50 protein-coding genes, 5 tRNA genes and 1 pseudogene (1 of these 56 running past the window's edge) are annotated in these 56,373 nt (G+C 70.8%); 15 read left to right on the forward strand and 41 right to left on the reverse strand.

All coding sequences use genetic code 11. The annotated features are described in order from the left end of the window. Window positions 1–257 precede the first annotated feature (257 nt). A complete protein-coding gene (locus ACWC1K_RS25175) occupies window positions 258–854 on the reverse strand; it encodes a hypothetical protein (protein WP_450698714.1) in 597 nt (198 codons plus the stop codon). Window positions 855–1,115: 261 nt separating this feature from the next. Further along, window positions 1,116–1,659 (reverse strand): annotated as a pseudogene (locus ACWC1K_RS25180) (proline--tRNA ligase); the annotation flags it as partial. Window positions 1,660–1,860: 201 nt separating this feature from the next. On the opposite strand from ACWC1K_RS25180, the gene ACWC1K_RS25185 reads away from it, so the two are divergent. Then, the gene (locus tag ACWC1K_RS25185) at window positions 1,861–2,727 is read left to right on the forward strand and encodes an SAM-dependent methyltransferase (protein WP_450834454.1); all 867 of its coding nucleotides are present in this window, start codon (window positions 1,861–1,863) and stop codon (window positions 2,725–2,727) included. Window positions 2,728–2,734: 7 nt separating this feature from the next. Here the strand turns inward: ACWC1K_RS25185 and ftsH are convergent, their stop codons facing one another. From ftsH to nsdA, 6 genes are all read right to left on the reverse strand, one after another. Continuing rightward, complete coding sequence (ftsH, locus tag ACWC1K_RS25190) at window positions 2,735–4,672, reverse strand: ATP-dependent zinc metalloprotease FtsH (RefSeq protein WP_450834455.1); 1,938 nt, start codon at window positions 4,670–4,672, stop codon at window positions 2,735–2,737. A 50-nt stretch (window positions 4,673–4,722) separates the two neighbouring features. Next, entirely contained in the window at window positions 4,723–6,276 is a 1,554-nt protein-coding gene (ffh, locus tag ACWC1K_RS25195; protein ID WP_450834456.1) for a signal recognition particle protein, read from the reverse strand. A 254-nt stretch (window positions 6,277–6,530) separates the two neighbouring features. Then, window positions 6,531–8,978, reverse strand: coding sequence for a [protein-PII] uridylyltransferase (locus tag ACWC1K_RS25200; protein WP_450834457.1), 2,448 nt, complete (start codon window positions 8,976–8,978; stop codon window positions 6,531–6,533). 26 nt (window positions 8,979–9,004) lie between these two features. Continuing rightward, a complete protein-coding gene (locus ACWC1K_RS25205) occupies window positions 9,005–9,343 on the reverse strand; it encodes a P-II family nitrogen regulator (RefSeq protein WP_003997576.1) in 339 nt (112 codons plus the stop codon). Continuing rightward, window positions 9,340–10,677 (reverse strand): ammonium transporter, encoded by a 1,338-nt coding sequence (locus ACWC1K_RS25210; protein ID WP_450834459.1) that lies wholly within the window; start codon window positions 10,675–10,677, stop codon window positions 9,340–9,342. The genes ACWC1K_RS25205 and ACWC1K_RS25210 overlap by 4 nt, the downstream gene beginning before the upstream one ends. A 315-nt stretch (window positions 10,678–10,992) precedes the next feature. Continuing rightward, entirely contained in the window at window positions 10,993–12,477 is a 1,485-nt protein-coding gene (gene nsdA / locus ACWC1K_RS25215) for a transcriptional repressor NsdA (RefSeq protein WP_450834461.1), read from the reverse strand. Between the two features lie 444 nt (window positions 12,478–12,921). Between nsdA and ACWC1K_RS25220 the strand changes: the two genes are divergently transcribed. Further along, entirely contained in the window at window positions 12,922–13,578 is a 657-nt protein-coding gene (locus ACWC1K_RS25220; protein ID WP_450834462.1) for a bifunctional DNA primase/polymerase, read from the forward strand. A 108-nt stretch (window positions 13,579–13,686) separates the two neighbouring features. On the opposite strand, the gene ftsY is transcribed toward ACWC1K_RS25220, so the two are convergent. Then, entirely contained in the window at window positions 13,687–14,889 is a 1,203-nt protein-coding gene (gene ftsY, locus ACWC1K_RS25225; protein WP_450834463.1) for a signal recognition particle-docking protein FtsY, read from the reverse strand. Window positions 14,890–14,994: 105 nt separating this feature from the next. On the opposite strand from ftsY, the gene ACWC1K_RS25230 reads away from it, so the two are divergent. Both ACWC1K_RS25230 and ACWC1K_RS25235 read left to right on the forward strand, forming a co-directional pair. Next, complete coding sequence (locus ACWC1K_RS25230) at window positions 14,995–15,978, forward strand: LLM class flavin-dependent oxidoreductase (RefSeq protein WP_450834465.1); 984 nt, start codon at window positions 14,995–14,997, stop codon at window positions 15,976–15,978. A 40-nt stretch (window positions 15,979–16,018) separates the two neighbouring features. Then, window positions 16,019–16,396, forward strand: a complete 378-nt coding sequence (locus tag ACWC1K_RS25235; protein ID WP_450834467.1) for a hypothetical protein — start codon at window positions 16,019–16,021, stop codon at window positions 16,394–16,396. Between the two features lie 108 nt (window positions 16,397–16,504). On the opposite strand, the gene ACWC1K_RS25240 is transcribed toward ACWC1K_RS25235, so the two are convergent. The 4 genes from ACWC1K_RS25240 to ACWC1K_RS25255 all read right to left on the reverse strand — a co-directional run bounded on the left by ACWC1K_RS25240 (window position 16,505) and on the right by ACWC1K_RS25255 (window position 22,825). Beyond that, window positions 16,505–17,923 (reverse strand): sugar porter family MFS transporter, encoded by a 1,419-nt coding sequence (locus tag ACWC1K_RS25240; RefSeq protein WP_450834469.1) that lies wholly within the window; start codon window positions 17,921–17,923, stop codon window positions 16,505–16,507. Window positions 17,924–18,125: 202 nt separating this feature from the next. Further along, window positions 18,126–21,749, reverse strand: coding sequence for a chromosome segregation protein SMC (smc, locus tag ACWC1K_RS25245; protein ID WP_450834471.1), 3,624 nt, complete (start codon window positions 21,747–21,749; stop codon window positions 18,126–18,128). A gap of 207 nt (window positions 21,750–21,956) precedes the next feature. After that, window positions 21,957–22,160 (reverse strand): hypothetical protein, encoded by a 204-nt coding sequence (locus ACWC1K_RS25250; protein ID WP_016432419.1) that lies wholly within the window; start codon window positions 22,158–22,160, stop codon window positions 21,957–21,959. Between the two features lie 383 nt (window positions 22,161–22,543). Further along, window positions 22,544–22,825 carry an acylphosphatase gene (locus ACWC1K_RS25255; protein WP_450834473.1) on the reverse strand — a complete coding sequence of 94 codons (282 nt, stop codon included), beginning with the start codon at window positions 22,823–22,825 and terminating at the stop codon, window positions 22,544–22,546. Between the two features lie 168 nt (window positions 22,826–22,993). On the opposite strand from ACWC1K_RS25255, the gene ACWC1K_RS25260 reads away from it, so the two are divergent. Further along, entirely contained in the window at window positions 22,994–24,100 is a 1,107-nt protein-coding gene (locus ACWC1K_RS25260; protein ID WP_450834475.1) for a CAP domain-containing protein, read from the forward strand. Window positions 24,101–24,177: 77 nt separating this feature from the next. Next, window positions 24,178–24,579, forward strand: a complete 402-nt coding sequence (locus ACWC1K_RS25265) for a winged helix-turn-helix transcriptional regulator (RefSeq protein ID WP_351475356.1) — start codon at window positions 24,178–24,180, stop codon at window positions 24,577–24,579. On the opposite strand, the gene mutM is transcribed toward ACWC1K_RS25265, so the two are convergent. From mutM to recG, 8 genes are all read right to left on the reverse strand, one after another. Then, window positions 24,552–25,412, reverse strand: coding sequence for a bifunctional DNA-formamidopyrimidine glycosylase/DNA-(apurinic or apyrimidinic site) lyase (mutM, locus tag ACWC1K_RS25270; RefSeq protein ID WP_450834477.1), 861 nt, complete (start codon window positions 25,410–25,412; stop codon window positions 24,552–24,554). The genes ACWC1K_RS25265 and mutM overlap by 28 nt on opposite strands. Before the next feature lie 103 nt (window positions 25,413–25,515). After that, window positions 25,516–26,364, reverse strand: coding sequence for a ribonuclease III (gene rnc / locus ACWC1K_RS25275; RefSeq protein WP_450834479.1), 849 nt, complete (start codon window positions 26,362–26,364; stop codon window positions 25,516–25,518). 7 nt (window positions 26,365–26,371) lie between these two features. After that, complete coding sequence (gene rpmF / locus ACWC1K_RS25280) at window positions 26,372–26,545, reverse strand: 50S ribosomal protein L32 (protein WP_007493396.1); 174 nt, start codon at window positions 26,543–26,545, stop codon at window positions 26,372–26,374. 2 nt (window positions 26,546–26,547) lie between these two features. Then, window positions 26,548–27,192, reverse strand: a complete 645-nt coding sequence (locus ACWC1K_RS25285; protein WP_450834481.1) for a YceD family protein — start codon at window positions 27,190–27,192, stop codon at window positions 26,548–26,550. Window positions 27,193–27,324: 132 nt separating this feature from the next. After that, window positions 27,325–28,380 (reverse strand): ATP synthase F0 subunit B, encoded by a 1,056-nt coding sequence (locus tag ACWC1K_RS25290; protein WP_450834483.1) that lies wholly within the window; start codon window positions 28,378–28,380, stop codon window positions 27,325–27,327. A gap of 58 nt (window positions 28,381–28,438) precedes the next feature. Beyond that, complete coding sequence (gene coaD / locus ACWC1K_RS25295; protein ID WP_450834517.1) at window positions 28,439–28,918, reverse strand: pantetheine-phosphate adenylyltransferase; 480 nt, start codon at window positions 28,916–28,918, stop codon at window positions 28,439–28,441. 26 nt (window positions 28,919–28,944) lie between these two features. After that, window positions 28,945–29,532 (reverse strand): 16S rRNA (guanine(966)-N(2))-methyltransferase RsmD, encoded by a 588-nt coding sequence (gene rsmD, locus ACWC1K_RS25300; protein WP_450834485.1) that lies wholly within the window; start codon window positions 29,530–29,532, stop codon window positions 28,945–28,947. A gap of 114 nt (window positions 29,533–29,646) precedes the next feature. Beyond that, complete coding sequence (gene recG / locus ACWC1K_RS25305; RefSeq protein ID WP_450834487.1) at window positions 29,647–31,866, reverse strand: ATP-dependent DNA helicase RecG; 2,220 nt, start codon at window positions 31,864–31,866, stop codon at window positions 29,647–29,649. A 168-nt stretch (window positions 31,867–32,034) separates the two neighbouring features. Between recG and ACWC1K_RS25310 the strand changes: the two genes are divergently transcribed. Together ACWC1K_RS25310 and ACWC1K_RS25315 are read left to right on the forward strand one after the other, a co-directional pair. Continuing rightward, a complete protein-coding gene (locus ACWC1K_RS25310; RefSeq protein ID WP_450834488.1) occupies window positions 32,035–33,882 on the forward strand; it encodes an HSP90 family protein in 1,848 nt (615 codons plus the stop codon). Further along, window positions 33,882–36,809 carry a tetratricopeptide repeat protein gene (locus ACWC1K_RS25315; protein ID WP_450834490.1) on the forward strand — a complete coding sequence of 976 codons (2,928 nt, stop codon included), beginning with the start codon at window positions 33,882–33,884 and terminating at the stop codon, window positions 36,807–36,809. Before ACWC1K_RS25310 ends, ACWC1K_RS25315 begins: the two co-directional genes overlap by 1 nt. Window positions 36,810–37,628: 819 nt before the next feature. On the opposite strand, the gene ACWC1K_RS25320 is transcribed toward ACWC1K_RS25315, so the two are convergent. Continuing rightward, window positions 37,629–39,320 (reverse strand): DAK2 domain-containing protein, encoded by a 1,692-nt coding sequence (locus ACWC1K_RS25320; RefSeq protein ID WP_450834492.1) that lies wholly within the window; start codon window positions 39,318–39,320, stop codon window positions 37,629–37,631. Between the two features lie 255 nt (window positions 39,321–39,575). On the opposite strand from ACWC1K_RS25320, the gene rpmB reads away from it, so the two are divergent. Then, a complete protein-coding gene (gene rpmB, locus ACWC1K_RS25325; RefSeq protein WP_007384934.1) occupies window positions 39,576–39,761 on the forward strand; it encodes a 50S ribosomal protein L28 in 186 nt (61 codons plus the stop codon). Between the two features lie 137 nt (window positions 39,762–39,898). Here rpmB and thiD read toward each other — a convergent pair whose 3' ends face one another. Together thiD and ACWC1K_RS25335 are read right to left on the reverse strand one after the other, a co-directional pair. After that, window positions 39,899–40,705, reverse strand: coding sequence for a bifunctional hydroxymethylpyrimidine kinase/phosphomethylpyrimidine kinase (thiD, locus tag ACWC1K_RS25330; RefSeq protein WP_450834494.1), 807 nt, complete (start codon window positions 40,703–40,705; stop codon window positions 39,899–39,901). Next, the gene (locus ACWC1K_RS25335) at window positions 40,702–41,667 is read right to left on the reverse strand and encodes a thiamine-phosphate kinase (RefSeq protein ID WP_030943058.1); all 966 of its coding nucleotides are present in this window, start codon (window positions 41,665–41,667) and stop codon (window positions 40,702–40,704) included. The genes thiD and ACWC1K_RS25335 overlap by 4 nt, the downstream gene beginning before the upstream one ends. Before the next feature lie 206 nt (window positions 41,668–41,873). On the opposite strand from ACWC1K_RS25335, the gene ACWC1K_RS25340 reads away from it, so the two are divergent. Both ACWC1K_RS25340 and ACWC1K_RS25345 read left to right on the forward strand, forming a co-directional pair. Then, window positions 41,874–42,107 (forward strand): Lrp/AsnC family transcriptional regulator, encoded by a 234-nt coding sequence (locus tag ACWC1K_RS25340; RefSeq protein ID WP_003997603.1) that lies wholly within the window; start codon window positions 41,874–41,876, stop codon window positions 42,105–42,107. Between the two features lie 20 nt (window positions 42,108–42,127). Beyond that, the gene (locus ACWC1K_RS25345; protein WP_450834495.1) at window positions 42,128–42,619 is read left to right on the forward strand and encodes a DUF3515 domain-containing protein; all 492 of its coding nucleotides are present in this window, start codon (window positions 42,128–42,130) and stop codon (window positions 42,617–42,619) included. 82 nt (window positions 42,620–42,701) lie between these two features. Here the strand turns inward: ACWC1K_RS25345 and ACWC1K_RS25350 are convergent, their stop codons facing one another. From ACWC1K_RS25350 to ACWC1K_RS25360, 3 genes are read right to left on the reverse strand one after another with little or no spacing between them, the layout of a single operon-like run. Beyond that, complete coding sequence (locus tag ACWC1K_RS25350; protein ID WP_450834496.1) at window positions 42,702–43,859, reverse strand: D-alanine--D-alanine ligase family protein; 1,158 nt, start codon at window positions 43,857–43,859, stop codon at window positions 42,702–42,704. A 59-nt stretch (window positions 43,860–43,918) separates the two neighbouring features. Next, the gene (locus tag ACWC1K_RS25355) at window positions 43,919–44,929 is read right to left on the reverse strand and encodes an NAD(P)H-dependent glycerol-3-phosphate dehydrogenase (RefSeq protein ID WP_351475399.1); all 1,011 of its coding nucleotides are present in this window, start codon (window positions 44,927–44,929) and stop codon (window positions 43,919–43,921) included. Continuing rightward, complete coding sequence (locus ACWC1K_RS25360) at window positions 44,926–45,708, reverse strand: lysophospholipid acyltransferase family protein (protein WP_450834498.1); 783 nt, start codon at window positions 45,706–45,708, stop codon at window positions 44,926–44,928. Before ACWC1K_RS25360 ends, ACWC1K_RS25355 begins: the two co-directional genes overlap by 4 nt. A gap of 155 nt (window positions 45,709–45,863) precedes the next feature. On the opposite strand from ACWC1K_RS25360, the gene cofC reads away from it, so the two are divergent. Both cofC and ACWC1K_RS25370 read left to right on the forward strand, forming a co-directional pair. Then, complete coding sequence (cofC, locus tag ACWC1K_RS25365) at window positions 45,864–46,502, forward strand: 2-phospho-L-lactate guanylyltransferase (protein WP_450834499.1); 639 nt, start codon at window positions 45,864–45,866, stop codon at window positions 46,500–46,502. Window positions 46,503–46,712: 210 nt separating this feature from the next. Beyond that, the gene (locus ACWC1K_RS25370; protein ID WP_351475407.1) at window positions 46,713–46,916 is read left to right on the forward strand and encodes a hypothetical protein; all 204 of its coding nucleotides are present in this window, start codon (window positions 46,713–46,715) and stop codon (window positions 46,914–46,916) included. A gap of 77 nt (window positions 46,917–46,993) precedes the next feature. On the opposite strand, the gene ACWC1K_RS25375 is transcribed toward ACWC1K_RS25370, so the two are convergent. The 4 genes from ACWC1K_RS25375 to leuC all read right to left on the reverse strand — a co-directional run bounded on the left by ACWC1K_RS25375 (window position 46,994) and on the right by leuC (window position 50,304). Beyond that, window positions 46,994–47,641 (reverse strand): HU family DNA-binding protein, encoded by a 648-nt coding sequence (locus ACWC1K_RS25375; protein WP_450834500.1) that lies wholly within the window; start codon window positions 47,639–47,641, stop codon window positions 46,994–46,996. A 137-nt stretch (window positions 47,642–47,778) separates the two neighbouring features. Continuing rightward, entirely contained in the window at window positions 47,779–48,009 is a 231-nt protein-coding gene (locus tag ACWC1K_RS25380) for an SCO5555 family protein (RefSeq protein ID WP_030943037.1), read from the reverse strand. A gap of 265 nt (window positions 48,010–48,274) precedes the next feature. Continuing rightward, window positions 48,275–48,868, reverse strand: a complete 594-nt coding sequence (leuD, locus tag ACWC1K_RS25385) for a 3-isopropylmalate dehydratase small subunit (protein WP_450834501.1) — start codon at window positions 48,866–48,868, stop codon at window positions 48,275–48,277. 5 nt (window positions 48,869–48,873) lie between these two features. Then, a complete protein-coding gene (gene leuC / locus ACWC1K_RS25390; protein ID WP_450834502.1) occupies window positions 48,874–50,304 on the reverse strand; it encodes a 3-isopropylmalate dehydratase large subunit in 1,431 nt (476 codons plus the stop codon). A 188-nt stretch (window positions 50,305–50,492) separates the two neighbouring features. On the opposite strand from leuC, the gene ndgR reads away from it, so the two are divergent. Next, window positions 50,493–51,209, forward strand: coding sequence for an IclR family transcriptional regulator NdgR (gene ndgR / locus ACWC1K_RS25395; RefSeq protein WP_015036427.1), 717 nt, complete (start codon window positions 50,493–50,495; stop codon window positions 51,207–51,209). 82 nt (window positions 51,210–51,291) lie between these two features. On the opposite strand, the gene ACWC1K_RS25400 is transcribed toward ndgR, so the two are convergent. After that, complete coding sequence (locus tag ACWC1K_RS25400; protein ID WP_450834504.1) at window positions 51,292–51,825, reverse strand: DUF4188 domain-containing protein; 534 nt, start codon at window positions 51,823–51,825, stop codon at window positions 51,292–51,294. 87 nt (window positions 51,826–51,912) lie between these two features. Here ACWC1K_RS25400 and ACWC1K_RS25405 point away from each other — a divergent pair, with 87 nt between their 5' ends. Further along, the gene (locus ACWC1K_RS25405) at window positions 51,913–52,557 is read left to right on the forward strand and encodes a MerR family transcriptional regulator (protein WP_450834505.1); all 645 of its coding nucleotides are present in this window, start codon (window positions 51,913–51,915) and stop codon (window positions 52,555–52,557) included. 52 nt (window positions 52,558–52,609) lie between these two features. On the opposite strand, the gene ACWC1K_RS25410 is transcribed toward ACWC1K_RS25405, so the two are convergent. The 9 genes from ACWC1K_RS25410 to ACWC1K_RS25450 form a co-directional block, all read right to left on the reverse strand. Beyond that, window positions 52,610–52,682, reverse strand: a tRNA-Glu gene (locus ACWC1K_RS25410). A 41-nt stretch (window positions 52,683–52,723) separates the two neighbouring features. Continuing rightward, a tRNA-Gln gene (locus tag ACWC1K_RS25415) sits at window positions 52,724–52,795 on the reverse strand. A 20-nt stretch (window positions 52,796–52,815) separates the two neighbouring features. Beyond that, window positions 52,816–52,888 (reverse strand) — tRNA-Glu (locus ACWC1K_RS25420). Between the two features lie 29 nt (window positions 52,889–52,917). Continuing rightward, window positions 52,918–52,990, reverse strand: a tRNA-Glu gene (locus ACWC1K_RS25425). A gap of 39 nt (window positions 52,991–53,029) precedes the next feature. After that, window positions 53,030–53,101 (reverse strand) — tRNA-Gln (locus ACWC1K_RS25430). 91 nt (window positions 53,102–53,192) lie between these two features. Then, complete coding sequence (locus ACWC1K_RS25435) at window positions 53,193–53,924, reverse strand: HAD family hydrolase (protein WP_450834507.1); 732 nt, start codon at window positions 53,922–53,924, stop codon at window positions 53,193–53,195. Between the two features lie 50 nt (window positions 53,925–53,974). After that, the gene (locus tag ACWC1K_RS25440; RefSeq protein ID WP_450834508.1) at window positions 53,975–54,649 is read right to left on the reverse strand and encodes a DUF4241 domain-containing protein; all 675 of its coding nucleotides are present in this window, start codon (window positions 54,647–54,649) and stop codon (window positions 53,975–53,977) included. A gap of 111 nt (window positions 54,650–54,760) precedes the next feature. Continuing rightward, window positions 54,761–56,245, reverse strand: coding sequence for a glutamate--tRNA ligase (gene gltX / locus ACWC1K_RS25445; protein ID WP_450834509.1), 1,485 nt, complete (start codon window positions 56,243–56,245; stop codon window positions 54,761–54,763). Then, window positions 56,238–56,373, reverse strand: partial view of a fumarylacetoacetate hydrolase family protein gene (locus ACWC1K_RS25450; RefSeq protein WP_351475432.1) — the final stretch only. 650 nt of this gene lie beyond the right edge of the window; the window shows 136 of its 786 coding nt (coding positions 651–786); its start codon lies beyond the right edge, outside the window — the gene reads right to left on this strand; it ends in the stop codon at window positions 56,238–56,240. Before ACWC1K_RS25450 ends, gltX begins: the two co-directional genes overlap by 8 nt.

Below are 56,373 nucleotides of genomic sequence, written 5' to 3' on the forward strand. Positions count from 1 at the left end.
TCGAGTACAGCTAGCCATTGTGCCATACCCAGCGGGTCGCTTTTGGCCGAGGGGGCGGCGAGGGCGTGCGGGCATGGCTGAGAGGCGCCGGGCGCTGCGGTGGCCGTCACGGCGTTGCGCAGCCCGGCGCGCGGGATGCCGTCTGCGCCCACCCGTGCCACCCCAGCGGCACGACTGCCCGCAGACGGCGGGCGGCTCCCTGCGCACGACGCCCGGATTCCGGCAGCCACGAGATGCCGGTGCTCCAGGACCCGCGCCTATGCCGCGCCCACGACCTCCGGGATCCGGAACGGCTTGCCGCAGCCGCCGCAGACGATCGGTGCCTGGGCCAGCACCGACGGGACGACCCGCACGTTACGGCCGCAGTCGCACACCGCCTTCACGCGGACCCCGCCCCCGGACGAGCCGTGCCGGGCCGCCGGGCCGCGGAAGCTCTTCGGGGTGTCGGCGGAGGTGGCTGCCGTGTGGGCCTTGAGGGCGCGCTGCAGCCGCTCGATGGTCGGGCGGTAGCGGCGCTTGGCCTCGGGGTTGAGCGTGACCAGCGAGAAGCCGCTGCTGGGGTGCGGTTCCTCGGGGTGGTCCAGGCCCATCTCCTCGGCGATCGCGAGGAATCTGCGGTTGTGGTAGCGGCCGGCGCGGGACGTGTCGCGTACGCCGCGCGCGGCGGCGATGCCATGGACTGCCTCATGGAGCAGTCGCTCGAAGGAGAGCTCGTGACCGCACGCGGACGACGACTCTCCGATCAGGGACTCTGGCGCGGCAAGGTCCGGCAGCTCGGGGTGGTACCGCTGAATGTCGGCCCACGCCTCTGCCAGCTCTGCGGCGAGAACAGGTGGTGTCTGTGTCGTGCTCACGTAATGACAACGAGCGGGGCCTCGAATGTGTTCCTATTCCGGGCCATCCCAAATAATTTGCACGTACCCGTCAGTTTCCGCTGATGCGTGCCGACGAGGGCGGGTGCGCTGATCTGCGGAGAAACCTCACAGCTCGTCCCAAGCCGGTACGTAGTCCGCTCTACGACCCGGCACGTAGACGGTGTCCACGCGCCGGTGCGGGTGTGATCCGCAGATGCGCAAGGGGCGTTTCGGTCGCTCTCGCAGCGGAACGGCCCTGTATCAGTAAGCGCGCGCGACCACCGCGACGTTACCGGGCGCGTCGTCGGCGTCCGGCACCGACCCGTCGGCAGCGACCAGACACCGTACGGTCACCGCGTGCTCGGCCGGTCCGGCCTCGCCTTCTTCGCCGAGACCCGCCCGGGGAATGCGCGCCCAGCCGCCGGCGCCGACCGCCTCGACGGCTTCCCCGATCGTCGGCACGTCGGCCGTACGGGACTCACGGCGCTCGCGGCACTGGGCGAGCGGGAGCGCCTGGTCCTCCTCCGGGATCGCGGGGAGGAGGGCGACCATCGCCGTGCCGTTCTCCAGGTCACGGGGCCCGACCTCGATGCGTACGGGGACGCCCTTCAGTTCGCGGCCCGCCGCCCGCCAACCGGTCACCGATCCCACGGACCTTGGCCAAAACCGCCTCCTCGCCCTTGATCGTGAGGACGACCACCTGGATCTGCGCCGGCCGCGGCGGGACCCTCAGGCCGTTGTCATCTCCGTGAGTCATCACCAGGGCGCCGATCATGCGGGTGGTCGAGTCCCAGGAGGTCTGCCATGGGCGCGATGGCAGGGGCCCACGTTGCCGGGATGTGAATTCTTTTCGCCCGCATATGCAACCCGCAATCCGGGGCCCCACTACCCCTGGACGAGCGGTCGAGTGCGGAGTTACCTGGCATACGGGGGGAGTGCGAGCGCACGTCACGGGGGCCATGGAATCGGGTACAGGGGCAACTCTCGGCGGATTGGGGCGCTTTACATGACACCTACGCTCGTGCGGCAGCACCCGTCCCCTACGGGCCAGGCGCCCCGTGTGGACCTGTGTGCACGCGCGCGTGACTGGTCCGAGATCCAGGAGCGGATGCTGGTCCCGCTCTACGAGGCCGTCTACGAGCGACTGGAAGTGGGCCCCGGCACACGGTTGTTGGGCCTCGGCTGCGGCAGCGGGCTGGCCCTCTTGATGGCGGCCTCCAGAGGCGCCGCGGTCACCGGTGTCGACCACTCCTCCCCCGAACGGCTGGCTCTCGCGCGGGAGCGGCTGCTCCCGGACGCGTGGGGCACGCGCGCGCGTGCAGGTACCCGTGTCGTCGACGGCTCGCCCGGAGACGTCGTGGCCGCGGGCGACGCGGAGACGCCCGCGTTCACCCTGGTGACGGCTTTCGAGCCGATCGGGTGTCTGGCGGGCGACTCGGAGGGGCTCGGCGGGCTGCTGCAGGCAGCGACACCGCTCGCCGGGCGCGGGGCGCCCGTGGTGCTCGCCGGCTGGGGTCCGCCGGAACGTTGCACCACGTCGACCGTGCTGCGGGTGGCCACCAGGCTGGCGGATCCGCTGCGCAGCACGGGCAGTTGGCGCCCCGCCCTTCGCGACGACCTGGAGGAGGTCGCCCAGCGGGCGGGGCTGAAGCCCGACGGCTCCGGGCGGGTCGCCTGCCCGTTCGGGTACGCGGGCATCGACAGCGCGGTACGGGGCCTGCTGTCGACGGGCCTGTTCGACGCGGCGATCTCCGCGACCGACCAGGCGCAGGTGGACAAGGAGCTGGCGGAGGCCCTGCACCCGTATCGGCGCCGGGACGGGACGGTGTGGATGCCGAACGTGTTCCGGTACCTGATCGCCCGTACCCCCTAGACGCCTTTCAGACGCCGTCGCCCTTCGCCAACCGGGTGATCCCGGCGATCCGGTACGCGTCCGCCTCCTCCAGGGTCTCCCGCTCCAGCAGGGCCCGGGCCAGGGCGTCCAGTTGGCCGCGGTGGTCGGTCAGCTTGCGGCACGCCTCCTCGTAGCACTCGTCGACGATGCGGCGCATCTCGCCGTCGATGACGTCGAGGGTCTGCGGGGCCGCCGCGAGGCCGTAGGCCTGCTGGGCGTCGTTGGGGAGGGCGGAGAGGCGGCCGACGCGCTCGCTCATGCCCCAGCGGGCGACCATGCCGCGCGCGATGTTGGTGACCTGCTCCAGGTCGTTCTCCGCGCCGGTGGTGACGACACCGTAGACGACCTGTTCGGCCGCCATGCCGCCGAGCGCGCCGATGATCCGGCCGCGCAGGTACTCCTCGGTGTACGCGTACTTGTCGGACTCCGGAGTGGAGAGCGTGACGCCGAGGGCCCGGCCGCGCGGGACGATGGTGATCTTGCGGACGGGGTCGGCGCCGGGCTGGAGCATGCCGAGCAGGGCGTGGCCGCTCTCGTGGTAGGCGGTGCGGCGGCGCTCCTCCTCGGGCATCACCAGCGGCCGTTCGGCGCCCAGTTGGACCTTCTCCAGGGCCTCGGAGAGGTCGGTCTGGGTCACCCGCTCCTGCTTGCGTTTGACGGCGAGCAGGGCCGCCTCGTTGGCGAGGTTGGCCAGTTCGGCGCCGGTCATGCCCGGGGTGGTACGGGCGACCTGGCCGAGGTCGACGTCCTTCGAGAGCGGGATCTCGCGGGTGTGGATCCGCAGGATGGCCTCGCGGCCTCCGCGGTCCGGGGGTGAGACCATGACCACCCGGTCGAAGCGGCCGGGGCGGGTCAGGGCCGGGTCCAGGACGTCGGCGCGGTTGGTGGCCGCGATGACGATGACGCCCTCCGAACCGGAGAAGCCGTCCATCTCGGTGAGGATCTGGTTCAGCGTCTGTTCGCGTTCGTCGTGGCCGCCCATGCCGGAGCCGCCGCCGCGGGCCCGCCCGATGGTGTCGATCTCGTCGATGAAGATGATCGACGGCGCCACCTTGCGGGCCTCCGCGAACAGTTCACGCACCCGTGAGGCGCCCACGCCGACGATCATCTCGATGAACTCGGAGGCGGACGCCGAGAAGAACGGCACACCGGCCTCACCGGCGACGGCACGCGCGAGGAGGGTCTTGCCGGTGCCGGGCGGGCCCGCGAGCAGCACGCCCCGCGGCATCTTCGCGCCCATCCTGCGGTAGGCGTCCGGGTTCTTCAGGAAGTCGACGACGTCGTTGAGCTCGCCCTCGACCTCGTCGATGCCCGCCACGTCCTCGAAGGTCGTCCGCTGGGCGCCCGGCTGCAGTTCGACCGGCTTGGGCGGCGTCTTGCGGCCGAGCATCCCGCCCGCACCGCCCAGCCCCGCGCTCATCCGCCGCGCGACGAACACCCACACCGCGATCAGCAGCAGCATCGGGGCCAACGAGATCAGCAGATTGGCGAGAAAGCTGCGGTGCTGGACGACCGGTTCCGCCGTGACGGTGACGTTGTGCTTCGTCAGGTCGTCCCAGATCTTGTCGCTCGCGAACGTCGGCCGCTCGGTGCTGAACTTGGTGTACTTGCCGCCGCCGTGCGGGTTCTTCTGCTCCTTCTTGAGCTGGCCCTGGATCGCGTTGCCCTTGGCGTAGATCTTGCTGACGTTGCCCGCGTCGACCTGCTTGCTGAACTCGGTGTACGAAATCGTGGGCTCGTTGCCCTCGTTGAAGAACGACAGGATCAGATTCGCGATCAGGTACACGACCAGCGCGGTCAGGATCAGGCTCCACCAGCCGCCGCGCATCTTCCGCCCGTCCGGCGGTTTGGGCGGCTGCTCGGGAGTGCCCTCGGTGCGCCAGGGCTGGTCGGGCGACTTGCGCGGCGGGGCGGGGTTGGTCATAAGCGGACGTTACGACAACACCCCACCCCCGGCACGCGCACCGGGTGAACTCAGCCCATGAACTTCTTGAACTCGTCCGGCAGCTCGAAGTCCTGCGGCGCCTGCTGACCCGGCATGCCGAAGGCGCCTTGGCCCTGAGCGGCGGCGGCCCGGCGTGCGGCCTCCTCCTGCTCCTGCTGCTTGCGCTTCATCGGGTTGCCGGAGCGCTGCTTGCCCTTGGCCTTCTTCGGCTGCTTCCTGGCGCGGCCGGCGCCGCCGCCCATCCCCGGAATCCCGGGCATCCCCGGCATGCCGCCGCCCTGGGCCATGCGGGACATCATCTTGCGGGCCTCGAAGAACCGCTCGACCAGGTTCTTGACCGCGCTGACCTCGACGCCGGAACCCCTGGCGATACGGGCGCGGCGCGAGCCGTTGATGATCGTCGGCTCCTGGCGCTCGGCCGGGGTCATCGACTTGATGATGGCGGCCGTGCGGTCGACGTCCCGCTCGTCGATGTTGTTGATCTGCTCCTTGATCTGGCCCATGCCGGGCATCATGCCGAGCAGCTTGGAGATGCTGCCCATCTTCCTGACCTGCTCCATCTGGGCCAGGAAGTCGTCGAGGGTGAAGTCCTGGCCCTTCTTGGAGGCCAGCTTGGAGGCCATCTTGGCGGCCTCTTCCTCGCTGAACTCCTTCTGCGCCTTCTCGAACAGGGTGGCCAGGTCACCCATGTCGAGGATGCGGGAGGCCATCCGGTCCGGGTGGAAGACGTCGAAGTCGTCCAGCTTCTCGCCGTTCGACGCGAACATGATCGGCTTGCCCGTGACCGAGGCGATGGACAGGGCCGCACCACCGCGGGCGTCGCCGTCCAGCTTGGAGAGGACCACGCCGTCGAAGCCGACGCCGTCGCGGAAGGCCTCCGCCGTGTTGACGGCGTCCTGACCGATCATCGCGTCGACGACGAAGAGGATCTCGTCCGGCGAGACCGCGTCCCGGATGTCCGCGGCCTGCTGCATCATCTCCTGGTCGATGCCCAGGCGGCCGGCGGTGTCCACGATGACGATGTCGTGGACCTTGGTCTTCGCGTGCTGGATCGAGTCCTTGGCGACCTGGACCGGGTCGCCCACGCCGTTGCCCGGTTCGGGGGCGAAGACGGCCACGCCGGCGCGCTCGGCGACGACGCTCAGCTGGGTGACCGCGTTCGGGCGCTGGAGGTCGGCGGCGACCAGGAGCGGCGAGTGGCCCTCTTCCTTGAGGTGCTTGGCCAGCTTGCCCGCGAGGGTGGTCTTACCGGCACCCTGCAGACCCGCGAGCATGATCACGGTCGGCGGCTGCTTGGCGAACCGCAGGCGGCGGGTCTGGCCGCCCAGGACGGTGACCAGCTCGTCGTTGACGATGTCCAGGACCCGCTGGGCGGGGTACTGCGTGCCGGAGACCTCGGGGCCGAGGGCGCGCTCCTTGACGTTCTTGATGAACGTGCGGACGACGGGCAGGGCCACGTCCGCTTCGAGCAGCGCGATACGGATCTCACGCGCGGTGGCGTCGATGTCCGCCTCGGAGAGCCGTCCCTTGCCGCGCAGGTTCTTGAAAGTCGCTGAGAGGCGATCGGAGAGAGTATCGAACACGGCGGCGTCGGTCCTCGGGGTCGGTGGCAGTATGAGCGTCTTCCAGGGTATCCGGCCGCGCAAGACAATCGTCCCCGCCCGGTGGATACGACGGACGGGACGGGCGACCTGCGCCGGTGACGGCGGCGCTCCGCGTCGGCGGGGCCGGGCGGCCTCGACGCCGGCGCCCAAGGGATGGAACGACACCGACGCCCGGGACCGCACCCGCGCAGACGGGCCCCGATCAGCGCCTGGGACGCCCCTGCGTCACCGCCTCACCCCCGCAGCGTCTCCTCCAGCTTCCGGGCCACGGCCGACGCCTCGTCGCCCGGCAGAGGCGCGCCCTCGGGCCCGGTCACGTAGAAGGCGTCCACGGCGTTCGCGCCCAGGGTGGAGACATGTGCGCTGCGCACCCGTACGCCCGCGTCCTCCAGCGCCCGCCCGATGCGGAACAGCAGGCCGGGGGCGTCCTGCGCCCGCACCTCGATCACGGTGGCCAGCCGGGAGGCGGCCGAGGCGACCGTCACCCGCGCCGGCGGCGCCACGACACCCCGGCGGCGCGGATACGCGGCGTCGCGCTCGGCGAGACGCCCGGCGATGTCCAGGGACCCGTCCAGCGCCCGTACGAGGTCCGCCCGCAGCCGGGCCGCCTGGGGCAGTGAGCCGTACTCGGCGGCGACCCGCCAGTCCAGCAGCAGGACCGAGCCCTCGACGCCGTCCGGCAGGTCCAGGGTGCGCAGCTCGGCGGTGCGCACGGTCAGCCGGTGCATGGCGAGGACACCGGCCACCGCGGGCAGCACGCCGTCCTGGTCCGGTACGGCGATGAGCAGTTCGACGCCGAGCGGCTCCGGGTCGCCGGAGGGCTGTTCCTCCGCCGGCGGCTCGGTCTGGGCGCGCAGGGACAGCACCGGGCTGCCGGTGGCGAGCGCCTCGATGGCGAGCCGCTCCTGCTCGGCGGTGGGCGCGGCGGCCTCGGGCTCGTCGAGTACGTCCCCGGCGAGGACGGCGGCGACCCGCTTGACCAGGTCGGCGACGAGCGAGCCGCGCCAGGACGACCAGGCGGCCGGTCCGGTGGCCAGGGCGTCCGCCTCGGTCAGCGCGTGCAGCAGCTCCAGGGTGGACTGCGAGCCGACCGCCTCAGCGACCGAGCGGACGGTGGCCGGGTCCTCCAGGTCGCGGCGGGTGGCCGTCTCGACCAGCAGCAGATGGTGGCGTACGAGCGTGGCGAGCACGGCCACCTCGTCGCGGTCGAAGCCGATCCGGGCGGCCACGTCCTTGGCGATGATCTCGCCGGCCACCGAGTGGTCGCCGGGCCAGCCCTTGCCGATGTCGTGCAGCAGCGCGGCGACCAGGAGCAGGTCGGGACGGTGGACGCGGCGGGTGAACTCGGAGGCGCGTACGGCCGTCTCGATGAGGTGCCGGTCGACGGTCCAGATGTGGACGGCGTTGCGCTGCGGGCGGCAGCGCACCCGCTCCCAGTCCGGAAGCAGCCGCGTGATCAGGCCTTCCGCCTCCAGCGCCTCCCAGACGTCGACGGTGGGGTGCCCGGAGCCGAGCAGGGTGACCAGCTGTTCGCGGGCCTCGGCGGGCCAGGGCGTGGGCAGGGGGCGCACGGCCGCCGCCATACGCCGTACGGCGTGCAGGGAGAGCGGGAGGCCGGCCTGCGCGGCGGCGGCCGCGGCGCGCAGCGGCAGCACGGGGTCGCGCTCGGGGCGCGCGGCCCGGGCGAGCACCACCTCGCCGTCCTGCTCGACCACGCCCTCGGCCAGCGGGGAGCGCTCGGGGACGGGCTTTCCGCCGCCGAGCATGGCGCGCAGCCGCGGCCGTACGGCGCGCGACCGCAGCACGCGGGCCACTTCGCGCCAGGTGACGTCACTGGCGTACGAGATGACGCGTGCGGCCTCGTAGACCTGGCGCAGCAGGGTGTCGGCGTCGAGCAGACCCAGCTCGGCGGCGACCTGGTCCTGCTCCTGCAGCGCGAGCCGGTCGGTCGCCCGCCCGGTCGTCAGGTGCAGGGCGTCGCGTACGTCGAGCAGCCGGCGCCGGGCGTCGTCGAGGCCCTCGCGCGGGGCGTCGGCGAGCCAGGAGGCGGCTACGGCACGCAGGGTGGTGGCGTCACGCAGACCGCCGCGGGCCTCCTTCAGGTCCGGCTCCAGCAGGTACTGCAGCTCGCCCTGGCGCTCGGCGCGCTCGGCGCAGAGTTCCTGGAGTTCGGGGAGACGTTTCGGCGCCTGGTTGCGCCAGTCGGCGAGGACGGCCGTCCGCAGACCGGCCGTCAGGCCCAGGTCCCCGGCGATGTGGCGGGCGTCCAGCAGACCGAGCTGGACCTTCAGGTCCTCCGCGGCCGTCTTGCGGGCCTCGGCGGGGGTGCGCACCGAGTGGTCGAGGGCCAGGCCGAGGTCCCACACCGGGTACCAGATGCGGTCGGCCAGGGCGGCGACCGCCTTGGGGTCACTGCCGTCGTGGAGGAGGAGCAGGTCCAGGTCGCTGCGTGGCGAGAGCTCACCGCGGCCGTAGCCGCCGACGGCGACCAGGGAGACCCCGCGCAGTCCCTCGGCACCCGCGGCGAACAGCCCCGTCAGCCAGTCGTCCGTCAGCTCGGACAGGGCGGTACGGCGCGGCGGCCCGGACTGCGCCCCCTCGGTGAGGAGGTGCAGCCGGGCCGCCGCGTAGCCGCTGGGTCCCGAGTCTTCCGCTTCCTTGTGCACGTCCGTGCTCGACACCCAGCAGCTCCTGTCCTTCTTTTCCTTTAGAGCGCGTCCGGGCCGCGCTCGCCGGTCCGGACCCGTACGGCCGTCTCGACCGGGAGGGACCAGACCTTGCCGTCACCGATCTTGCCGGTTCGGGCCGCCTTGACGATGACGTCGATCAGCTGCTCGGCGTCGTCGTCCTCGGCCAGCACCTCGATACGGATCTTGGGGACCAGATCGACGGTGTACTCGGCACCGCGGTAGACCTCGGTGTGACCCCGCTGACGACCGTAGCCGCTCGCCTCGGTGACCGTCAGGCCGTGGACTCCGAAGGCCTGCAGGGCCTCCTTGATCTCGTCGAGCCGGTGGGGCTTCACGACGGCGGTGATGAGCTTCATGCGTCAACCTTCTTGCTCTCCGTGGCGGCCAGGACCGAGGGGGCGGATCCGGCGACGCCGCCACCCGCGCCGCTGAAGTCGTACGCGGTCTCGGCGTGCTCCGCCTGGTCGATACCGGAGATCTCCTCGTCCTCGGTGACCCGCATCCCGATGGTCTTGTCGAGGAGGAAGGCGAGGACCGCGGAGGCGATCAGGGAGTAGGCGAGGACCGCGCCGACACCGGCGAACTGCTTCCACAGCTGGGTGAAGGAGTGGTCGCCGTAGAAGACACCGGTCGCCGTGGACTGGCCCTTGCCGGTGGCGAAGAAGCCGATGAGCAGGGAGCCGATGATGCCGCCGACCATGTGGACGCCGACGACGTCGAGGGAGTCGTCGTAGCCGAACTTGTACTTCAGGCCCACGGCCGCGGCGCAGGCGACACCGGCGATGGCGCCGACGGCGATCGCGCCGAGCGGGGAGACCGCACCACCGGACGGGGTGATCGCGACCAGACCGGCGACCGCACCGGAGGCGGCGCCCAGCGTGGTGAACGCGCCGTGGCGGATCTTCTCGTAGGCGAGCCAGGCCAGCATGGCGGCGGCGGTGGCGACCTGCGTGTTGACGAACATCAGCGCGCCGACGCCGTCGTCGTTGCCGAGCCACGAGCCCGCGTTGAAGCCGAACCAGCCGAACCACAGCAGACCGGCACCGAGCATGACCAGCGGGAGGCTGTGCGGGCGCATCGGGTCCTTCTTGAAGCCGACGCGCTTGCCGATGACCAGGATGACGCCGAGAGCCCCCGCACCGGCGTTGATGTGGACCGCGGTACCACCGGCGAAGTCGATCACGCCCAGCTTGAAGGCCCAGCCGTCAGCACCCCACACCCAGTGGGCGACCGGGACGTAGACGACCGTGAGCCACAGGGCGACGAACAGCGCCCAGGCCGAGAACTTCACGCGGTCCGCGAGGGCGCCGCTTATCAGGGCCGGAGTGATGATGGCGAACATCATCTGGAAGACCATGAAGACGAAGATCGGGATGGTGTAGCCGGGCCACAACTCCGTCAGACCGACCTTGCGGAGGCCGAACCAGTCGGAGTCCCAGCCGATGAGGCTGTTGTTCGTACCGAAGGCGAGGGAGAAGCCGTAGAGCACCCAGAGAATGGTGACGATTCCGATGCTGATGAAGCTCATCATCAGCATGTTGAGGGTGCTCTTGACGCGGACCATGCCTCCGTAGAAGAAGGCGAGGCCCGGCGTCATGATCAGTACCAGGGCGGATGCAATCAGCATGAAGCCTGTGTTCGCGGAGGACAGCTTGGGTGCCTCCGCGGCAAGCGTGATGGCTGGTGCCATCGGCGTCTCCTCGTCGTTGGTACGGCCCCGTGCGGGCGAAGCCTGAAGCGGTCATGAGGGGTGGGCCGGTTATGCGCCATGAGATTGGCGCAGCGCGGTTTCGTTGGAAGCCCCTCGTTGTTTCGCCGCCGTGACGAAGGCGCCCTGTGTGTTACGCCTCGATGAACTGCCGGATGTCGGGTGCGTTCATCGTTATCGTGGCGCAACCTTCACCGAAGGTGAAAACCGGCCACGGGCGGCCTTCCGATGACCTGGCATGGGGGGAGCCGAGTCGGGCAGTTCGGGAGGGCCGGCCGTGGCCGGGGTCAGGGGATTTCATACCGCCTCGGCGGTCTCGGGGAGCTCGACGGCGAGCTTCTCGGTGAGGTCCACGACCTCGGCGAGGTCCCCGAAATCGCGTACGGCCGTGTCGACCGTCTTTCGGATACGAGTGTTCACGCGCTCGGAGCGGACCTTCTTGGCGATGTGCATGGCCTGCTCGGCCAGCACCGCGCTCCGCTCGGGCTCACGCTGCAGCAGGTGCACCGTGGCCATGCCGATCAGGTTCAGTGCATACGAGCGCTGGTGCTCGGTGTCCCGGGAGAACAGCTCGACGGCCCGCTGCATCACGGGCTCGGCGAGGGACGCGTAGGTGGGGCTGCGGCCCGCGACATAGGCGAGGTCGCGGTAGGAGTGGGAGTTCTCGCCGTGCAGCTCCGCCTCGGAGAAGAAGCGGATCCAGTCGGGGTCCGGCTCGTCCCACTCGTCCGCGTCCGCGAAGGTGTCCTCGGCCATCCGGACCGCCCGCTTGCACTTGCCGGGCTGCCCCATGTTGGCGTAGGCGCGGGCCTCCATCGCATACAGCATCGACTGGGTGCGGGGGCTCGCGCAGTCCCGGCTGCCGTACTGCGCGAGGTGGATCAGTTCCAGCGCGTCGTCCGGCCGGCCGAGGTGGATCATCTGGCGGCTCATGCTGGAGAGGATGTACGAGCCGAGCGGCTTGTCGCCGGCTTCCTTGGCCGCGTGCAGGGCGAGGACGAAGTACTTCTGGGCGGTCGGCTGGAGTCCGACGTCGTACGACATCCAGCCGGCCAGCTCCGCCAGCTCCCCGGCGACCTTGAACAGCTTCCTGGTGGTGGCCTCGGGCTGGGGCTCCTGGAGGAGGTCCGTCACCTCGTGCAGCTGGCCGACGACCGCCTTGCGGCGCAGGCCGCCGCCGCACTGGGCGTCCCACTGCCGGAACATCACCGTCGTGGACTCCAGGAGGTCCAGCTCGGGCTTGGAGAGCCGGCCGGGCCGGCGGGGCGCGGCCGGCGGCTCCGGCTCCGACTGCGGGGCCTGGGGCGAGGGCACCAGCCAGCGCTGCATGGGCTCGATGAGGGACGGGCCCGCGGACAGGGCCAGCGAGGTCCCGAGGAAGCCGCGCCGCGCCAGCATCAGGTCGCTGCGCGAGAACTCGCTGAGCAGGGCCACCGTCTGCGGGCCCGTCCAGGGCAGGTCGACGCCGGACACGGAGGGTGACTGCCGCGCCGCGCGCAGGCCGAGGTCCTCGACGGAGACCACACAGCCGAAGCGCTCGGAGAACAGCTCGGACAGGATCCTGGGGATCGGCTCGCGGGGGTTCTCGCCGTCCAGCCAGCGGCGCACCCGGGAGGTGTCCGTGGAGATGTGATTGGCGCCCAACTGGCGAGCCCTGCGGTTGACTTGGCGGGCGAGTTCGCCCTTCGACCAGCCGCTGCGCACGAACCAGGACGTGAGCAGCTCGTTGGGGCGCTTGTCCGTGCTGGTCGCGGTCGTCCCGCTTCCGCCGTTGCCGCTCACTGGAACGCCCCCATCCCTGAGACCACTTGTCGCCGAGTGCGCCAAGCCCTATCAGAATGCCGGTACATACAGCCGCCCGTCCGCCGGTTCTCACCCTTCGAACGGGATGCCTACTTGCCTCCGGCATACCCACGAGTGCATGTGCCCCCAGGACTCGTGCACTTACAGTAATCCTACGATCACTCGTCCAGCCATGGCGATCCCGGAAACGCCACCATTCGCCACCCCTTCGAATGAACTCAGTGTCGCCTCGGCGCGATTCACTTGACATAGACCAACCCGGAGTAGGCGGAGCGATGCACTCAGGGGCGTACGCCGCCTAGTTCACCACCCGGGGCACTTCGAGCGCCGCCCGGACCACGCGGGGCCGATGCATCCGGAACACAGGGTCACGATCCGCATCCGCGTCGTAACCACCGGCGCGTCGGACCCGTTGGAGGGGGCATGGGCTTCACGATCGGCGGCATCCGGGAGATCCGCTCCGGCTCGCGTCGGCGCGGCCGCTCCTCGGAGTGCACCGCCGTCGCCGAGTTCACGGGGCTCTGGGGCTGGGACGCGGTCCCGGGAGCCCGGGCCGCGGCGGGCGCCTGTTCCTGCGGCCGGGCGGATTGCAGCGCACCGGGGGCGCATCCTCTGGAGTTCGCGCCCCAGGTCCAGGCCGGCGCCACGCTCGACGAAGTGATCAAGGCCTGGGGCGAGTTCCCCGGGGCGTCGGTGATGCTCGCGGTCGGCCGGGCGTTCGACGTCATCGAGGTGGCCGAGCCCGCCGGGCGCCGCGCCCTGGTCCGCCTGGAGCGCATGGGCCTGCCCGTCGGGCCGGTCACCGCGACCCCCGAAGGCCGCGCCCAGTTCTTCGTCGCCCCCGGAGCAGCCGCCGAACTCCCCGAGCTGCTGTACCGCATGGGCTGGGACGACCCGACCTCCCTGGACCTGCGGGGCCTCGGCCCCGGCACGTACATCACGGCCCCGCCGTCCGACCGGGGCGGCCTGGGCCCGGTGCGCTGGCTGCGGCCGCCCGCCCTGGACTCGGCCACGAAACCGCCGGCGGCACGGCTGCTGCTGGGGACGCTGGCTTATGTGGCGCATCGGTCGCGGGCTTAGCCGTATCTGCACAGACGCACACAGCGAAGCGCCCGTCTCCCCACTGCACCTTGGGAAACGGGCGCTTCTTCGGCCACAGACCACATACCGACTCTGGTAGGTGGGGGGTCACTCTCCGATAAGGGCGTCAACGAACGCCTCCGGCTCGAACGGCGCCAGGTCGTCGGCGCCCTCGCCGAGACCCACCAGCTTGACCGGCACGCCCAGCTCGCGCTGGACCGCGATCACGATGCCGCCCTTCGCCGTACCGTCCAGCTTGGTGAGCACGATGCCGGTGATGTCGACGACCTCGGCGAACACCCGGGCCTGCACCAGGCCGTTCTGCCCGGTCGTCGCGTCGAGGACGAGGAGGATCTCGTCCAGCGGGGCGTGCTTCTCGACGACGCGCTTGACCTTGCCGAGCTCGTCCATGAGCCCGGTCTTGGTGTGCAGGCGCCCGGCGGTGTCGATGAGGACGACGTCGGAGCCCATCTGCTTGCCCTCCTTCACCGCATCGAAGGCGACGGAGGCGGGGTCGCCGCCCTCCGGCCCGCGCACGGTGTGGGCACCGACCCGCTCACCCCAGGTCTGGAGCTGGTCGGCGGCGGCGGCACGGAAGGTGTCGGCGGCGCCGAGGACGACGCTGCGGCCGTCGGCGACCAGGACGCGGGCCAGCTTGCCGGTGGTGGTGGTCTTGCCGGTGCCGTTGACCCCGACGACCATCACGATGCCGGGCTTGCTGGTCTCGGGCTCGGTCCTGACCGTGCGGTCGAGGTCGGTGCCGACCAGCTTGAGGAGTTCCTCGCGCAGCAGGCCGCGCAGCTCGGCGGGGGTGCGGGTGCCGAGCACCTTCACCCGCGCGCGCAGGCTCTCGACCAGCTCCTGGGTGGGCGCCACGCCGACGTCGGCGGTGAGCAGCGTGTCCTCGATCTCCTCCCAGGTCTCCTCGTCGAGGTGCTCGCGCGACAGGAGCGTGAGCAGCCCCTTGCCGAGCGCGTTCTGGGAGCGGGAGAGGCGGGCGCGCAGACGGACCAGGCGTCCGGCCGTCGGCTCGGGGACCTCGAGCTCGGGGATTTCGAGGACGGGCGGCTCCTCGACGGCGACCGGCGCCGAGCCGTCCGGAAGATCCACCTCCTCTATCGTCCGGCGCGGTTCGTCGCGGGGTGTCTCGGCCTCGTCGCCGACGTGCGGCTCGGCCGGAGGGGCGGTGATGTCGGGCGCGGCGGGCGGCGGCGGGGGCAGCGACTTCTTCCGTCGGCTGCCGATGACGAGTCCGCCGAGCGCGCCGAGCACGACCACGGCGATGACTACAGCAAGGATGACGGTTTCCATAACCCGTCCAGTATCAGTCATGGAGTCCTGCGACACCGCTCTGGATGTCTGACACACCGTCAGCTAACGTCCCCCTGCACACCCGCCCGGTGAAGGGAGACCCCCATGCCCGTCTCCGTCGTACGTTTCAACCTCGTCGAACCCGGCGCCACGCCCGCCTCGCTCGCCGCCCGCTACCGGGCCGCCCTGGAGATGGCCGCGTACGCCGACGAGCGCGGGATCACCACCGTCCAGACGGAGGAGCACCACGGCGTCGGCAACAACTGGCTGCCGTCGCCGTTCGCCTTCGCGGGTGCGGTCTTCGGGGCCACCCGGCGCATCGCGGTCACGGTCTCGGCGGTGATCGGCCCGCTGCACGACCCGCTGCGGCTGGCCGAGGACATCGCCGTACTGGATCTGCTGAGCGGCGGCCGGCTGGTGACCGTCGCCGGGATCGGGTACCGGCCCGAGGAGTACGCGCAGTTCGACGTGGACTGGAAGCGGCGCGGCAGGCTCCAGGACGAGCTGCTCGAGACGGTGCTCAAGGCGTGGACCGGGGAGGAGTTCGAGTACCGGGGCCGTACGGTACGGGTCACTCCGCGGCCCTTCACCGAGCCGCACCCCCTGCTCCTGGTCGGCGGGTCCTCGAAGGCCGCCGCCCGCCGCGCGGCCCGCCTCGGGCTCCCCTTCTTCCCGAGCGCGCATCTGCCGGAGCTGGAGGCGTACTACAAGGAGCGGCTCGTCGAGTACGGCACCGAGGGCTGGACCATGATGCCCGCCGCCGAGACGCCGCTGCTGCACCTCGCCGAGGATCCCGACCGGGCGTGGGCCGAGTACGGCGAGCACTTCCTGCACGAGGCGCGGACGTACGCCTCCTGGCAGTCCGGCGACATCCGCTCGGCGGTGAAGTCGGCGGCCACGAGCGTGGACGAGCTGCGCGCGGAGGGCGTCTACCGGATCCTGACGCCGGACCAGTGCGTGGAGCAGGGACTGGACAACCTCGTGCTGCATCCGCTGGCCGGCGGGATGCCGGTGGAGGAGGGATGGCGGAGTCTGCGGCTGTTCGCGGAACGGGTGCTTCCGGCGCTGGGGGCCGAGCCGGGGCGATAACCGGTGGTCGGGCGGGGCCCGGCGGTGGTCCACTGCGGCCATGAGTCTGCTGGTGGACGTGTTCGTCCGGGAGCCGGACGGCAGGATGCGGATACTCGACGTGCCGGACGACGTGTACCAGTCCGGGGGGTTCGAGTCCTGGCGTACGACGGTGTGGGGATCGGAGTTCGTACGCTCGCTGGGCGCCCGCTTCCTCCCGGTGCTGGCAGACGACGATCTCTACGTCGAGGCCGGGGATGTGCCGGAGTTCCGGCGCGAGGTCGCCCTGCTGCGCTCCCGTCTCGACGAACTCGCCCACGGCACCGAGCGGCCGCGGACGGTCGAGGAGCACCGGCACCAGATCGAGACCCGGCTGCGGATCATCGAGGAGAGCGTCCGCAAGGCCCTGGAGATCGGCGGTGGCGTCCTCATCTGGTGAGACAAGTGGCCGCCGCCCCCGCCCTGGCAGTGCAGGGCGGGGGCGGCGGACGGTACGGGGAGAGGGGCAGCGGGGACTTGGCCCTTCTCCCCGAGTGCGCGGGGCTGCTCAGCCCATCTCCTCCAGCGCCTTGCCCTTCGTCTCCTTCACGAACTTCAGGACGAACGGGACGGACAGCGCCGCGAAGACCGTGTAGATCACATAGGTCGCGGAGAGGTTCCAGTCGGAGAGCGACGGGAAGCTGGCGGTGATGGCCCAGTTGGCGATCCACTGCGCGGAGGCGGCCACGCCCAGGGCGGCGGCGCGGATCTTGTTCGGGAACATCTCGCCGAGCATGACCCAGACGACCACACCCCAGGACAGGGCGAAGAAGAGGACGAAGACGTGCGCGGCGATCAGGGCGGTCCAGCCCTGCGCGGCCGGCAGCTTGCCGTCGACCAGGTCGTACGAGAAGGCCCAGGCCTCCAGCGCGAGACCGACGACCATGCCGATCGAGCCGATCAGAGCCAGCGGCCTACGGCCGATCCGGTCGACGAAGACCATGGCGATCACGGTGCCGACGATGTTGATGATCGACGTGGTGAAGGAGTAGAAGAACGAGTCCGTCGGGTCGACGCCGACCGACTGCCACAGGGTCGAGGAGTAGTAGAACGCGACGTTGATGCCGACGAACTGCTGGAACACCGAGAGGCCGATACCGATCCAGACGACCGGCTTGAAGAAGAAGCCGCCGCCGAGCAGGTCCTTGAAGGCCGACTTGTGCTCGCTCTTCATCGCGTGCTCGATCTCGTTCACGCGGGCGTCCAGGTCGCCGTGCTCGCCCTCGACCTCGGCGAGGATCTCGCGGGCACGCTCATGCCTGCCGACGGAGATGAGGAAGCGGGGCGACTCGGGGATGGCGAAGGAGAGCAGGCCGTAGAGGACGGCCGGGATCACCATGACGCCGAGCATGACCTGCCAGGCCTCCAGGCCCATCAGCTTGCCGCGCTGGTCGCCGTCGGCGGCGTTCAGCAGACCCCAGTTGACCAGCTGCGAGATGGCGATGCCGATGACGATCGCGGCCTGCTGGAACGAACCGAGGCGGCCGCGGTACGCGGGCGGGGCGACCTCGGCGATGTAGGCGGGGCCGATGACGGAGGCCATGCCGATGGCGAAGCCGCCGACCACGCGCCAGAGGGCGAAGTCCCACAGCGCGAAGGGCAGCGCAGAGCCGACGGCGCTGACGGTGAACAGCACGGCGGCGATCTGCATGACCCGGATACGGCCGATCCGGTCGGCGATGCGGCCGGCGGTCGCGGCGCCGATGGCGCAGCCGATCAGGGCGATGGCGATGACCTGGGCCAGGGCCGCGGAGCCGATGCCGTAGCGGTCCCGGATGGCCTCGACGGCGCCGTTGATCACGGAGCTGTCGTAGCCGAACAGGAAACCGCCCATCGCGGCCGCCGCCGCGATGAAGGTGACGCGCCCGAGGTGCTCGGGACGAGCCGCTCTGGCTCCTGACTTCTGTGCCTGCACTGTGCTGGTCACGTTCAACTCCTCGGGCCACCGGCAGCGCTGCCGGGTGGGGGACCCTTCCCGGTAGGTAATACCTGAAGGTAAAAACAACGTTGCCGAGACTATGCCTTCAAGTTTCGAAGTCAAGAGGTCACCCCTGTGACTTTTTAGCGCACCCGTGACGGGAATGTGTTCAACTCTTGAAGAGAATGTTCAGCCCAGACGCCGACTGAGGTCAGCGCAGCCGCTGGCTGATGACCTTCGACACACCGTCGCCCTGCATCGAGACGCCATACAGCGCGTCGGCGACCTCCATGGTCCGCTTCTGGTGGGTGATCACGATCAGCTGCGAGGCTTCCTGCAGCTCCTGCATGATGCGGATGAGCCGCTGCAGGTTGGTGTCGTCGAGCGCGGCCTCGACCTCGTCCATGACGTAGAACGGGCTCGGCCGGGCCTTGAAGATCGACACCAGCAGCGCCACGGCGGTGAGCGAGCGCTCACCGCCCGAGAGCAGCGACAGCCGCTTGACCTTCTTGCCCGGCGGACGGGCCTCGACGTCGACACCCGTGGTGAGCATGTTGTCGGGGTCGGTCAGGATCAGCCGTCCCTCACCACCCGGGAACAGCCGGCTGAAGACGCCCTCGAACTCGCGGGCGGTGTCCCGGTAGGCCTCGGTGAAGACCTGCTCCACGCGCTCGTCGACCTCCTTGACGACCTGGAGCAGGTCGGCGCGGGTCTTCTTCAGGTCTTCCAGCTGTTCGCTGAGGAACTTGTGGCGTTCCTCCAGTGCGGCGAACTCCTCCAGGGCGAGCGGGTTGACCTTGCCGAGCTGCTGGTAGGCCCGCTCGGCCGCCTTGAGCCGTTTCTCCTGCTCGGCGCGGTGGAAGGGCCTCGGCTGGTTGCGGGGGTGCTCCGGGTCCTCGGGCAGTTCCTCGCCCTCGGCGGGCGGTGAGGGCGGTACGAGCTGGTGCGGGCCGTACTCGCTCACGAGCCCGGCCGGCTCCACGCCCAGCTCCTCCAGCGCCTTGTTCTCCAGCTGCTCGATCCGCATGCGCTTCTCGGCGCCGAGCACCTCGCCGCGGTGGACGGAGTCGGTGAGCTTGTCCAACTCGGCCTTGAGATCGCGGCCGGTGGTGCGGGCGGCGGCGAGCTCCTGCTCCCGGCGGGCCTTGGCGGCGTCGGCCGCGGTGCGTTCCTCCTCGGCGCGGGCGAGGGAGACCTCGACGTGCGCGAGCAGCTGCCGGGCGCCGGAGGCGACGGCTTCCGCCACGGACGCCTCGTACTTGAGGCGCGCCCGGCGCTGCTCGGCACGCGCGCGTGCGTCACGTTCCGCTCGGGCGGCGCGGTCGAGGGAGTCGGCACGGCCGGCGAGTCCTTTGACGCGCTCTTCGTGGGTACGGACCTGGAGGCGGGCCTCCATCTCGGTCTGACGGGCGTTGGCGCCGTCGGCGGCGAGACGGTCCCGTACCGAGGTGTCCGGTTCCTCCTCGACGGGCATCTCCTCGGCGACGGCGAGGCGTTCGGCGAGGACCTCGGCCTCTTCGAGGGCCTTGTCCAGCGCGTCCTGCGCCCGCGCGGCAGCGGCGACGGTGCGCTCCGCTTCGCCCGCCGCGCCCCGTGCCTGCCCGGCGAGCCGGCCCAGCTGCTGCGCTACGGCCGACTTCTCCCGGTCGGCGGCACGGCGCCGCTCCCCCAGCTCCTCGACCGCCGCGGCGCACTCCTTGCGCCGCTCGCCCGCCGCGTGCTGTGCCTCAGTGAGTTCCTCGCAGCGCACGGCCAGCTCTTCGAGCTCGGCGGCGGCCTCGTCGACGGAGGCCTGTACCTCCAGCAGGCTGGGGGCGCCGGCGGAGCCGCCGTGGGCGAAGTGGGCGCCGAGGAGGTCGCCTTCGACGGTTACGGCGGTGAGGTCTGGTCGTCTGTAGACGAGCTCTTCCGCGTCTTCGAGGGTGGCGACCACGACGATGCCGGCGAGGAGACGGCGGATGGCGGGCATGAGGTCGGAAGGGGCTCGAACCAGGTCTGCCGCGTAAGGTCGTTGGGCGTCTGCGGGTTCATCGTGGCTGGTCGCGCCCAGCGGCGGAGCCGCATGGTGATACAGCCCCGCGCCCCTGAGGTCCGCTGCCCTACCGGTGTCTTCCGGCGCACCCGCCAACAACAGCGACGCCCGGCCGCCGTCCTGTTTGCGGAGCAAGCGGATCGCGTCCGCCGCGGCCGACGGGGACGTCACCGCGAGGGCGTCCGCCGCCGCGCCGAAGGCTGCGGCCAGGGGAACCTCGTACCCCGGAGTGACCGTGAGCAGCTCGGCGGCCGGCCCCAACAGTCCGGAGAGACGATCCTTCGCGCCGAGCAGCGCGCCCGTTCCGTCCTTGCGGCGCAGTCCCAGTGCCAGGGCCTCGTGGCGGGCCCGGGTCGCGGCTCGGCTGCGCTCCGCCGCGGTGGCCGCCTCGCGGGCGGCGGTCAGGGCTGCCTCCGCCTCCGCCAGCTGCTGTTTTGCCGCCGCGTGCTGCTCGGCCAGTTCCGCGTCGCCCGCGTCGAGGCCGTCGACCTCGGCCTTGAGCGCCTCGTACTCCTCCTGGGCCGCGACGGCCCGCTCCTGCGCCTCGTCCCGGGCCGCGGCCAGGCGGTCGATCTCCGCCTGGGCGGAGGCGGCCCGCGAACGGGCCGCGCCCACCTGCCCGTTGAGCCGGGCGAGGCCCTCGCGACGGTCAGCGATGGCGCGGGCGACGTCCTTCAGACGCCGTTCCTCCTGCGTGAGTTCGCGCTCCAGCTCGGCCCGGTGCGCGACCGTGTCCTCCAGAGCCCGCTCGGCCGCCTCCAGAGCTGCCTCGAGCTCGGCCTCCTGCTCACGGATACGGGCGGCCTCGCGCTCCATGTCCTCGGGGTCGCGACCGCGCCGCTCCTCCGGCGGCGCCGACGTCGCGCTCTTCACCCGCGCGTCGGCCAGCGAGATCGTGCCGCGCACCCGCTCGGCCAGCTGCGACAGCTCGTACCAGGTCTGCTGGGCCCGCTGGAGCCGGGGAGCGAGCTGTCGTACCTCGTCCTCCAGGAGCGCCTCGCGCTGCAGTGCCTTCTTCAGCTCCTGCTCGGCGGCTTCCTTGCGTTCCTTGAGCGCGGCCTCGTCCGCGACCTCTGCCTTCAGCGCCTGCCGCAGCCGTACGAGATCGTCGGCGAGGAGGCGCAGACGCGCGTCGCGGAGGTCGGCCTGGATGACGGCGGCCCGCCGGGCGACGGCAGCCTGCCGGCCCAGCGGCTTGAGCTGTCTGCGCAGTTCGTCCGTCAGGTCCTGCACGCGCGCGAGGTTGGCCTGCATCGCGTCCAGCTTGCGGAGGGCCTTCTCCTTGCGCTTGCGGTGCTTCAGCACGCCCGCGGCCTCTTCGATGAAGGCCCTGCGGCCCATCGGGTCGGCGTGCAGGACGGAGTCGAGCTGGCCCTGGCCGACGATGACGTGCATCTCGCGGCCGATGCCGGAGTCGGAGAGGAGTTCCTGGATGTCGAGGAGACGGCAGGTGTCGCCGTTGATCTGGTACTCGCTGCCGCCGTTGCGGAACATGATCCGCGTGATGGTGACCTCGGCGTACTCGATGGGCAGGGCGCCGTCGGAGTTGTCGATGGTCAGGGACACCTCGGCGCGGCCCAGCGGCGGGCGGCCGGTGGTGCCGGCGAAGATGACGTCCTCCATCTTGCCGCCGCGCAGCGACTTGGCACCCTGTTCGCCCATCACCCAGCTCAGGGCGTCCACCACATTGGACTTGCCCGAGCCGTTCGGTCCCACGACGCACGTGATGCCCGGCTCGAACCGGAGCGTGGTCGCCGAGGCGAACGACTTGAACCCGCGGAGGGTCAGGGCCTTGAGGTGCACGCCGCTGGACTCTACCTTCCGCCGGTATCCCACTCCATGAACCCGCGGTTTCACCCTTGAACGTGCAGGGCACACCAAACGTTAAAGAGGGTGAAAGGATGCACGGGGGAAAGAAAGAAGGGACGCCGAAGCGTCCCTTGCAAACTCTGACAACTTAGCGGTTGATACGGGCGGCCCAACCACTGCTGTCGTGGTGCGATGCAGTGATCAGGTGAGCGCAGGCTCCGCCTGGTGTGCGTCGATGCTCTCCATGATCCTGTCGTGAGAAGCGGCAGCCGCGAGCGCGTCGTTCTCCGCCTGGATCCGTACGAGCTCGGATTCCAGGTCCTGGACGCGCTGCTGGAGCCGTCGCATCTCGGCGAGGAGTCGAGGGTCGGAGCCGCCGACGTAACCGAGAAGCGCCTTTGCCATGATGGATGGTCCTCCACACTGAGTGACCGACCGAAGCGGTGTGGGTCGTGAGGGAATCGCACCCGCGGTGCTTGACACTATGGAGTTCATGCTGCCGTTCATCCATGCCAAACAGCTAAGGTGCGCGGGGTGCTTTCAGCGTCTCACCAAAAAGTTTGACGGTCAACACGATCACGCCCTGTATTGGCGGGCAACCCGGGGGCGCGCGGCCTGAAGGCGGCGGCGCTGCGACTCCTGCGGGGCCCTCAGGGCGTGGCGATCATTCTTGGGTGCGCAGCCTGCCACGACAAGCGGTTCTTGGCAACCACCAGGCAATTTCCGCTCCGGGCACCTGCCGACGGCATGTTCGTCCGCTGCCACCGGGGTCGCTTTACAGAATCGCCTCAGCGGATGGCGAAGCCGTCGTACCCTCCGCGCGGTGTGTCCCAGATCTCGGTGACACCCTCGACCCGGCCGGGCGTGTCGTCGCCCCCGAGCCAGTCGAGCAGCCCTTCGCACCGTTCCCGGGGGCCTTCGGCGACCACCTGCACCCGCCCGTCGCCCAAATTGAGAGCAAAACCACTCAGGCCGCCGAGCTCGAGGGCCTTGGCCCGCGTGAACCAGCGAAAACCCACACCCTGGACGCGTCCCCGCACCCAGGCGACCAGCCGCACATCCTCGCTCATGGATGCAACCTAACCGGCCAATGTCTCTCGGGACACATCCTCCTCTGACGCCATGCGGTACCGTCCCCACCCAATGAATCTCATATGAAACTCACTCGATCGGGTGAGTTGGATCACTCAGCAAGATCATATGGGACACGTTGATCGCAAGACGAGGAAGGCCAAGACATGGGACGCCACCGACGCTCCGCCGCCGGCCGCGCCGCCACGGGCCGCGCCACGGGGGTCACAGGTAGGGACGGCTCGTACGCGAGCAGCTACGACCCCCAGCAGTACTCGTACAGCTACGACCCGCCTGAGGCCGACCCGGGTGACGAGCGGCCCGACATGGGCACCGCCCCGTATCTGCACTCCACGGAGTACGCCGAGGCCTCCGCGAGGAGCGCGGCGTACCTGTTCGCCACCGAGGACGACTACGCGACGGTGTTCCCGGAGCACGGGTTCGCTCCCGACAAGGGCTCCCGGCGCGGGGGCCCGCGCCGGCGCCGGAAGAAGGCCGTGACCCCGGTGCGCACCGGCCTGCTCGGGGTCTCCGCCGCCGTCGCCATCGGTACGGTCGCGGTCGCCACGGGTGCGATGCCCGGCCTCGACAACTACAAGCTGGGCGGCAGCGGCAGCTCCGACAAGGTGCAGGCGGCGAACACGCCGACCAACTCGGCGACCGAGCAGGGCGGCACGTCCGGCAGCGCCGCCGGCCGGGACGAGGGCTCCTCGACGAGCCGCGACGCCGACCGCTCGGCCTCGCCCTCGCCGAGCCCGTCGACCTCCTCGGCCGCGCCGACCACCGCGCCGCAGAAGAAGCCGAAAGCCACGCCCACCGAGAAGCCGCAGACGACGCTCCCGCAGCAGCGGACCAAGCCGCCCAAGCAGACCACCCCTCCGGTGACGGTCTCGGCGGCGGCCGCCGCCGAGGCGGAGGTGCTCAAGCTGGTCAACGAGGAGCGGGCCAAGGTCGGCTGCAGCGCGGTCTCCGCCAACAGCACCCTGTCCCATCTGGCGGAGAAGTTCAGCGACGCCATGGCCGCCCAGGGCTTCTTCGACCACACCGACCCCAGCGGCGCCTCGCCGTGGGACCGGGCGGCGAAGCTGGGCATATCCAACCTCGGCGGCGAGAACATAGCCCGGGGCCAGGCCGACGCGGCCGCCGTGATGGAGGCCTGGATGAACAGCCCCGGTCACCGCGCCAACATCCTGAACTGCGACTTCAAGACGCTGGGCGTCGGTGTGCACTTCGGGTCGGGCGGCCCCTGGTGGACGCAGGACTTCGGGTACTAGACGGGGACGACGACGGTGCACTAACTCATGGTTAGTGCAACCTGTCGGTTAGCGCTGCACTCAAGTACGCTTGAGGTATGGACACCACGCAGGAGCTCATGGAGGCGGGCGACCTCCCGTTCAACGTGTTCGCCAAGGCCTGTCCCTCGCGCGGCACGCTGGAGCACGTCACGGGCCGCTGGGGCGGTCTGACGCTCTGCGCCCTGTTCGAGGGTTCCCTGCGCTTCAACGAGCTGCGCCGCCGGGTCGACGGCGTGAGCGAGAAGATGCTCTCGCAGACGCTGCACGCGCTGGAGCGCGACGGCCTGGTGCACCGCGAGGCCCAGCCGACGAACCCTCCCCGCGTGGACTACGAACTCACCCCGCTCGGCCGCGAGGTCGCCGAGCGGCTGCTGGCCCTCGTCCATCTGCTGGAGGGCCGCATGGACGACGTGCTCGCGGCCCGCGAGCGTTACGACACCACGCGCGGCGGCCTCTGACACTTCGGGCAGAAGTAGCTGGACCGGTTCATCCAGGGGCGCCGGCGCATCGGTGTGGCGCACCTCTTGCAGGGCAGACCCTCACGGCCGTACGCGTCCAGCGACCGGTCGAAGTAGCCCGACTCCCCGTTGACGTTGACGTACAGGCTGTCGAAGCTGGTGCCGCCCACGGCGAGCGCCTGGTTCATCACATCCCTGGTGTGGCCGAGGAGTTCGGCGGTGCGCGGGCGGGTGAAGGTCGCGGTGGGGCGTTCGTAGTGGATGCGGGCGCGCCAAAGGGCCTCGTCCGCATAGATGTTGCCGACCCCGCTGATCAACGACTGGTCGAGCAGGGCCCGTTTGATGGTGCTGCGCTTGCGGCGCAGCGCCTGGTGGAAGGCCTCGTCGTCGAACAGCGGGTCCAGGGGGTCGCGCGCGATGTGGGCGATGACGTCGGGCAGGCCCTCGGGGGTGTTGTCGTGCAACGACAGGCCGCCGAAGGTGCGTTGGTCGACGAAGCGGAGTTCGGTGGCGAGGTCGTCGGCGAAGCGTACGCGGATCCTGAGGTGCTTCTCGTCGGGGGCAGCGTTCGGCTGGACCAGCAGCTGGCCGCTCATGCCGAGGTGGGCGAGGACCGACTGGTGGGTGTCCTCCAGGGGCAGCCACAGGTACTTGCCGCGGCGGCTGGGCACGCCGATGCGATGGCCCTTGAGGCGGTGCGCGAAGTCGTCGGCGCCGGCCACATGACGGCGTACCGCACGCGGGTGCAGCACCTCGGCGTCGGCGACGACACGATGGGCGACCCACCGCTCCAGACCGCGCCGGACGACCTCGACCTCGGGCAACTCGGGCATCGGACCCCCGTACGGGCTGTGGATGAGCCGAGCGCCCGCCCCGGGGAGGGACGGACGCTCGGGTCGCTGTTCGTCAGAAGGAGACGTCGGTAGGTGACGTCGGTCAGGCGGAGACGGACGACGGTCCTTCGCCGTCCTGGGCAGCGTTCTCGGCTGCGGCCTTCTCGGCCGCCACCCTGGCGCGCTCGTCCGCCGCGGCCCGGATGGACCGCCACGCGGATTCCGCGGCCTGCTGCTCCGCCTCCTTCTTGCTGCGGCCGGTGCCGGTGCCGTACGAGACGCCTCCGACGCGGGCGGCAGCAGTGAAGGTCTTCTCGTGGTCGGGGCCGGTCTCCGTGACCAGGTACTCGGGCACGCCGAGGCTCTCGGTCGCGGTGAGCTCCTGGAGACTGGTCTTCCAGTCCAGGCCGGCTCCGAGGTTGGAGGACTTCTCGATCAGCGGGTCGAAGAGCCGGTGGACGAGCTCGCCCGCCGCTTCAAGCCCCTGGTCGAGATAGACAGCGCCGATCACCGCTTCAAGGGTGTCGGCGAGGATGGACGCCTTGTCCCGGCCGCCCGTGCCCTCTTCGCCCCGGCCGAGCCGGATGAAGGAGCCCAGGTCGAGCCCGCGGCCCACCTCCGCCAGCGCACGCGAGTTGACCACCGCGGCCCGCAGCTTGGCCAGCTGGCCCTCGGGCAGGTCGGGGTGGGTGCGGTACAGCGTGTCCGTGACCACGAGACCGAGCACGGAGTCCCCGAGGAACTCCAGCCGCTCGTTGGTCGGCAGACCGCCGTTCTCGTACGCGTACGAACGGTGGGTCAGCGCGCGCACCAGAAGGGCGGACTCGAGCTTGTACCCGAGCCGCCCTTCCAGAAGCGTGTGGGACGAGGCCGTGTTGTCCGACTTTTTCCTGGCGGTTGGGTCCGCCATGGCGTCATCCGCCTTCTTGGCAGTGGACACGGTCCCTCTCACCAGCCGCTCAGACCTCGAGGACCTGGCGCTTGTTGTAGGTGCCGCAAGACGGGCACGCGATGTGCTGCAGCTTGGGCTCGTGGCAGCGCTCGCACGCAACCAGGGTGGGGACCGCAGCCTTCCACTGCGACCGGCGGTGGCGCGTGTTGCTGCGCGACATCTTCCGCTTCGGAACAGCCACGGCTACTTCTCCTGCTTCTCGTCGACGCCCGCATCGGCGCCGCTCATGTCGTCCTTCTCGCCGTCTCCGAGTGAACCGGCGAGTCCCTGCAGTGCCGCCCAACGGATGTCGACGGCGTCATGGTGGTGGTCCGGGTCGTCCGTGAGTCGCGCTCCGCACTCGGAGCACAGGCCCAGACAGTCGTCCTGGCACACCGGCTGCATCGGCAGTGCGAGCACCACCGCATCGCGCAGCACGGGCTCGAGGTCGAACAGGCCGTCCTCGATGAAGAGCCTGTCCTCGTCTTCCTCGGCGTCGTCGACCGGCTCCGCTTTGGGGCGGCCCCGGTCATCGGCGTCAGGGTACGAGAACATCTCCTGGAATTCCGCTTCGACGTCCAGCTGAAGCGGCTCCAGACACCTTACGCACTCCCCCTCGGCCTGTGCACGGGCGGTGCCTGTGACAAGCACCCCTTCCATGACCGACTCAAGGCGGAGTTCGAGCTCCACCGGGGCGCCTTCCGGCACTCCGACGACTCCCGCGATACCGAGGTCCTTGGGAGCGTCGACCGTGCGGGTCAGGCGCTGCAGCGCACCGGGCCGCCGCCCCAGCTCGTGTGTGTCGAACACGAGAGGCTTGCGGTGGTCGAGGCGGGCGTTCAGAGCCATTCCTGCTTTCGGTCTTCCAGCTCAGGGGGACGCTGCCCTTCGGTGTCCCCGGGCAGCGCTGATCGCGGACGTGCACGCGACCGAAGAGCCAGGATACTGGACCTTTCGCTCACGGCCCAATCCGGTGGCTGCTTACTGGCCGCGCCCCTGTTCGTAGGCCCTCAGCTGCTCAGGCGTGATCATGCCGGTGTCGAAGAGACTGGTCTCGTCGAGGGCGTACGACTGGTGCTCCTGGGGCTGCTGGTGCGCCTGCTGCATCTGGTTCGGGTCGTACGCCGGCTGCTGGCCGGTGTCGTAGCCCTGGTAGGCATACGGATCGGCCTGCTGGTAGCCGTAGGCGTCCTGCTGGCCGTAGGACTGCTGCTGGTACGCGCCGCCGTACGGGTCGGTCTGCTGCTGATAGCCGTACGCCGGCTGCGGCTGGGCGTAGTCCTGCTGCTGGGCGGGCTGCTCGGCCTGGGGCTTCGGCTCCGCGACGGCGGCGAGGTCGGCCAGGTAGTCGGCGTCGCTGGAGTGCTGGAAGGACGTGGAGTCGTCGGCGAGGGCGCCGAGGTCGTCGGTGGCGATACGGCCGTGCAGCTTCTGGCGGCCGCGGCCGACGGCCTCCAGGGTCTTGGCGAGGACCGCCTCGAAGGCGCCCAGCTTGGCGTCGACGTAGGCGTCGGCGTCCTTGCGCAGGGTCTCGGGGTCGTGGCTGCGCTCGGGGGCGTCCTCGTCCTCGTAGCCCTGCTCGTCGACGCCCGGGCCGGTGCCGAGGAGCTTCTCGCGGCCGCGGCCGACGGAGCCGAGGGTCTTGGTGAGGACGACCTCGAAGTTGGCCAGCTTGGAGTCGACGTAGTCGTCGGCCTCCGCGCGGACCTCCTCGGCCTCCTGGCGGGCCTCGGCGAGGATCCGGTCGGCCTCGGCCTGGGAACGGCGGGCGACCTCGGTGTCGGAGATGAGGGAACCGCGCTCGGCGTGCGCCTGCCCGATGATCCGGTCGGCCTCCTGACGGGCCTGCTCGACCATCTGCTCGCGGTCGCCGATCAGCTCCTGGGCCTGGGCGAGGGAGCCGGGCAGCGCCTCGCGCAGCTCTTCGAGCATCGAGAGCAGCTCGGCGCGGTTGACCACGCACGAGGCCGACATGGGCATCGACCGGGCGCCGGAGACCGCGGCGACGATCTCGTCGAGCTTCTTCTGCACGTCCACCGTGTGCTCGCCACTCTCTACAGCCGGGTTGGAGACGGACGGGACGACTGTAGCCCCATCAGTCCTTGCGCAGACGCTTGTTGAGGGCCTCCAGGACCATCGGCGGCACCAGGTGGGAGACGTCTCCGCCCCAGGTCGCGACCTCCTTGACGAGCGAGGAGGACAGGAAGCTGTAGGTGGGGTTGGTCGGCACGAAGAGTGTCTCGACGCCCGAGAGGCCGTTGTTCATCTGGGCCATCTGGAGTTCGTAGTCGAAGTCGCTGACCGCCCTGAGGCCCTTGACGATGGCCGGGATGTCCCGTTCCTTGCAGTAGTCGACGAGGAGACCGTGGAAGGCCTCGACGGTCACGTTGCCGTACTCGGCGGTGACCTGACGGATCAGATCGATCCGCTCGTCGATCTCGAACAAACCCTTCTTGGACTTGTTGATCATGACCGCGACATAGACCTCGTCGTACAGGCGAGAGGCACGGGAAATGATGTCGAGGTGTCCGTTGGTGATGGGGTCGAACGACCCGGGACAGACGGCGCGGCGCACTAGTGATCCCTCGCTCTCCGGTCCGGTCATCGTGCGTCTTCGCACGTAGAGGCGGCGCGACCGTACCAAAACGTTCCCTCGCCGTAGCGACGGGCCTTGACCGCGTCGAAACCCTCGGGCCACCTGAATTCGCCACCTCTGGTGCTGCGCTCCACGGTGACGATCGCCTCCGGCGCGAGCCAGCCTCCCGAGCGGAGTGTGAGGAGAATCTCGCGAAGATCGTGATCTGTGACTCGGTACGGCGGGTCCAGGAAGACGAGGTCGTACGGCGGTGTCGGCGCCGGCGTCTGGATGATCTGTTCGGCTTTGCCCGCCCTCACCTCGGCGCCGGGGAGTCCGAGAGTCTTGACGTTCTCGCGGATGACTCGGGCGGCGCGAGCGTCCGCCTCGACGAGGAGGGCGTGGCTCGCGCCCCGGGAGAGGGCTTCCAGGCCCACGGCGCCGGAGCCGGCGTAGAGGTCGAGGACGCGTTCGCCTTCCAGGGGGCCGCCGAGGAGGGACTGCCAGGTGGAGAGGAGACCTTCGCGCGCGCGGTCGGAGGTGGGGCGGGTGCCGGTGCCTGGCGGCACGGCCAGGCGACGTCCGCCGGCGGCACCGGCGATCACGCGGGTCATCTTTGGTCCTTGGTCGTGGGCGACTTCAGGTATCAGTGTGGCTGGTCTCGCCCGCGCGGCGGTAGCCGCATATGGACTACAGCCCCACGCCCCGGAAGAAAGGGCGGCTCGCCGCTAGCCCTTTTCCAGGTACTGCTCCCTCTCCTCGTCCAAGAGGGCGTCCAGGGCCGTGCGGAGGCCGGGCAGTCCCGTCAGTTCCGGATCCGCCGCCACGACCGCCGCCGCTTCCTCCCTCGCCTCCGCGATGACCTCCTCGTCCTCGATGACCGCGAGGACCCGGAGGCTGGTGCGGGCGCCCGACTGGGCCTGGCCGAGGACATCGCCCTCGCGGCGCTGTTCCAGGTCGATACGGGAGAGTTCGAAGCCGTCGAGGGTGGAGGCGACCGCGGTCAGGCGCTGACGGGCCGCGCTCGCCTCGGGCATTTCGGTGACCAGGAGGCAGAGGCCGGGTGCCGAGCCGCGGCCGACGCGGCCGCGCAGCTGGTGGAGCTGGGAGACGCCGAAGCGGTCGGCGTCCATGATCACCATGGCGGTGGCGTTCGGCACGTTGACGCCGACCTCGATGACCGTGGTGGCCACCAGGACGTCGGTGTCGCCGGCCGCGAAACGGCGCATGACCGCGTCCTTGTCGTCGGGGTGCATCCTGCCGTGCAGGACCTCGACGCTCAGGCCCTGGAGCGGGCCCTTGGCGAGCTGGTCGGCCACGTCGAGGACGGCGAGCGGGGGGCGCTTCTCCGCCTCGTCCTCCGGGGACTTCTTCTTGCCGGACTTCTTCGGGTCGTCCTCCTCGTCGCCGATGCGGGGGCAGACGACGTACGCCTGATGGCCGCCCTCGACCTCCTCACGGACCCGCTCCCAGGCGCGGGAGAGGAAGTGGGGCTTGTCGGCGGCCGGGACGACGTGCGAGGCGATGGGCGAGCGGCCTGCGGGGAGCTGGTCGAGGACCGAGGTCTCCAGGTCGCCGAAGACGGTCATGGCGACCGTGCGCGGGATCGGGGTGGCCGTCATGACGAGGAGGTGCGGGGGCTGCTTGCCCTTGCCGCGCAGGGCGTCGCGCTGTTCGACGCCGAAGCGGTGCTGTTCGTCGACGACGACCAGGCCCAGGTCGTGGAACTGGACCTTGTCCTCGATCAGGGCGTGCGTGCCGATCACGATGCCGGCCTCGCCGGTGACCAGGTCGAGCAGGGCCTGACGGCGGGCGGCGGCGCCCATGGAACCCGTGAGCAGCACCACCTTGGTGGAGTGCTCGGTCCCGCCCAGCATCCCGCCCTCGGCCAGCTCGCCCATCATCTCGACGACGGAGCGGTGGTGCTGCTGGGCGAGGACCTCGGTGGGCGCGAGCATGGCCGCCTGGCCTCCGGCGTCGACGGTGGCGAGCATGGCGCGCAGGGCGACCATGGTTTTTCCGCTGCCCACTTCCCCCTGCAGCAGCCGGTGCATCGGATGCTCGGTGGCCAGGTCGTCGAAGATCTCCTTGGAGACCTTCTGCTGGCCCTCGGTGAGGGTGAAGGGGAGACGGTCGTCGAAGGCGGTGAGCAGGCCGTCGGGTTTGGGTCTGCGGGCGACTGCGGGGAGCTGTGCGTCGGCGTGCCTGCGGCGGGCGAGGGCCACCTGGAGGACGAACGCCTCGTCCCATTTGAGGCGGGCCCGGGCGTCCTCGATGTCGGCCTTGGTGTGCGGGCGGTGGATCTTGAGCAGGGCCTCGGGGAGGGTGACCAGGCCGCGACCCTCGCGCAGTCCCTCCGGCAGCGGGTCGATGGCCTCCTGGGCGGCGGGCAGGACCGTCTGGAGCGCCTTGCCGATCTTCCAGGACTCCAGTTTGGCCGTGGCCGGGTAGATGGGGATGAGGGCGCCGGCCCAGGTCTCGACCGTTTCGTCGCTGTCGCCCCGTAGCAACTCGTAGGCCGGGTGGGCCAGTTGGAGACGGCGGTTGAAGACGGACACCTTGCCCGCGAACATCGCGCGGGTGCCCGGCAGGAGATCCTTGTGGGGCTTGTGAACGCCGTTGCCGAAGAAGACCAGTTGGAGGCGGCCGCTGCCGTCGGTGATGGTGACCTCGAGGCGCTGGCCCTTGCCGCGGGGGGCCTTGGCGGAGGCGAACGTGTGCAGACGGGCGTCGGCGACCATCGCGACCACCGTGACGTGCTCGTCCATCGGGAGGTCGGCGAGGTGGGTGAGCTGGCCGCGCTCCTCGTATCTGCGCGGGTAGTGGTGCAGGAGGTCGCCGACGGAGTGCAGGCCGAGGTGCTCGGCCATCACCTTCGCGGTGGCGGGGCCGAGCACTGACTTCAGTGGTTGCTTCAGTGGTTCATCCAGTGCGGGCACGAGATCCATTGCACACCACGCCACTGACAATCCCGTATACGTCTCGCGAAACCCCTGGTCAGACGGCTCGTTCCGGCCTTAGGATGGCGCGCTCCGGCCATCCCCCGCGGTCACCGCCCCACCAGGGACCGCCCGACCCCGCGCCGTCGCGAACCTCCCCCCACCGGCGCTGCGACGATGGACTCCCAGACTTCGAAGTCATCCCAGCCGTCCCAGTCACCCCAGCCGCCTCATACGTTCCAGGTCGACCTGCGCGGTCTGGTGGACCTGCTCTCCCATCACCTCTACTCCAGCCCCAAGGTCTATCTGCGGGAGCTGCTGCAGAACGCCGTGGACGCCATCACCGCCCGGCGCGCGGAGCAGCCCGAGGCGCCGGCGCGGGTGCGGCTGTACGCGCAGCACGGTGCCTTGCGCGTCGAGGACTCGGGAGTGGGGCTCACCGAGGCGGACGTGCACTCCCTGTTGGCCACCATCGGGCGCAGCTCCAAGCGGACCGACCGGATCGCCGACGGGATCCAGGAGGTCCGCTCCGACTTCCTCGGGCAGTTCGGCATCGGCCTGCTGGCCTGCTTCGTGGTCGCCGAGCGGATCCGGGTCGTCAGCCGCAGCGCCCGCACGCCGGACGCGGCGGTCGTGGAGTGGACGGCGAGCGACGACGGTTCGTACACCGTGCGGACGCTGCCGCAGGAGGCACGGCCGGAACCGGGCACCACCGTGCACCTGGTGGCGCGGGCGGGAGCCGGCGAGTGGCTCGCGCCCGAGCGGGTGCTGACGCTGGCGCGGGACTTCGGGTCGTTGCTGCCGTACGACGTCCGGGTCGGCGACGAGGCGGTCACCGACCTCCCGGCACCCTGGGACCGGTCGTACCCCTCCCCCGCCAACCGGCGGGTGGCCCTGGCTCGCCACTGTCACGATCTGTTCGGCTTCACCCCGCTCGACTCGATCGAGCTGAACGTGCCGCTCGCCGGGATCCGCGGTGTGGCCTACGTCCTTCCGTCAGCCGTGAGCCCCGCCCAGCGGGCGACGCATCGCGTGCACCTCAAGGGCATGCTGCTGACCGAGCGCGCCGAACAGCTGCTGCCCGACTGGGCGTTCTTCGTACGCTGCGTGCTGGACACCGACAGTCTGCGGCCCACGGCCTCGCGCGAGTCGCTGTACGAGGACGAGACGCTGGCCGCCGTACGGGAAGCACTGGGGACAAGGATTCGGTCCTGGCTGACCGGGCTCGCGGCCGGCGATCCGCAGCGGCTGGCGGCCTTCCTGTCCGTGCACCACCTGGGGGTGAAGTCCCTGGCGCGGCACGACAAGGAGATGCTGCGGACGATGCTGCCCTGGCTGCCCTTCGAGACCACGGACGGGCAGCTGTCGCTCGAGGAGTTCGCGCTGCGGCACCCGGTGGTGCACTTCACGCGGACCGTGGAGGAGTACCGGCAGGTCGCGCCGATCGCGTCCGCGCAGGGCGTCGGAGTGATCAACGGGGGTTACGCGTACGACAGCGAGCTGGTCGAGGCGCTGCCGTCGGTGCGGCCCGGGACGGTGGTCGCGGAGCTGGACGCCGACACGGTGACCGCGCACCTGGACGCGGTGGACCCGGCCGAGGAGCTGGCCCTGTCCGGCTTCCTGGCGGCCGCGCGGGCGAAACTCGATCCCCTGGGGTGCGATGTGGTGCTGCGGGCCTTCCACCCGCTCTCCGTTCCCGCGCTGCACCTGGACGACCGGGCGGCCCGCCATGAGCAGGCCCGCGCCGAGGCCGAGGAGCAGGCCGACGATCTCTGGGCGGGCATCCTGGGGTCGCTCCGTGGCAGCGCCCCACGCGCGCGTCTCGTGCTCAACCACCTCAATCCGCTGATCCGGCGGATCAGTTCGCTCGGCGAGCCGGAACTGATCGGCACCGCCACCGAGTCCCTGTACGGGCAGGCACTGCTCATGGCACAGCGCCCGCTGCGGCCGGCGGACACGGCACTGCTGAACCGGGCGTTCATCGGCCTGCTGGAATGGGCGACCCACGGGGAGGACGGCAACTGATGAGCGGGATCACGGACTTCGACTCCCTGCGCCGCGCGCTGGCGGAGAACGCCGAACGGCCGGAGGGCCCGGCGCGCAACGCGCGCGCGGAGCAGCTGCTCGTGGAGGCCGAGAGGCTGGGCATCCCGCTCGCCGTGATCGAGGCGCTCGGGCACCAGCTGAAGGTCTACAACTACAGCTCCGAGAAGGACAAGATGTTCGTCCCCTTCGCGCGTCTGCTGCGCATGTGGGACGAGCGGCCCGGTGACTTCGACGAGTACGAGGCGCACTCGCTGCACTGGGTCTTCAAGTGGATGTCGGCCGGCATGCTCGACCAGCCGCATGTGCCGCTCGCCTCGATCGAGAAGTGGCTGGGCGAGATGGAGCACCGCTACCGGCTCGCCGGGCACTCCGAACGGGCCGTGCGCAGTGCCGAGCTCAGCGTGGCCGCGCACATCGGGGACATCGAGCGCGCGGAGCGGGCGTACGCCGCGTGGCTGGCCGCCGACCGGGACGACATGGCCGACTGCCCCGCGTGCGAGTTGCACGGGCAGGGCTGGTGGCAGGCGGAGCAGGGGCGGGACGCTCAGGCGCTGCTGCTGTGGCGGCCGGTCCTGGAGGGCGAGTTCACGTGCGCGCACGAGCCGCACACGGTGCTCGCGTCGTCCCTGGTGCCCCTGCTGCGGCTGGGCCGCACGGACGAGGCACGCGCCAACCATCTGCGGGGTTTCCGGCTGGTGCGGTCCATGGAGAGCATGCGGGGCGCGTACGCGGACCATGTCGAGTTCTGCGCGCTGACCGGGAACGAGGCACGTGGTCTGGAACTGCTCGCGGAGCGGCCGGCGTACTTCACGGACACCGGACAGCCGCGCAGCCTGCTGGACTTCCTGAGCGTGGTGACGCTGCTCATGGAGCGGCTGGGCGAGGCGGGCCTTGCCGACCGTGAGGTGCCCGGGCCGGCCGGCCGGACGTGGACGGCGCGCGAACTCGCCACGCACGCGCGTGCCGAGGCGCTCGCCCTGGCCGCGCGTTTCGACGAGCGCAACGGCAACGCGTACGTCAGCGAGCGGGCACGCGCGCGTATGGCGCAGCGGCCGCTGGTGGAGCGGCTGCCGCTCGGGGTGCGGGCGACACGCCCGGTCTCGACGCCTCCGGTGGCGCCGCCGGCCGCCGTGACCTCGGACGGGCCGGATCTGCCCGCCCTCCTGGCCGAGGCACGCCGGCTCTCGCACACCCTGCAGCCGAACGCCATGGACGCCTGGGCGGCCGTCTCGCGTGCCGCGGAGGGCGTCGAGCTGGACGCCCGCGACCGCGCGGAGATCGCCGACCACGAGGCGATGGACCGGGGTCCGGAGGGCGCCGCACTCTTCGAACGGGCCGCCGAGCTGTACGCGGAGGCCGGCGACCCCGGTGAGGCGCTGGCGGCACGCACGCGTGCGGCCTATGTACGCGCGCTGTCCGGCCGGGTGGACGAGGCGCTGGCGGCGGTCGCGGCGCCGTACGACCAGGTTCTGGCGCTGTACGCCGACGACGCCACCGGTGTGCGGCAGACGGCGTCCGTGCTGATGGGGCGGGCGCGGATCCTGATGCGCCGAGTGCAGGAGGCGGGCGAGCCGGCCGAGGAAACGGTTCTCGTCGACGCCGAGAGCGCCGTACGTGAACTGCTCGCGCTGGTCGGCGGGTACACCGGGGACGATGTGCGGATCGCCGCGCGGGAGGCCGAGGCTCAGGCCATGCTCGCGGACCTGGCGGTGCGCTGCGGGGATCTTGAGGCGGCCGTGGAGCTGTTCGGGCGGGCCACGGCCGGGTTCGTCGGGGCCGGGCTGCCGTGGTTCGCGGTGGAGTACGAGGCGCGGCTGGCCGGGCTGGCGCATCACCTGGGCGACGTCCCGGGGGCGGAACGGGCACTGCGGGCGGCCCTGGAACACGGCGGGGCGCATCTGGAGGCGGTCGGGCGGGCCCAGCTGCACCTGCAGCTCGCCGAGGTGCTGGGCGGCCGCGGGCTGTCCGCGGAGGCCGCCGAGCACGCCCTGGAGGCGGCGCACTGGGCCGACGAGGCGGGCGAGGGCCCGACGATCGGCGCCTGGGCGCGGCAGCAGCTCGGCGGGTTCCTGCTGCGGCAGGAGCGGTGGGCCGAGGCCGCGGAGGTGCTGGAGTCGGCGCTGCCCGACCTGAGCGCCGAGACGCACGGGGACGGCGCGGTCGTCCAGACCCAGTGGTGGCTCGGTGACTGTCTCAGCGAACTCGGCGAGCACCGCGAGGCGGCCGAACGGCGGCTGCGGGCCGCCGAGATCGCCAAGGAGTGGCCCGAACAGCACGACCACGCGACGCTCGCCCATCTCGCCGCCGAGTCGCTCGGGGCGGCAGGACTGCCCGCCGAGGCGGACCGGGCGTACGCGCGCGCGGGCGACCTGTGGCGCTCGCTCGGCAACGTCCACGGTCTCGTACGCTCCCTGCGCGCCCGCGCCTGGCTCGCGCTGGGCGCGGAGGACGGGACGGACGCGGCACGGGAGCTGATGGCGGGCGCGGTGCGGGAGTGCGAGGCGGCGCTGGGCACCGCCGGGGCCGACGAGGAGGCCCGGCAGCGGCTCGTCGCCGAACTCGGGCACACCCACCGCCAGTTCGGCGACCTGCTCGCCCGCTCCGCCACGGAGGACGCCGACGACGACGCGATCCGGGCGGCACTCGAAGACGCCCTGTCGCAGATCACCGAGGCGATCGCAGTGTTCGCCTCCCTCGGCGACGCCGCCCTGGACAGCCGCACCGGCGCCGAACTCGCCGCAGGCTGGCTGGAGGCCGACCTCACCCGCCCGTCCCGGGCGGCAGCACGCGCACGCGCGGTCCTCGCCGCATACGACGGCGCCCCCACCGAGGACGAAACGGCACAGGCCCGAAAGGCGGAGGCGGAACAGATGCTGCAGGTGGTGGAGGAACAGGAGGCGGGCTGAGAGCGGGCGGCCCGGCCTGAGCCGCGAGCTCCGTGGCAGACCCGAGCCGGGGGCGCTGAGGCCGACGAAAGCCGGGCCCTCCGGGGCGCACTACGGCCAGGAACTCCGACCGGCAAAGGCTACGAGCCCCGCGACCACCCCTAGTCCAGGAACCTCGCGACCGGCCCGGGCGAGAAGCGACCGGCCCGCAAAGGCAGGAACTCCGACACCGGTAGCGGTCAACAGCCTCCGCGCCGGCCGAGGCCAGGAACGTCGGACCGCAGACACTCAGGAGCCCGGGGCCCGCTGAGCCCCGAGGCGAAGGGCCCCGGGCCCCAGGAACCCCCGCAGCCGAGACCGGGAGCCCCGCGGCCACGCGTCTCATGACCAACCAAGGGCCGGAGCCGGCGGGCCGCAAAGGCAGGGACGGACGGACTCCGCCCCAGACAGCGGTCAGCAGCCCGACCCGGCAGGGGCGGCAGCCCGCGAACCAGCCGAGGTCAGGAACCCCGGAGTCCGCTCAAGCCATGAGCGGAGCGGCCGCAGGCGCCCGGAACCCCGGCAGCCGAGGCCAGGCCCCCGCGGCCGGCCCAAGATCAGGAATCTCGCGGCCGGCCCGAGCCGAAGCAGACGGCCCACAGCGGCACGGAGCCCGACCCGGCAGGGGGCGGCAGCCCGACCCGGCAGGGAGCGGCAGCCCGACCCGGCAGGGGGCGGCAGCCCGCGACCCGGTCGAGGCCAGGAGCGGTGGCTGCACAGTCCAGGTGCGGACGGCCCGTAGGCGCAGGAGGTCGTGGCCGGCGGACCGGACGGTGTCTGGAGCGGTGGGCCGTAGTGGTGCTATTCGACGCCGATCAAGAGCAGGGCTCCCTGGCGGCCGCCCCGGTACACCACCGTGTCCACGGCGAGGTACGACTCGCGGACGCGGGTCTCCAGGCGGTCCGCGACGGAGTCGGGGGCCTCGTCGCCCAGGACGAGCGTGACCAGTTCGCCGCCGGCCTGGAGCATGCGGTCGAGGACGGTTTCGGCGGTGAGGGTGACGTCGGAGCCGATCACGGCGACGTCGCCGTCGATGAGGCCCAGGACGTCGCCGGCCTGGCAGATTCCGGCCATGGTCCAGGACTGGCGCTCGGCGACGGCGACCTCGGCGTAGCGGGTCGCGCCCGCCGCCGAGGTCATCGAGACGACGTCCTCGTCGAAGCGGCGCTCGGGCTCGTGCACGGCGAGCGCGGCGATCCCCTGGACCGCGGAGCGGGTCGGGATCAGGGCCACCCGGATGCCCTCGACCCGGGCCTGCTCGGCCGCAGCGGCGGCGGTGTGGCGCAGGTCGGCGTCGTTGGGCAGCAGCACGACCTCGCGCGCGTGGGCGCGCCGTACGGCGTCGACGAGCTCACCGCTCGCAGGCGGCTCCCCCGGGCGCGCGAGCACGGTGGTCGCACCGGCCTCGGTGTACAGCCCGGCCAGGCCCTCGCCCGGCACGACGGCCACGACCGCCCGCTGCACCTGCTCCCTGGGCGGCCGCTGCCCGCCGGTGGTGTGCACGTCCCCGACGCCGAAATGGGTGATCCGGATCCGGTACGGCCGCCCCGCCTCGACGCCCGCCTCCACGGCGGCGCCCGCGTCGTCCACATGCACGTGCACGTTCCACAGCCCGTCCCCGCCGACCACGACCAGCGAGTCCCCGAGCTCGTCGAGCCGCGCCCGCAGCCGGTCCACGGCCGCGTCCTCGGCCTCCAGCAGGTAGATCACCTCGAAGGCGGGGCCGCCCTCCAGAGGGGAGGCGCAGTCCTCGGCGACGAGGGTGCTCCCGGCCGCGGCCGTATCGGTCTGCACGCGCGCGTGCGCGCCGGAAGGCGCGACGGCCGCCGGTGCCTCCCCCGTGAACGTCTCCACCAGCGCCGCCAGCACCGCCACCAGCCCCCGCCCGCCGGCGTCGACCACCCCGGCCCGCCCCAGCACGGCCAGCTGCCCCGGGGTCGCGGCCAGCGCAGCGCGGGCTCCCTCGTAGGCCGCGCGTGCCACCGCCCCGCAGTCGCCCTCGGCTCCCATGGCCGCGTCGGCGGCGGCGGAGGCGACCGACAGGACCGTGCCCTCGACGGGGTGCGCGACGGCCTGGCGGGCGGAGTCGGCCGCGTGCCGCAGCGCGAGCCGGAGGCCGGAACCGTCGGTGTGAGACGTCTCACCCTCCGCGGCCAGCACCTGGGCCATGCCGCGCAGCAACTGGGCGAGGATGGTCCCGGAGTTCCCCTGGGCTCCTATCAGCGCCCCGTGCGCCATCGCGCGCGCGGCGTCGGCCAGCAACGGCTTCCCGGCCGCCCCGGCGCCCACCTCGTGCCCGGCGAAGACGGCCTCCACCGCCCCGGCGGCGGACTCCACGGTCAGATAGAGGTTGGTGCCGGTGTCCCCGTCGGCCACGGGGTAGACGTTGATCGCGTCGATCTCCTCACGCGCACGGCCGAGCGCCTCCAGCGCGAGGCCGCACCAGGTGCGCACCGCGAGAGCATCGAAGAATGTCTGCGGCACCTGCGCCACCTGCGCCTCCTCAGGATCCGGACTGGACGCAGCGTAGACCCGGAGCGGGTGACCACCGGAAGAGGGCCGGGAGCGGGGCCCTGACGAGCCATGGTAGTTTCGTTGTACTGGCGCAGTCGTTGTATGCTGCTCCGGTTGCCCGATCCCGATCGGGCCATTCCCCTGGCAGCGCCACTCAGATCTTTGATCCTACGATCTCGATCCCGGCCCGCCGGGATCCCACCGTAAGTGCATCTGAAGTCTTTGGAGTGACCCGTGGCTGCCAACTGCGACGTCTGTGGCAAGGGGCCGGGCTTCGGCAACAGCGTGTCCTTCTCGCACCGCCGTACGTCCCGTCGCTGGAACCCGAACATCCAGCACGTCCGTACCGTGGTCGGCGGAACGCCGAAGCGCCTCAACGTGTGCACCTCGTGCATCAAGGCCGGCAAGGTCTCGCGCTGACGCACAGCTAAGCGCGCGGCCACCGCTGGTTCGCTGCACTGAGCCGGTCCACCTCGGTGGACCGGCTTTTTGCTGTGCCTGACAAGCCTGCCACCTGACAAACCTGTGCCTGACAAGTTGGAAGGCGGTCACCGGCGTCAAGCCGAGGGAGCACCCCTTCCGAGGGCCCAGGCGTGGTCCACGGGCCCGATCCCGCCGCCGAGTGCGAACCCGGCCGCGATCGCCCCGGTGACGTACTCCTTGGCCGCCGCCACCGCCTGAGGCACGGACTGCCCCTTCGCGAGCTGCGACGCGATCGCCGACGCGAGGGTGCAACCCGTGCCGTGCGTGTGCCGGTTGTCGTGCCGGGGGGCGCGCAGCCAGTGTTCCTCGGAGCCGTCGGTGAGCAGGTCGACGGCGGCACCGGACAGATGACCGCCCTTGACGAGCACCCAGCGCGGCCCGTACGCCAGCACGGCCTCGGCGGCCTCGCGCAGATCCGACTCCGACCCGACATGCACACCGGTGAGCTGAGCCACCTCGTCGAGGTTCGGCGTCGCGACGGTCGCCGCGGGCAGCAGCTTCGTCCGTACGGACTCCAGGGCGGAGGCCGCCAGCAGCGAGTCCCCGTGCTTCGAGATGCCGACCGGGTCGACGACCGCGGGGGCATCGGTCGCCGCGATCAACTCGGCGACCGCCTCGACGAGTTCGGCCGAGGCCAGCATCCCCGTCTTGACCGCCTGTACGCCGATGTCGTCGACCACACTCCGGTACTGGGCCCGCACCGCCTCCACCGGCAGCTCCCAAGCCCCTTGCACACCGAGGGAGTTCTGCGCGGTGACCGCCGTGACGACACTCATGCCGTGCACGCCCAGCGCGAGCATCGTCTTCAAGTCGGCCTGGATCCCGGCCCCTCCACCGGAATCGGAGCCCGCGACCGTCAGCACCCTGGGCGGGGCGCTCATGACTCGATGTCCCCGAAGTGGTCCCAGCCGCCCTTGCTGGTCCACGGCGCCCCGTCCACCGTCACCTGGGGCAGCGCCGAGGGGTTGAGCACCTCGCCGATCACCTTCCAGCGGGCCGGCAGCTTCACGTCCGGCGGGAAGGTCGCCACGATCGCGTGGTCCTCTCCCCCGGTGAGCACCCACTGCATGGGGTCGACGCCGACGGCCTGCCCGATGTCGTTCATCTGGGACGGGATGTCGATCGCGCCGGAACGGATGTCGATACGGACCTTGCTGGCCTCGGCGATGTGCCCGAGGTCGGCGATGAGTCCGTCACTGACGTCGCACATGGCGGTCGCGCCGAGCCCCGCGGCCGCCGGACCCGCGTGGTACGGCGGTTCGGGGCGCCGGTGCGCCTCCACGAACGCCCGCGGCGAGCGGAAGCCCCGGGAGAGCACCGCGTAGCCGGCCGCGGACCAGCCCAGCCAGCCGGTCACCGCGACCAGGTCGCCGGGCTGGGCGCCGCCCCGGGTGATCGGCTCCTGGTTGCGCAGATCACCGAGCGCGGTGATCGACACCACGATCGTGTCGCCCCGTACGACATCCCCGCCGACCACGGACGCACCCGCGACCTGACACTCGTCGCGGATGCCGTCCATCAGCTCGCTCGGCCAGGTCACCGGGAGTTCGGCGGGCACGACCAGCCCGAGCAGCAGTGCGGTCGGCACGGCGCCCATGGCGGCGATGTCCGCGAGGTTCTGCGCGGCGGCCTTACGTCCGACGTCGTAGGCGGTGGACCAGTCACGGCGGAAGTGCCGTCCCTCCAGGAGGATGTCGGTGCTGGCCACGACCCGGCGGTCGGGTGCGGCCACCACCGCGGCGTCGTCGCCGGGGCCGACCCGGACCGCCGGGGTGGTGGTGAGACGGGAGGTGAGCTCCCTGATGAGCCCGAACTCCCCGAGCTCACCAACAGTGCCCTTCATTGCCCTTGCTCCCCTTCTGTCCCTGGCCGTGCCCGGTCGCGCGTCATCAGTGTCCTCGATACGGTCGGGGTGACCGTCAACCTTTGCCCTGCCTGCACCCCGGCGCGCAAGCCCCGGCCTCCGCAGGTCTCCCCGCGGCGAGCGGCGACGCGATACCGTGGCGTTCCTTTTCCCCACATGATCCTCGTGGCCGCCCTGGAGGTTCCGTGGTACAGGCGTACATCCTGATCCAGACGGAGGTCGGCAAAGCGTCGACCGTCGCCGAGACGATCAGCAAGATCCCTGGAGTCATCCAGGCCGAGGACGTGACAGGACCTTATGACGTGATCGTGCGGGCCCAGGCCGACACCGTGGACGACCTCGGCCGCATGGTGGTCGCGAAGGTCCAGCAAGTGGACGGCATCACCCGCACCCTGACCTGCCCGGTCGTCCATCTGTAGCCCCCGTCTACCCTTGGCCGGTGAAGTTTTTTCGTCGCCGGCGCCCTGTCGTTGCCGGGCTGCCCGTACTCGCACTGCTGATCGGCGCCGCGGGCTGCTCATCAGCAGACGACAGCGCGTCGGCGACGGTTCCCTCGCCGGGAGCGAAGGTCGCTGCGCTGTGCCGGAGCCTGGACACGATGCTGCCGGCCAAGGTCGACGGTCTGAGTCGCCGGGATCCCGAGCCCGCGTCCGCGCTGACGGCGGGTTGGGGGAACCCGGCGATCATACTGCGCTGCGGTGTTCCGCGGCCCGCGGAGATGAGTGATCCCGAGGCCGACGGGGTCGAGGTGGACGGGGTGGGGTGGTTGCTGCAGAAGCAGAAGGACGGGTCCTTCCGCTTCACCTCGACGCTGCGGAAGGCGTATGTCGAGGTGAGGATCCCTGCGGGACGGAGCGGGGACGGCATGGCGCCGTTGGTCGATCTGGCGCCTGCCATCAAGAAGGCGGTACCGGCGGGTATTGCCGACTAGTCGCTGTGGGCGGACATCCCGTACGTCGGCTGCGGGCCGCCGGGGGCTGATCGCGCAGTTCCCCGCGCCCCTTCCGGGGCGCTCAGCGCAGGCCCGTTGACCTGCGCAGTGCCGCCTGGATGAGCTTGTCGACCAACTCCGGATAGCTGAGGCCGCTCGCCTGCCACATCTGGGGGTACATCGAGATCGGGGTCATGCCGGGCATGGTGTTGATCTCGTTGATCACGAACTCGCCGTCCTCGGTGAGGAAGAAGTCCGCGCGCACCAGGCCCTCGCAGGACGCGGCCTCGAAGGCGTCCACCGCGAGCCGCTGCACCTCGGCGGTCTCCTCGGGCGTCAGCGGTGCCGGCACGATCCCCGGGGTCGAGTCGATGTACTTCGCCTCGAAGTCGTAGTACGCGTGCGCGTCCGGCGGCGGGATCTCGGAGGGCACGCTCGCCCGCGGACCGTCCGCGAACTCCAGCACCCCGCACTCGATCTCGCGGCCGCGCAGCGCGGCCTCCACGAGGATCTTCGGGTCGTGCCGCTGGGCCTCCGCGATCGCCTCGCCGAGGCCCGCGATGTCGTCGACCTTGGTGATGCCGATCGACGAGCCCGCGCGCGCGGGCTTCACGAACAGCGGCCAGCCGTGCTCGCCGGCGAAGTCGACGATCTTCTTGCGGGCGGCCGGCTCGTCCCGCTCCCACTCGCGCGGCCGGATCACCACGTACGGGCCGACCTTGAGCCCGAAGGAGGTGAACACCCGCTTCATGTACTCCTTGTCCTGGCCGACGGCCGAGGCGAGCACACCCGAACCCACGTACGGGACGCCGGAGAGCTCCAGCAGGCCCTGGAGGGTGCCGTCCTCGCCGTACGGGCCGTGCAGAACGGGGAAGACGACGTCGACCTCGCCGAGCGCCTTGGGCACCGATCCGGGCTCGCTGACGACGACTTCGCGGTTGCCGGGGTCCAGGGGGAGCACCACTCCGCCCTCGCCCGACTCGGCGACGTCCTCCACCTCGGGGGTACGGCGGTCGGTGATCGCCATGCGTTCGGGCTCGTCGGCGGTGAGGGCCCAGCGGCCGTCCCGGGTGATACCGATCGGCAGGACGTCGTACTTGGTCCGGTCGATGGCCTTGAGGACGGCGCCGGCGGTGACCACGGAGATCCCGTGTTCGGAGCTGCGCCCGCCGAACACGACGGCCACGCGCGGCTTGCGAGGCGGCTGCTCAGGGCTCTGGGGGAGGTTCTCGGTGCTCATATCGCGTTGAGCGTACCCGTTGGTAGAGCCCCGATACAGCGTCGACTCAGCAGGTTCGCTCAGCGTCGCTCGGGCTTCGCGCTGCGCGACATCAGCTCCTTGAGGGCGACCACCGGAGGCTTGCCCTCGTGCACGATGTCCACGACGGTCTCGGTGATGGGCATCTCCACGCCGTGCCGGCGGGCCAGATCCGCCACGGACTCACAGGACTTGACCCCCTCGGCGGTCTGCTTGGTGACCGCGATGGTCTCCTGCAGGGTCATGCCCTTGCCGAGGTTGGTGCCGAAGGTGTGGTTGCGCGACAGCGGCGAGGAGCAGGTCGCCACCAGGTCGCCCAGGCCCGCGAGTCCGGAGAAGGTCAGCGGGTCGGCGCCCAGCGCGATGCCGAGCCGGGTGGTCTCGGCGAGGCCGCGCGTGATGAGCGAGCCCTTGGCGTTGTCGCCGAGGCCCATGCCGTCCGCGATGCCGACGGCGAGGCCGATCACGTTCTTGACGGCACCGCCCAGTTCGCAGCCGACCACGTCCGTGTTCGTGTACGGCCGGAAGTACGGCGTGTGGCAGGCGGCCTGGAGCCGCTGGGCGACCGCCTCGTCGGTGCAGGCGACGACGGCGGCGGCCGGCATCCGGGCGGCGATCTCACGCGCGAGGTTGGGCCCGGTGACGACGGCGATCCGGTCGGCGCCCACCTTGGCGACGTCCTCGATCACCTCGCTCATCCGCATGGCGGAACCGAGTTCGACGCCCTTCATCAGGGAGACCAGGGTGGTGTCGGGCGCGAGCAGCGGCGCCCACTCGGCGAGGTTGCCGCGCAGCGTCTGCGAGGGGATCGCGAGAACGGTGAAGTCGGCGCCGCGGGCGGCCTCGGCGGCGTCCGCCGTCGCCCGTACGTTGTCCGGGAGTTCGACACCGGGAAGGTAGTCGGGGTTCGTCCGCGTGGAGTTGACCGCCTCCGCGAGTTCGGCCCGCCGGCCCCACAGAGTGACCTCGCACCCCGCGTCGGCGAGCACCATGGCGAACGCGGTGCCCCACGAACCGGTGCCGAAGACGGCCGCCTTGACGGGCTTGCTCACGTACCCTGCCCCTCTTCCTGCTCGGCCTTCTCCTGGACCAGCTTCTGCTCGTGCGTCCTGCGCCGCTGCTCGATCCGCTCACGGCGCGGGTCGTACGGCGTCGCGGGCGCCTTCTCGCCGCGGATCTCCTCCAGCTGGCGGGTGATGGCGGCCATGATGACCTCGGTCGCCTCCTTCAGGAGGTCGGGGGTCATCTCCTTGTCGTAGAAGCGCGAGAGATCGACGGGCGGCCCCGCGAGCACATGGTGGGTCTTGCGCGGCCGGAGGTTCGGCTTCTTGGCGTACGGCGGCAGCAGTTCGTTGGCGCCCCACTGAGCCACGGGAATCACCGGGCACTTGGTGGTGAGGGCGACCCGCGCGGCACCCGTCTTGCCGGTCATGGGCCACTGGTTCGGATCCCGGGTGATGGTGCCCTCGGGGTAGAACGCGACGCACTCCCCGCGCTCCACGGCGTCGATCGCGGCGCGGAATGCGCTCAGCGCGTCCGTGGTCTCGCGGTAGACGGGGATCTGTCCGGTGCCGCGCATCGCGGCCCCGACGAATCCCTTCTTGAAAAGGCCGCTCTTCGCCAGGAATCGCGGAACCCGTCCGGTGTTGTACTGATAGTGCGCGTACGCGAAGGGGTCCACATGGGAATTGTGGTTCACCGCGGTGATAAATCCGCCCTCGGCCGGAATGTGCTCCATTCCGCGCCAGTCCCGCTTGATCAGAACCACCAGCGGCGGTTTGCAGAGCACCGCTGCGAAGCGATACCAGAAGCCGATTCTGCGGCGGGGCACGCGGACACCTTCCTCTAGGGCCTTGGGGGCCGCACAAGTGTCGCCCCAGGCCGCCGGTCTGTCGAGAACACCGTACGCCCCGACGAGGCGACTGCCAGATGGTCCAGGTGACGGCTGAGTGACAATGGCCGCGACAAGAGAGGGACGGAACGCCGGTGCTGTGGACCTTGGTCATACCCCTGAAACCCCTGACGCGCGCCAAGAGCAGGCTCTCGGACACCGCTGCCGACGGGCTGCGCCCCGGCCTCGCCCTCGCCTTCGCCCAGGACACCGTGGCGGCGGCGCTGTCCTGCCCTGCGGTGGGGGATGTGGCGGTCGTCACGGACGACGCCCTGGCCGGGCGCGAGCTCGCCGCGCTGGGCGCCCGGATCGTGCCCGACGAGCCCCACGGCGGCCTCAACGCGGCCCTGACACACGGAGTGACCGCCGTACGCACGGCACGCCCCGAAAGCCCCGTCGCGGCCCTGAACGCCGACCTCCCGGCGCTACGGCCCCTGGAATTGTCCCGCGTCCTGGACACGGCCGCGCAATTCCCCCGCGCTTTCCTCGCCGACGCGGCCGCAATCGGCACGACCCTGCTGGCCGCGGCGGCCGCCCAGGAATTGCTTCCGGCATTCGGCCCGGATTCCCGCGCCCGGCACCGGGCGTCCGGAGCCGTGGAGCTCGCGCTCGGGGATGTGGATTCCGTACGCCAGGACGTGGACACGGGCGGCGACTTGCGCGCGGCGCTGGCGCTGGGGGTGGGGCGGTACACTGCGGCCGTTTCGGCGGGTTTGCTGATTCCCGGGACCTGAGGTGCCGGAGCGGGGTTGGGGCGCTGCTCGCTGATAGGTGCCGCCTGCGCCCACCCGTGCCGCCCTGAGCGGCACGATTGCCCGCAGGCTCGGGTGGCGCCCTGAAGGGGCGCGGGGAACTGCGCGACCAGCCACGACGCGCCCGCAGTCGGCAGACAACCGCACTCCAACGGCGAGCCGCCGCAGGCACTACGCACTACGCTGGCCGCCATGCAAGCAACCGCATACACGTACGACGCCGAGACAAGAACGGGCAGCGTGCTGCTCGACGACGGCACCCCGGTGCCCTTCGACGCGCCGGCGTTCGACGCGGGCGGCCTGCGACTGCTCCGCCCCGGGCAACGGGTCCGTATCGAGACGGAGGGCGCCAAGGACAGCCTCCGGATCACCCTGGTGACACTCCAGACCCTCTGACCCCGGGAAACACGCCGCGGGCCGGACTCCGATGCGGAGTCCGGCCCGGCGCGTGAGTGCCCCTGTGCCCTTGCCTCTTACCTCTTGCGGGCCGTGGCCGTCTTGGCGGTGGTGGTCTTGCGAGCCGTCGACTTCTTGGCGGGGGCCTTCTTGGCCGTCGCCTTCTTCGCCGGGGCCTTCTTGGCGGTCGCCTTGGTGGCCGTCGTCTTCTTCGCCGCGGTGGTCTTGGCGGCGCCCGTGGTCTTCTTCGCCGTCGTCTTCTTCGCGGTCGTCTTCTTGGCGGTCGGCGTGGCCTTCTTGGCCGTCGTCTTCTTCGCCGTGGTCTTCTTGGCGGTGGCCGCCTTGGTGGTCTTCTTGGCGGCCGCCTTCTTCACGGTCGCCGAGGCGCCACCGGTCAGGCTGCCCTTGGGCGCCTTCTTGACGGCGACCTCGCCGCCGCGCGGGAGCTTCTTCGAGCCGCTCACCAGGTCCTTGAAGCCCTGGCCCGCGCGGAAGCGCGGAACGGAGGTCTTCTTGACCCGAACCCGCTCGCCGGTCTGCGGGTTGCGGGCGTAGCGGGCCGGACGGTCGACCTTCTCGAACGAGCCGAAGCCGGTGACCGAGACCCGGTCCCCGGCGACGGTCGCGCGGACGATGGCGTCCAGGACCGCGTCGACAGCGTCGGCGGCCTGCTGTCGGCCGCCCAGCTTGTCGGCAATCGCTTCTACGAGCTGCGCCTTGTTCACGTCTTCCCCTTCGGAGACATTGCCCGAACGAAAGTGTTCAAGCTTTTTCGCACGTTAGGCAGATATATACCGCAAATCAAACACGAAACGGGCTAATCACCCGTGCGTCGCAACGAACTCGGCTGTCTCGAACGCGTTCAGCGGTCCTCTTCGGGGAATCGACCCTCGTCGAGGTCCACGGTGAACGCCTCCAGACGCCTTGCCGCGTCGGCGAGATCGTGCTTGGCCGCGGCCGTAATGACCAGCAGCTTCCGGGTCAGCGCCATCCGTACGCCCTCCGGGACTTGCAGTGCGCGCACCCTTGAGTGCGCTTCCTTCAGTTGGTCCGCGACCGCCGCATAGAGCTCGAGTTGGCCGTCGTGTTCCATGCACAGATTGTGCCATCTGGGGCGAGTTGTCGCCTGCGGGGGTCGCAACTGATGCCTCAAACGGCCTTCCGGGCTCCGGCGGAAGTCAGGCCCGCACAACTCGGCTACCCCGGCAACAACCGTCGTAACGTGGGAAGTTGGGAAAAGGCGGCAGAGCCCCCGAGCCGGTTCGGGCCCGGACACAGCTGTACCCCCGATCGGGCTGATCGGGGGTACAGCGGGGGTGTTCAGGTGGCCGAAACCCGACCTGCTCGGGGGCCGAGGATCAGACCTGGAGCGTCCGCGGCTTGTACGACGGGCGCTTGGCCTCGTACGCGGCGATGTCGGCCTCGTTCTGGAGGGTGATGGAGATGTCGTCCAGCCCGTTCAGCAGCCGCCAGCGGGAGTTCTCGTCCAGCTCGAAGGAGGCGGTGATGCCCTCGGCGCGCACCTCGCGGGCCTCCAGGTCGACGGTGATCTCGGCCTCGGGGTCCTTCTCCGTGAGCTCCCACAGCGCGTCCACGATCTTCTGCTCCAGAACGACCGTGAGCAGGCCGTTCTTCAGCGAGTTGCCGCGGAAGATGTCGGCGAAGCGGGAGGAGATCACGGTCTTGAAGCCGTAGTTCTGCAGCGCCCACACCGCGTGCTCACGGGAGGAGCCGGTGCCGAAGTCGGGGCCGGCGACCAGGACCGTGGCGCCCTTGCGCTCCGGGCGGTTGAGGATGAAGTTCTCGTCCTTGCGCCAGGCCTCGAACAGCCCGTCCTCGAAACCGTCCCTCGTGACCTTCTTGAGCCAGTGAGCAGGGATGATCTGGTCGGTGTCGACGTTGGAGCGGCGCAGCGGGACCGCCCGGCCGGTGTGCGTGGTGAATGCTTCCATGACTCTCAGACTCCAGCGGGCGTACGGGTCTCGGCGTCGGACAGGTCGGCCGGGGAGGCCAGGTGGCCCAGGACCGCCGTCGCGGCGGCGACCTGCGGCGACACCAGGTGCGTACGACCGCCCTTGCCCTGTCGGCCTTCGAAGTTGCGGTTGGAGGTGGACGCGGAGCGCTCGCCCGGGGCCAGCTGGTCGGGGTTCATGCCGAGGCACATCGAGCAGCCCGCGTGCCGCCATTCGGCGCCGGCCTCCTTGAAGACCACGTCCAGGCCCTCGGAGACGGCCTGCAGACCCACGCGCGCGGAGCCCGGGACGACCAGCATCCGTACGCCTTCGGCGACTTTGCGGCCCTTGACGAGCTCGGCCGCGGCGCGCAGGTCCTCGATGCGGCCGTTGGTGCAGGAGCCTACGAAGACGGTGTCCACCTTGATGGAGCGCAGCGGCTGCCCGGCCTCCAACCCCATGTATTCCAGGGCCTTTTCGGCGGCGAGGCGCTCCGAAGCGTCTTCGTACGAAGCAGGGTCGGGGACGGACGCCGAAAGCGGCGCACCCTGGCCGGGGTTGGTGCCCCAGGTGACGAACGGCGACAGCGACGCCGCGTCGATGACGACCTCGGCGTCGAACTCGGCGTCCTCGTCCGTCTTCAGCGTCTTCCAGTACGCGACGGCGGCGTCCCAGTCCTCGCCCTCGGGGGCGTGCGGGCGGCCCTTGAGGTACTCGAAGGTGGTCTCGTCCGGGGCGATCATGCCCGCCCGGGCGCCGGCCTCGATCGACATGTTGCAGATGGTCATCCGGGCCTCCATCGAGAGCTTCTCGATGGCGGAGCCGCGGTACTCCAGGATGTAGCCCTGGCCGCCGCCGGTGCCGATCTTGGCGATGATCGCCAGGATCAGGTCCTTGGCCGTGACGCCCTCGGGCAGTTCGCCGTCGACCGTGATCGCCATGGTCTTCGGACGGGCCAGCGGCAGCGTCTGGGTGGCCAGCACATGCTCGACCTGCGAGGTGCCGATGCCGAACGCCAGCGCGCCGAAGGCGCCGTGCGTGGAGGTGTGGGAGTCACCGCAGACGACCGTCATGCCGGGCTGGGTCAGACCCAGCTGCGGGCCGACGACGTGCACGACGCCCTGCTCGACGTCGCCCAGCGGGTGCAGCCGGACGCCGAACTCGGCGCAGTTCTTGCGCAGCGTCTCCAGCTGGGCCCGGGAGACCGGGTCCGCGATCGGCTTGTCGATGTCGAGGGTCGGGGTGTTGTGGTCCTCGGTCGCGATGGTGAGGTCGAGACGGCGCACCGGGCGGCCGCTGAGACGCAGACCGTCGAAGGCCTGCGGGCTGGTCACCTCGTGCAGGAGGTGGAGATCGATGAAGAGAAGGTCGGGCTCGCCCTCGGCGCGCCGGACGACGTGGTCGTCCCAGACCTTCTCCGCGAGTGTCCTACCCATCGCTTTCCCTCCGGCCGGCAAACGTCCACCGGCCCAACTAGAGATCTTGAGGAGACGGCACCCGGCCCCAATTCACGGGCGTCCGTCATCCGGCCCGTTCGGTCAGCGGGCCGCTGTGCATACAAGGGTTGCGCGTCTCACGGAAAAAGGAACTTGCGTTTCACAGAGTGAGACGTGAGTATCGTTTCATGGACAACAGTAGCGGCGTGGGCGTTCTGGACAAGGCGGCCCTTGTCCTCAGCGCCCTGGAGTCCGGACCTGCCACCCTCGCGGGACTGGTGGCGGCCACCGGACTGGCACGACCGACGGCCCACAGACTGGCCGTGGCCCTTGAGCACCACCGTATGGTGGCACGCGACATGCAGGGCCGTTTCATTCTCGGCCCGCGCCTGGCGGAGCTGGCCGCGGCCGCCGGCGAGGACCGTCTCCTCGCGACCGCGGGCCCGGTGCTCACGCATCTGCGGGACGTCACGGGCGAGAGCGCCCAGCTCTACCGCCGCCAGGGCGACATGCGCATCTGCGTCGCCGCGGCGGAGCGCCTGTCCGGACTTCGGGACACCGTCCCGGTCGGCTCGACGCTCACGATGAAGGCCGGCTCCTCGGCACAGATCCTGATGGCCTGGGAAGAGCCGGAGCGGCTGCACCGAGGCCTGCAGGGCGCCCGCTTCACGGCCACCGCGCTCTCGGGCGTACGACGCCGCGGCTGGGCCCAGTCCATCGGCGAGCGGGAACCGGGCGTCGCGTCCGTCTCCGCGCCCGTACGCGGCCCGTCCAACCGCGTGGTGGCCGCCGTGTCCGTCTCCGGCCCCATCGAGCGCCTGACGCGCCACCCGGGCCGTATGCACGCCCAGGCGGTCATCGACGCCGCCGCCCGTCTCTCCGAGGCACTGCGCCGCACCGGCTGACCGCGGGACCGTGGGAGTCGTCAGCGGGGAGAGCCCGCCTCAACGCCGCGGCAGGCCCTCCCCGCTCCCCCGTCCCCCCCGGTCACCCGGTCTTCCCGGCCGCCTTCTGCTCGACGTCGGCCGCCGACCGGTATGCGAAACGGTTCTTGGCGTACCGCCCCCGCCGCTCCAGCGGCACCTGACCGTGCGCTCCCGCGAGACCGAACGCGGGCATGTCGAAGTAGATCGACTCGTAGGCCCCCTCCGGCACCACGTACGTCTCGTGCCACAGCCCCACGTGCTGCCGGGCCTTCCCCGCCTTCTCCTTGCGGTTGATGACCGCCCACGCCTTGTGATGGAACATCTGCGGCGAGTGCGCGTAGTCGTACAGCTTCTCCTTCGACTCCCAGTACTGGACGACGTAGTACGTCCGCGGTGATGCCGTCAGCATCACGTGCCCCAGCAGCCCCCGGTCACGGTCCCGCGCAAGCTCCCCAAGCATGCGGAACATCGACCACATGACCGGCAGCCACTGGTGCACCGCCCAGAAGTGATTGACCCGCACCCCGATGAGCAGGACCACCACATCGCCCTCGGCATCCGCGGTCGTACGGCCCGGCACCGGTTTCGCGAACATGGCGACCCCTCGCTCCTCGTCGGATAGCGGCACTATCCTTCTGTTCGGTGCTTGGATAGTGACACTTTCCAAGGAAGGGCGCAAGAGATGCGGCTGGCCGAGCTCAGCGAGCGCAGTGGAGTGTCCACCGCGACGATCAAGTACTACCTGCGCGAAGGGCTGTTGCCGCCGGGCCGCCAGATCAACGCCACGACCGCCGAGTACGACGAGGAGCACCTGCGCCGACTGCGGCTGGTCCGCGCGATGATCCAGGTCGGCCGGGTGCCGGTGGCGACGGTCCGGGAGGTGCTGGGGCATGTCGACGACGAGTCACTGAGCCGCACAATGAGGGTGGGCGCCGCGCTCTGGGCGCTGCCACAGGTGCCGGAGCCTGACGAGGAGGACGAATTCGTCCAGCGCGCGCACCGGGAGGTCGCCGCACTGCTGGACGCCCTCGGCTGGGAGAACGCCAAGCAGCTCACCACCATCTCCCCCTCGTACCGGCAGTTGGTGGTCTCGGTGGCCGCGTTCCGCCGGCTCGGCTACGACTGGGACGCCGAACTCCTTTTGCCCCACGCCAAGTTGATGCACCAGGCGGCGATCGCCGACCTGGACTTCATGGAGACGCATGCGTCGGAGGAGGAGAAGGTGGAGGCCGCGGTGGCCAGCGCGGTCCTGGTGGAGCCGATGCGCCAGGCGCTGCACCGGCTGGCCCAGGAGGAGGAGACGGCGCGGCGGTACGGTTTCGAGTGAACCCCGGGTACACAGAAGGCCCCCCACCGAAGTGGAGGGCCTTCCCTGTGCGTACCCCCGACCGGATTCGAACCGGCGCTACCGCCTTGAGAGGGCGGCGTGCTAGGCCGCTACACAACGGGGGCGAGGATCTTGCAAGCGCTTGTTACACCGCCGCAGATCCGAGCTGGTCTACCTGGACTCGAACCAAGACTAACTGAACCAGAATCAGTCGTGCTGCCAATTACACCATAGACCAATGTGGTTTAGACCAGTTTGTACCCCCGACCGGATTCGAACCGGCGCTACCGCCTTGAGAGGGCGGCGTGCTAGGCCGCTACACAACGGGGGCCCTAGCGATCCCGAGTCGATCGAGATCAGTACCCCCGACCGGATTCGAACCGGCGCTACTGCCTTGAGAGGGCAGCGTGCTAGGCCGCTACACAACGGGGGCTTCGCGGATGAGATCCGCAGTGCGGATGAGCTCCGCGAGCTGGCCTACCTGGACTCGAACCAAGACTAACTGAACCAGAATCAGTCGTGCTGCCAATTACACCATAGGCCACTGGAACGCAAGCCCCTGCGGGGTTCTTGTTCTAGTTCGCTCCTCCAGGTCCAGGCCTTTCGGCCCGCTCCCCGGCGGCGCAGGAAGAACATTACCCGAAGGTGGACGGGGCTCCAAAACGGGTATCGGCGCCGAGCACGGCGGGGAGTTCGGCGAGGGAGGCGATCCGGTGGGGACCCGTGGGTGTGTCACCGCCGGTGTGCGCGCCGTTGCGGTCGATCCACACCGACAGCAGTCCCGCGTCGGCGGCGCCGCGCCCGTCGATCTCCGGGTGGTCCCCGACGTACGCGACCTCGTGCGGCGCGAGTTCCAGGGCCTCGCAGGCTGCCAGGAAGGCGCCGGCCTCGGGCTTGGAGACGCCGAGTTCGGCCGCGCACAGGATCGTCTCGAAGCGGTCGTGCACTCCGAGGGTGCGCAGCTTGTGGTCCTGGACGGTGAGGCTGGAGTTGGAGAGCACGGCGTGCCGGTGGCTGGCGGCAAGGGCGTCGAGGACCGGCAGGACGTCCGGGAAGAGCGCCCAGGCGGCCTTGTAGTGCGTCATGTACCGCTGGAACCAGGCGTCGGCCTCGGCAGCGCCCAGGGGTGTGTCCAGGAACACCCGGATGCGCTCGCGGCGCTGCTCCTCGAAGGACAGCTCCCCCGCCGAGAACCGCGCCCACTGCCGGTCGGTGATCTCCCGCCAGCGTGCGAGGGCCTGCTCCGGGGTCTCGTCCCCGGTGAGCAGGCCCTCGGCGGCCAGATGGGACCGCATGCCCTCGCGGTCCGCGCTGGTGTAGTCGAAGAGGGTGTCGTCGACGTCCCAGACCACGGCGCGAATGCTCATGATCCGACGGTAACCCGGAGGTCGGGGGCGTGTCCGTGGATCGGCGACTGTCACACGGGGGCGTCGGTGGGGGCCGGCGCGACGAAGAAGTCCGTGAGGTAGCAGGTGACCTCGCCTGCGGCGGTGCGGCCGATCCAGGTGGGGTAGAACCCGTCGCCCCAGCCGGAGGTGAAGGCGGCCAGCGTGTGGCCGGTGGTGGTGGAGGTGACCACATGGGGCCCGTGCGACCAGTCGCTGTTCTCGAAGGCCTCCCACAGCGGCCCCTCTTCCTCCTCGGTCCCGGGGAAGGCCTCCTCGGCCGAGGCGTCGTAGAAGCAGCCGGTGCCGGCGTCGACGCCGTAGCCGAAGAACTCGTCGTCCCCGAGTTCGGCGAGGTCCTGTTCCGGGCCGACGGCCAACTCCCAGGTCACGGTCGGCTCGTCGCGGATCACGAGGCGGGCCGCCGCCACCCGCCGGTGGGGGCGCTCGGCCGGGGGCTCGCCGGGGCGGGTCAGGGTCGCGACAGCCGCGTCGACGCGGTAGCGACCGGGGGCGACGGTGACGGTGAACGGTTCTATGTCCCCGGACCCGAGGTAGACGAACGGGTCGCAGGCGACGACCCGTCCGGTGGGCAGCTCGAGCATCCCGCCGTCGGCCACGTGGATGACGCCCGTCTGCCCGGACTCGTAGGCGAACGTGCTGCCCGGGGTGAACAGCCAGGTGTAGTCACGAGGAGACATCGGCATGACGGGTGCCCTTCCGGATCTTGAGTGCGATGCCGGAACACTAGTGGGCCCCACTGACAACGCCGAGGGGCGGCGGCCGCGACGGCCACCGCCCCTGCACGCGCGGGTGCGCTACGCGGCCAGCTTCGTCAGTGCCGCGTCGATCCGTGCCAGGGTCTTGTCCTTGCCCAGGATCTCCAGGGACTCGAACAGGGGCAGGCCGACCGTGCGGCCGGTGACGGCGACGCGGACCGGGGCCTGGGCCTTGCCCAGCTTGAGGCCGTGCGCCTCGCCGGCGGCCAGGACGGCCTCCTTGAGGGACTCGGCGGAGGCCCAGTCGGCGGACTCCAGCTTCTCGCGGGCCGTGCGCAGGAGGGCGTCCGAGCCTTCCTTCATGGCCTTCGTCCAGGAGGCCTCGTCGAAGACCGGCTCGGCGAGGAACAGGAAGTCGACGTTGTCCGTGATCTCCGAGAGGACCTTCAGCCGGGTCTGGGCGTGCGGGGCGATCGCCTGCCACTTGGCCTCGTCGAAGTCCTCCGGCGCCCAGGGGGCGAACGGGGCCCTGAGCCAGGGGGCGCAGCGCTCCGTGAAGTCCTTCACGTCCAGCAGACGGATGTGGTCGGCGTTGATCGCCTCGCACTTCTTGAGGTCGAAGCGGGCCGGGTTGGGGTTCACGTCCGTGATGTCGAAGGCCGCGACCATCTCCTCGATCGAGAAGATGTCCTGGTCCGCGGAGAGCGACCAGCCCAGCAGGGACAGGTAGTTCAGCAGGCCCTCCGGGAGGAACCCGCGCTCGCGGTACAGGTTGAGCGAGGACTCCGGGTCGCGCTTCGAGAGCTTCTTGTTGCCCTCGCCCATGACGTACGGCAGGTGGCCGAAGGCCGGGATCTCCTTGGCGATGCCCAGCTCGATCAGCGCCTTGTACAGGGCGATCTGGCGAGGGGTGGAGGAGAGCAGGTCCTCGCCGCGCAGGACGTGGGTGATCTCCATCAGGGCGTCGTCGACCGGGTTGACCAGGGTGTACAGCGGGGCGCCGTTCGCGCGGACGATGCCGTAGTCCGGGACGTTCTCCGGCGTGAACGTCAGCTCGCCGCGGACCAGGTCCGTGAAGGTGATCGTCTCGTCGGGCATGCGGAAGCGGACGATCGGCGTACGGCCCTGGGCCTTGTACTCCTCGACCTGCGCGGCCGCGAGGTCGCGGCAGTGGCCGTCGTAGCCGGACGGCTTGCCGGCGGCGCGGGCGGCCTCGCGGCGGGTGTCCAGCTCCTGCTGGGAGCAGTAGCAGTGGTACGCGTGCCCGGCGGCGAGGAGCTTCTCGGCGACGTCCGCGTAGATGTCCATGCGCTGCGACTGGCGGTACGGCGCGTGCGGGCCGCCGACCTCGGGGCCCTCGTTCCAGTCGAAGCCCAGCCAGCGCATCGAGTCGAGCAGCTGGTTGTACGACTCCTCGGAGTCGCGGGCGGCGTCGGTGTCCTCGATGCGGAAGACCAGGGTGCCCTGGTGGTGCCGGGCGAACGCCCAGTTGAACAGGGCGGTGCGGACCAGGCCCACATGGGGGTTACCGGTGGGCGAGGGGCAGAAACGGACGCGTACGGGGGAGCCGGGTGCGCTAGCCACGCTTGACAACCTTGTTGGTGAGAGTGCCGATGCCTTCGATGGTGACGGCGACCTCGTCGCCGACGGTGAGCGGTCCGACGCCTGCCGGGGTGCCCGTGAGGATCACGTCGCCGGGGAGCAGCGTCATG

Source organism: Streptomyces sp. NPDC001492, assembly GCF_053597275.1.

Bases quoted from the DNA above. Each gene is read 5' to 3' on its own strand.
- ACWC1K_RS25185 (WP_450834454.1), top strand. From the start codon at position 1,861: ATGACACCTACGCTCGTGCGGCAGCACCCGTCCCCTACGGGCCAGGCG.
- ftsH (WP_450834455.1), bottom strand. From the start codon at position 4,672: ATGACCAACCCCGCCCCGCCGCGCAAGTCGCCCGACCAGCCCTGGCGC.
- ACWC1K_RS25205 (WP_003997576.1), bottom strand. From the start codon at position 9,343: ATGAAGCTCATCACCGCCGTCGTGAAGCCCCACCGGCTCGACGAGATC.
- ACWC1K_RS25210 (WP_450834459.1), bottom strand. From the start codon at position 10,677: ATGGCACCAGCCATCACGCTTGCCGCGGAGGCACCCAAGCTGTCCTCC.
- ACWC1K_RS25220 (WP_450834462.1), top strand. From the start codon at position 12,922: ATGGGCTTCACGATCGGCGGCATCCGGGAGATCCGCTCCGGCTCGCGT.
- ftsY (WP_450834463.1), bottom strand. From the start codon at position 14,889: ATGGAAACCGTCATCCTTGCTGTAGTCATCGCCGTGGTCGTGCTCGGC.
- ACWC1K_RS25230 (WP_450834465.1), top strand. From the start codon at position 14,995: ATGCCCGTCTCCGTCGTACGTTTCAACCTCGTCGAACCCGGCGCCACG.
- ACWC1K_RS25235 (WP_450834467.1), top strand. From the start codon at position 16,019: ATGAGTCTGCTGGTGGACGTGTTCGTCCGGGAGCCGGACGGCAGGATG.
- ACWC1K_RS25250 (WP_016432419.1), bottom strand. From the start codon at position 22,160: ATGGCAAAGGCGCTTCTCGGTTACGTCGGCGGCTCCGACCCTCGACTC.
- ACWC1K_RS25255 (WP_450834473.1), bottom strand. From the start codon at position 22,825: ATGAGCGAGGATGTGCGGCTGGTCGCCTGGGTGCGGGGACGCGTCCAG.
- ACWC1K_RS25260 (WP_450834475.1), top strand. From the start codon at position 22,994: ATGGGACGCCACCGACGCTCCGCCGCCGGCCGCGCCGCCACGGGCCGC.
- ACWC1K_RS25265 (WP_351475356.1), top strand. From the start codon at position 24,178: ATGGACACCACGCAGGAGCTCATGGAGGCGGGCGACCTCCCGTTCAAC.
- mutM (WP_450834477.1), bottom strand. From the start codon at position 25,412: ATGCCCGAGTTGCCCGAGGTCGAGGTCGTCCGGCGCGGTCTGGAGCGG.
- ACWC1K_RS25285 (WP_450834481.1), bottom strand. From the start codon at position 27,192: ATGGCTCTGAACGCCCGCCTCGACCACCGCAAGCCTCTCGTGTTCGAC.
- rsmD (WP_450834485.1), bottom strand. From the start codon at position 29,532: ATGACCCGCGTGATCGCCGGTGCCGCCGGCGGACGTCGCCTGGCCGTG.
- recG (WP_450834487.1), bottom strand. From the start codon at position 31,866: ATGGATCTCGTGCCCGCACTGGATGAACCACTGAAGCAACCACTGAAG.
- ACWC1K_RS25310 (WP_450834488.1), top strand. From the start codon at position 32,035: ATGGACTCCCAGACTTCGAAGTCATCCCAGCCGTCCCAGTCACCCCAG.
- ACWC1K_RS25315 (WP_450834490.1), top strand. From the start codon at position 33,882: ATGAGCGGGATCACGGACTTCGACTCCCTGCGCCGCGCGCTGGCGGAG.
- thiD (WP_450834494.1), bottom strand. From the start codon at position 40,705: ATGAGCGCCCCGCCCAGGGTGCTGACGGTCGCGGGCTCCGATTCCGGT.
- ACWC1K_RS25335 (WP_030943058.1), bottom strand. From the start codon at position 41,667: ATGAAGGGCACTGTTGGTGAGCTCGGGGAGTTCGGGCTCATCAGGGAG.
- ACWC1K_RS25350 (WP_450834496.1), bottom strand. From the start codon at position 43,859: ATGAGCACCGAGAACCTCCCCCAGAGCCCTGAGCAGCCGCCTCGCAAG.
- ACWC1K_RS25370 (WP_351475407.1), top strand. From the start codon at position 46,713: ATGCAAGCAACCGCATACACGTACGACGCCGAGACAAGAACGGGCAGC.
- ACWC1K_RS25380 (WP_030943037.1), bottom strand. From the start codon at position 48,009: ATGGAACACGACGGCCAACTCGAGCTCTATGCGGCGGTCGCGGACCAA.
- leuD (WP_450834501.1), bottom strand. From the start codon at position 48,868: ATGGAAGCATTCACCACGCACACCGGCCGGGCGGTCCCGCTGCGCCGC.
- leuC (WP_450834502.1), bottom strand. From the start codon at position 50,304: ATGGGTAGGACACTCGCGGAGAAGGTCTGGGACGACCACGTCGTCCGG.
- ndgR (WP_015036427.1), top strand. From the start codon at position 50,493: ATGGACAACAGTAGCGGCGTGGGCGTTCTGGACAAGGCGGCCCTTGTC.
- ACWC1K_RS25400 (WP_450834504.1), bottom strand. From the start codon at position 51,825: ATGTTCGCGAAACCGGTGCCGGGCCGTACGACCGCGGATGCCGAGGGC.
- ACWC1K_RS25405 (WP_450834505.1), top strand. From the start codon at position 51,913: ATGCGGCTGGCCGAGCTCAGCGAGCGCAGTGGAGTGTCCACCGCGACG.
- ACWC1K_RS25435 (WP_450834507.1), bottom strand. From the start codon at position 53,924: ATGAGCATTCGCGCCGTGGTCTGGGACGTCGACGACACCCTCTTCGAC.
- ACWC1K_RS25440 (WP_450834508.1), bottom strand. From the start codon at position 54,649: ATGCCGATGTCTCCTCGTGACTACACCTGGCTGTTCACCCCGGGCAGC.